Source organism: Nonomuraea marmarensis (assembly GCF_043197025.1).
GTDB classification, from domain to species: domain Bacteria; phylum Actinomycetota; class Actinomycetes; order Streptosporangiales; family Streptosporangiaceae; genus Nonomuraea; species Nonomuraea marmarensis.
In genome coordinates, this window is the sequence record NZ_JBICRM010000026.1 from 55551 (window position 1) to 111851 (window position 56301).

A 56301-nucleotide genomic window follows, 5' to 3' on the forward strand; every position below is an offset into this window, starting at 1 on the left:
TCCGGCCCGAAGGCTAGGCGGCCGCCGTCGTGGATGGTGGCGCTCGGAACCCCGGAGAAGATCACCGTCTGCGTCTGAGGGGCGTTCAGCTGGAGTCTGACCAGGCGGTTGTCTCCGCTGGTGCTGGTGAAGTAGGCGTACACCCAGCCGTCCTGGGCGTACGCGGGCGACACCGCGATGCCGAGCAGGCCGCTCTCGCCCGAGGCGCTCACCCCGTTGATCGTGGCCACCTGGACAGGCGTCTGGCCGGGCCGTACCTGGAGGATCCGTGCCGTGTTCCGCTCGGAGACCAGCGCGCTGCCGTCCGGCAGGAACGCCAGTCCCCACGGGACCTGCAGGCCCGTGACGGAGACCTCAGCTCTGGAGAAGTCGAAGCCGCCCACCACCTGGGCACGTGCCTCGGGAGCGCTGATGACCAGTGCGAGCAGCGCCAAGATCAGGGCCGGAACGAGACGGGCGCGCATGACGGACTCCTTGACCGGATCATCGTGTGCGGATGCCAGCACCGTAGGCATCGAGGCGACCGGACCTCAATCGTCGTGACCAGTGCGGCCCGGCTATCTGCGACGACAGCTCCAGGCCGGTGAAACTTTCAAGGACACCCTCGTTGACGTCGTCACGATGGGCGGAGGACGATGCGGATTGATCCGTAGCCGTGGTGCCTGAACCGCAGGAGGAACGATGGCGACCGCTTCGGTCAGATCCCCGGCGCTGCTCCTCATCGCGGTCAGCCGGATTTACCCCACGTTGGCGGATCGCCTGGCTCCCGCCGAGTGGCGGGAGATTCGCCCCGAACTCGACTCCGCGATCGCGATCCTGGCCGATTCCACCCGTTCTTCCGACCATCCCGCTGCCACGGTTGCCGTGATTCGCCTGCTTTCCCGGTCCGCCGCCGGCCGGGAAATGCTGGGCGGGCGGCTGGCGGCCCAGGACGCCGTGCTCGGCCTGGGCGCTGTTCCACAGGTGCTGGCGGCATTGGATCTGGACGCACCGCCGGCCACCTCGTCCTCATCGGAACGCGGAGTCACTCTCGGACCGGGTGGCGTGGGCGGCGGCAAGAGCTTCAAACTGAAGAACTTCCGGTTGGACTTCCTCGAATTGATCAAGATCGGGTCGTCGGCCGCGGTCTCGCTGCAGGCCATTCTCGGAAATCCGAGCCCGGTGGTGATCGCGGCAAGCGTGCTCACCGTCGTTCAGTCCCTGATGGCGTCGACCACGACGGCGATCGGCGAGGACGAGGCCAGCCTGTTCTGGTCCTTCATCCAGACGGCCGGCGACCGCGACGACAAGACCGCGACCGAAGCCGAGCTGCGGGCGGCGTCCGACCAGCATCGCCGGGAGTTCGGGCTGGAGCCGTTCACGCCGACCGGGTTCGTCAAGGCGCTGAAAACGCTCGAAGCCCTCTCCAGCATCGTTCCGGCGGGCGAGGCGCGCTGGCGGCTGACCGAGTCGTACCGTGTCTCCGGGTAGCGCCGCCGACCTCGTCCGCCAGGCCCGCGAGCGGCTCGAGGCGAGCCCCGACGAGGCCATCCGGCAGTTCCGCGACGCGGTTGCGCTGCTGAGGAAGGTGAAGACGGGCGAGGACGCCGTGACGAAAGCGGAGGCGTTGGTGAGCCTCGGCAAGGCCTACATGGCACGGCAGGCAGGGGTACGGGCGGACAACGTCGAGCAGGCCATCAAGTGGTACGACGCGGCACTGCGGTTCCTGTACCACCGCCCGTTCCGCGGCACCGCGGACGATCATCTCATCAGTGAGTCCGAGCGGGTCAGGGCGCTGCTGGCGATCGCGTACGACGAACGTGTGCTGGGCTCGCGAGAGGAGAACCTCAGCCGCATCCTGGTACACACCGACTCCGTGGACCTGGACGACGAGGAGGACACCGAGCTTCGAGCCATGACGCGGATGCTGCGCGGCAAGGCGTACCGGGACCGGAGCGATGCCCAGGGCCTAGGGGTGATCGATCACGACACCGCCCTTTACTTCTTCCGCGACGCGTTGCGTCAGCTCGACGGCCGTGAGGAGACACGCACCTGGGCGGACGTCCACCTGGAGATCGGAAAGACACTGCTGCGGCCGGCCGCCGGCCGCGACGACACACCCTGGACCGACGCCGCGGAGCATCTCCAGAAAGCCTTGGACGGGTACGCCCGGATCGGCTGGGCCGTCGGGATCGCCGCGGTTCACGAGCAGCTCGGCAACTACTGTCTGCGCCGCGACGGCACCGATTTCCGCGAGAAGGCACTGGACCACTACTCGCTGGCCGTGCGGCACCTGAGCCCGGACGACAACCCGACGCAGTGGGCGCAGGTCCAGGCCGCGATGGCGCGACTGGCGCTCGACGGTGGCAGCGACGCCATCGACGTCGCACTGTCCCATTTCGCCTCCGCGCTCGACGCGCTGACCCGCTCGGAACACGCGGCCATGCGTCTGACGGCCCTGATCGAGCCGGCCTTTCTCCAGCTGGACGCGGGCCGATGGGAGAGCGCGGCGGCGTCTTTCGAGGAGGCACTGGAGCTCGCGCTCGCAGGGGTGAACCAGGCGAAGACCATGACCGGGCGGCGCGCCGCCGTGAGCGACATATCGGACCTGGCGCACGGTCTGGCCTACTCCCACTACCGGAGGGGAAATCTTGACGAGGCCGTCATCGCCCTGGAGTCCGGCCGAGCTCGGCTACTCGCCGAGACGCTGCAATGGACCGACCCCGACGGCGCCGCGCTGACCGCCGCGCAACGCCGGCAACTCGCCCGCATCACCCGGAGGATCCAGGAACTCGAGTCCGCCCAATACGGCGGCATGAGCTCCGTCGAGGGCAACGACCGGCTGGGGGTCCTGCGCGCGCGGCGCAACACGATCGTGGACCGGATCCAGCGCAGCCAACGGCGCCACGCGGCACCGAAGAGGCCGGAGCTCTCGGAGATCGCCCCCGACGAACCAGGAACCGCTCTGGTCGTGCCCCTCATCGGTCCGGTCGGAAGCACGATCTTCATCCTGACCGCCGCGGACCGGCACGTCGCGCCGGAAAACGTGCTCGAACTCCCTGAGAACACCGCCGCGGAGATCGACCGATGGCTTGGCGGCGGCGACACGTCGCCCGGATGGCTGCACGCGTACCAGCACCGCAATGACGGTGCGATGCAGCAAGAGCTCTGGCGCACCGTCATGCTGGACGTCTGCGGCGACCTGTGGGACACCTTCGCGGGCAGACTGTGGGACAGACTGCGAGAGCTCGGGATATCCCGGGTCACCTTCGTTCCCACCGCCGGGCTGCAGTTCTTGCCGCTCCACGCCGCCGCCCCACGCGGCCCCGGCCCGGCTCGCTCCTTCATGGACGACGTCACGGTCACCTATGCGCCGTCGGCGTACGTCTTGGCGGTGTCGAAACGACGCGGCACGGCCCGTACGATCAGGGGCCCGGCTCTCCTCGCCGGAGTCACCCGCTACGAGGAGTTGCCGCCGTTGCCGAGCGTCAAGGACGAACTCGACCTGATCGGCGCCGCGCTCGGATCGAGCACGATATTGCTGGACGAACAGGCGAGCCGGAAGCAAGTACTCCGCCAGCTGGCCGGCGCGTCGATCGTGCACCTCGCCTGCCACGGTGCGGCGTGGGCGCTCGGCGGCGCGATCTTCCGCATGGCCTGGTCGCCGCCGCCGGTGTTGCATCTCTGGAACGAGGGTTTGTCGTTCCAGGACATCCTGCTGCAGGACCTGCACAAGGTGCGGCTGGTCTGCCTGTCGGCCTGCGACACCGGCATGGTGGACGAAAGTCTTCCCTGGGACGAGTTCGAAGGCTTGGCCAATGTGTTCCTGCAAGCCGGAGCGGCGGCCGTGGTCAGCAGCCTGTGGGCGGTGGACGACCGCAGCACCGCGCTGCTGATGCAGCGCTTCTACGAAAACCTGCGACAGCGCGATCAGGACCCGGCGGCCGCGCTCCGGGCGGCACAGCTCTGGCTGCGCGACAGCACCCGTGCTTCGCTGGCCGCGGTGTACGAGCAGCGGATCGAGGAAGGGCACGGCCAGTTCGTGGACGCGTACTCGGACCTGGCGCTCGGCGGTGACGGCGACGAACGTCCCTACGCGCATCCGTTCTACTGGGCGCCGTTCACCCTGACCGGGCAGTAGGCGTCTCGCGATACTCCGGCGATGTCGTCGCTGCGGGTGTGGGCGCCGCTCGTCCATGCCCGTCAACCGGACCATGCTCCCAAGATTTTGGACCTCCTGGACCCGGGACCTCGCCGGCCATCCGGCGGGGTGGCGATAGTCGGGGCCATGGCTGACATCCCTTCCGCACCCGGCACCCCGGTCGAGACGCCGCCGTCCCCGGTGAGCCGCGTGCTGCTGGCCCTCGCGCACCGGTGGCCCACCTGGTGCGGCCTGTTGTTCATGGTCTTCAACGCCCTGGACATGGAGGACGGCCGCAGCTCGGCGCTCATCGTGTTCCTGGCAGCGCTCATCTACCTGGCCACGGCGGTGGTCGGCAGGCCGGGCGTGGTCTGGCCTCTGTTCGGCATCTCTCTGGTGGCGGTGACGTTGCTGCGACTGCTGGACGTGGATCCGTGGCCCGCGCTGGTCGCCAGCGCGGTCTCCATCACCGTCCTCGGCCTGGTGGGCGGTCTGCTGCACAAGCCCTGGCTCACCGCCGCGCAGTTCCCGGCCATGCTGGTCTTCGGCGCGGCCGCTCTGGTCGCGCTGTCGATGTCCCCCGAGCTCGGCGGCTACCTCGTCGCCGCGGCCCTGATCGGCCACGCCACGCTGGACGTGGTCGTCTGGCGGAAGGGCGAGGTCGTGACCCGCTCGCTCGCCGAGTTCTGCGCCGTCCTCGACTTCACGCTCGGCGTGGCCATCCTGCTCCTCGCCTGACCCCACGCATCCTCGGGAGGATGCGGGCAGGGAGATCATGCGCCCTGGAGGATCGTCCATCCGTGGGCGGGCACGAGGCACTGGTCGGCCAGGAGGAACGGCTCGACATCCTCGTCACCCAGATCGCCGACGCCCCACGATAAGGGGCGCTGATTCACCCCGGCGGCGTAGCCGGAGTGCGGTGACCACGAGCAGGGCGACCGCTCCCGTCGTGAAGACGATGTCGCCGACCAGGTCGACCGCCGGGCTCGCGGGCGCGATCGTTTTCCAGGGAAAGCAGTGCCAGGCATAGGTGAGCATGGCTCCCCCGGCGAGCGCCAGCCGATGGGCCTCTGACCAGCCGGTACGGTGCGACCAGCGGGCAATCAAGGTCAGGACCACGGCGAATCCGCGTCAGTGCACGTTGCGGGAGTTGTAACCGGGCTCGTCGATGTTCCATGCGACGATCCGTCGCGGCTGCAGGCGGAAGATCTCGTCGTCGAAGAACACCATCAGCGGCTGGTCGAGGGACACGATCGCGGCGCGGCCCCGGATCTCGATGCCTCTGCCCCGCTGGCCAAAGGGATTGGGTTCCTTCGACTCGTCGTCGACGACGAACGAGACCCGCGGATCGGCCCGGACGTTGCGATACTTCTGACTGCGGGCAAAGGCGGGACCGCCAATATCGATGGTCGCGGTGCCTGGGCTGAGCCTGAATGCGACAGGGTGGAGGTGCGGCGCTCCGCCGGGGCCGATGGTGGCCAGGCGTCCCAGGGGATGCTCGACGAGGTACGCGTATTCCGCGTCGGTAAAGATCATGCCATCAGCCTGCTACCTCAACAGCCCTTGAGGTCAACCTCATGTCGCGCGACTGACGCTGTGCGCCGCTGCACCCTTATCGAGGCAACATTGGTTCGGCAACGTACTCGGCGGACTGGAGATCGCAATGCCCTTCCCGACAGGTGATCCAATCGCACGAGCCCGGGACCTCGGGATCGTGATCGGCACCGGCCGTCCCGGGCCGCACAACGCGATCACCGACGTGGCCGGGGTCATGGTGGGGCATACCACCCTCATCTCGGGTGCCGGAGGTCTGCGGGTCGGCCACGGCCCGGTACGCACCGGGGTCACCGTCATCAGGCCACGGGCCGAGCAGCTCTGGGAGCATCCGGTCTTCGCGGGCTACCACCGCTTGAACGGTGCGGGCGAGATGACCGGCACGCATTGGATAGCCGAGATGGGGCGCCTGACGACCCCCATCGGACTGACGAACACCCACAGCGTCGGCGTCGTCCGGGACGCGCTGGTCGCCGTGGAGGTGCGGGATCGCGATCTCACCCAACCGTTCTTCAGCCTGCCGGTCGTGGCTGAGACGTGGGACGGGGTCCTCAACGACGTCAACGGCTTCCATGTCAGACCCGAGCACGTCCTCCAAGCCTTCGACAACGCCGCCGGTGGAGCGGTGGCCGAGGGCAACGTCGGTGGCGGGACCGGAATGATCTGCCACGATTTCAAGGGGGGTATCGGCACCGCCTCACGGATCGTGCACGAAGAACGCGGCGGCTACACCGTCGGAGTGCTGGTGCAGGCCAACCACGGGCGGCGAGAGCGGCTCGTCGTCAACGGTGTGCCGGTCGGTCAGATCATCAACGGCGAGCAGGTGCCCGTTCCCCAACCGCCCGAGCTCCAGGGAGCGCCGAGACAGGGCGAGGGCTCGATCATCGTCGTCGTCGCCACCGACGCGCCGCTGCTGCCCCACCAGCTGACCCGCCTCGCCCAGCGCGCGGGTCTCGGGGTCGCCCGCCTGGGTGGAGTGGGTGAGCACCTCAGCGGCGATCTGTTCCTCGCCTTCTCCACCGGAAACGCACTCCAACCGAGTGACTTCGGTGCCGGCATACCGCTTTACCAGCCCGTCACCATGCTGGCGGACGCCCACATCACGCCCCTGTTCGATGCCGTCGTCGAGGCCACCGAGGAAGCCATCGTGAACGCGCTGATCGCCGCGGGCACCATGGCGGGCCGCGACGGGATCACCGCGCACGCATTGGACGGCCGGCGCCTCCGCGCGTTGCTGACATGACCACCAGATGACGGCCTCAGTAGCTGGGCGGGGTGGCGGCCACGAGGAAGTCGGCCGGTTCCGTGCCCGGGTTCAGGTAGCGGTGTGGCAGCGACGAGTCGAAGTAGCAGCTGTCCCCGGCCGCCAGCACGTGCTCGACCCCGGACACCTCCACGACGAGCCGCCCCCGCAGCACGAGCACGCACTCCTCGGACGGGTGCGACCACGGCTCGGCGGCCGACGACCCGCCGGGCACCAGGTGGCCCTCCAGCACTTCCAGCCGCCCGTGCCCGGGCGACACGCGGGTGTAGGTGACCCCGCCGGCCGGGGACCTGACCAGCATCCGCCCGTCCCGCCGGACCACGGCCACGGCGGTCGCGTCGGGCTCCCGGAACAGGCTGAAGAGCGGCAGGTCCAGCACCTTCGCGATCTTCCTGAGCGTCTCCAGGCTCGGATCGGCCAGGTCGCGCTCGACCTGGCTGATCAGCCCGCTCGACACGCCCGCCGCCGCGGCGAGCTGGGCGAGGGTCAGCCCGCGCTCGGTACGGAGCTCACGGATCCTGGCGCCAATCACCCGCCGATCCTACCCTGGCGGCGTTAATGCTATTAAAGGCGTATTGACCTGGTTAAATCCCGCCGGATATGGTGCCCGAAATGTCGTACATGTTGAATGCCACCCAGTTCCGGGCCGAGTTCCCCTCCCTGGTCGACGCCGTGCACCTGGCGAGCTGCAGCCAGGGCGCCCTGTCGTCGCGGCTCGCGTACGCGCTCCAGGAGATCGGCCACTCGCTGCGGGACAGGGGCGCCCCCTGGGAGTCGTGGATGGCGGAGGTCGGCCGGGCCAGGGAGCGGTTCGCCCGGCTCATCGGCGCAGAGGCGGACGAGGTGGCCGTGTTGTCGTGCGCCTCGGAGGCCGCCTTCCAGGCCGCCTCGTCGCTCGACTGGTCGTACCGCCCCGGCATCGTCACCAACGACCTGGAGTTCCCGTCGATCGCGCACGTGTGGCTGGCCCAGGGCCAGCGCGGCGCCAAGGTCAGGGTGGCCGCCGACACCGGCGAGAACGTCGCGGCCGAGGCGTACGAGCAGGTCATCGACGAGAGCGTCAACCTGGTGTCCGTGCCGCTGCACACCTACCGCAACGGCGCCCGCCTCCCGGTCGAGGACGTCGTACGGCTGGCGCACGACCAGGGCGCGCGGGTGTTCGTGGACGCCTACCAGGGCACCGGCGTCACCCCGATCGACGTCAAGCGGCTCGGCTGCGACTACCTGGCGTCCGGATCGCTCAAATACCTGCTCGGCCTGCCCGGCATCGCGTTCCTCTACGTCCGCGGCGGCATGGAGCAGCAGCGCGAGCCCGAGCTCACCGGCTGGTTCGGCCGCACCGACCCGTTCGCGTTCGACACCCGGCTGCTCGACTTCCCCGGCGACGCCCGGCGCTTCGAGACCGGCACGCCGCCCATCCCGTCCGCGTACGCGGCCAACGCCGGGTTCGACCTCATCGAGCGGGTCGACCTGCACGCCGTACAGGAGCATGTGTCTAGCCTGGTCGAGGAGCTGGCGGAGCGGCTGGCGGCGGCTGGCGAGCGGGTGGCGAGCCCGGTCGGGGCGCGCGGCCCGCAGGTGGCCATCCGCGACGACGACCCGAACGGGCTGGCCGCCAGGCTGGCCGAGCGCCGCATCTGGACCGCGCCGCGGGGCGACCTGCTGCGGTTGTCCTTCCACTACTACAACGACCGGTCCGACGTGGACGCGGCCGTCGCAGCCATCAGCGCCTGCCGCAGGAGCTGATCACCCCCTCGAGAGGTCTCTTGTGGACAACGAATCCGGCCTGCAGCGCAGGCTGACCGGGCGCCAGCTCACCATGATCGGGCTGGGCGGCGCGATCGGCACCGGGCTGTTCCTCGGCTCCAGCCTGGCGATCTCCCAGGCCGGTCCGGCGACCATCGTCGCCTACGTCATCTGCGCGGGCGTCGCCCTGGTGATCGGCTGGTCGCTGGCCGAGATGGTCGTCGTCCATCCCGAGGCGGGCGCCTTCGGGGTCATCGCGCACCGGTACCTGGGCCCGTGGGCCGGGTTCGTGGTCCGCTGGACGTACTGGACGATCCAGGTCATCGCCATCGGCGGCGAGGTCATCGCGGCCGGGATCTACGTCCAGTTCTGGTGGCCGTCGCTGCCGCTGTGGCTGCCGGTCGTGGTCTTCTCGGCCGTCGTGCTGGTCATGAACGCCGCCGCGGTCAAGCTGTTCGGCGAGGTCGAGTACTGGTTTGCGATGATCAAGGTCGTCGCCATCATCGTGTTCATCCTGCTCGGCGTGCTCCTCATCACCGTCGGCCTCCCCGGCGCCGAGGCCACCGGCGTCTCGAACCTCACCGCGCACGACGGCTTCCTGCCCAACGGGATGAGCGGGCTGTTCCTGGCCATGGTGTTCGTGCTGTTCAGCTACATCGGCACCGAGGTCGTCTCGGTCACCGCGGCCGAGTCGGAGAACCCGGTGCGCGACATCCCGCGCGCCGCCCGCCGCATGGTCACCCGGCTGGCGCTCTTCTACGTGCTCGCCATCGCGATCGTGCTCACCGTGGTGCCGTGGACCACCACCGCCCAGGGCGGCTCCGTCACCGAGAGCCCGTTCGTCCGGGTGTTCTCGGCCGCCGGCGTCCCGGCCGCGGCGACCATCATGAACTTCGTGGTGCTGACCGCCGCGTTGTCCAGCGCCAACACCAACCTCTACCTGACCACCAGGATGATGCACTCGCTCGCCGCCAACAGGTACGCCCCCGCCTGGACCGGCCGGCTCAGCGCCGCCGGCGTGCCGCGCAACGCGCTCGCCCTCTCAGCACTCGGCCTGGCGCTCGCCGCGGGTGTCTCGGCGGCCAGCGAGAGCGAGGCGTACCTGGCGCTGTTCGGCGTGTCGGTGTTCGGGGCGCTGGTGGTGTGGCTGCTGATCCTGGTGACGCACTACGCCTTCCGGCGCACTCGCGCCGCGCAGGGGCTGCCGGAGTCTCCGGTCCGGCTCTGGGGCGCGCCCGTCACGTCGGTGGTGGTGATGCTCTTCCTCGCCGCCGTGCTCGTCTCGACGCTGTTCATCGAGCCGCTGCGGCCGGCGTGGTGGGCGGGCGTCCCGTTCTTCGTGATCGTCAGCGCGGCGTATGTCGTCACGTCCCGCCGCGCGAAGTCACCGGTCTAGTCTCCGGTACGGCGGAGCGCGCGGCTCCGCCGTACCAGCGACGCTAGACCCTGACCGCCCCCGGGCGGCGGTCCTCCACGACGAACGAGGCGAACGTCGTGGCGGCGGCGTCGGCCCGGCTGACGGTGGGCACCATGCGCAGGTCGGTACGCCATTCGCGGTCGTCAAGGCGGCAGGTGACGTAGCCGCGGCGGTCACCGTCGAAGAACTTGATGTGCGGGTTCCACTTGATCATCGGCCCGTAGTAGGGCCCGTAGACCTCTTCGTCCCCGTTGGTGGAGATCGACGTGCCGACGAACTCCGTCGCCACGACCGGCGAGTCGGGCCGGTCGAAGTCCTGGTGGATGTCGTTGACGAATGTCGAGTGCCAGTCACCGGCGACCAGCATGGGGTTGCGGACCTTGGCCGAGACGAACGTGTCGGTGATCGCCTTGCGCGAGGCCGGGTAGCCGTCCCAGGCGTCGTGCCAGATGATGTCGCCGGTCGGGCCGTCGTGGTCCAGCCGGGCCATCATCACGCTCGTCGCGATCACGTTCCACCGGGCCTTCGACCCGCGCAGCCCGTCCAGCAGCCACTTCTCCTGCGTCGTGCCGAGCATGGTGCCCTTGGCCGGGTCGTTCCCGGCCTCGCACGCGGGGGCCTCGCCCCAGCCGCACGGCGGCGCGCTGCGGTACTGCCGGGTGTCCAGCAGGTCGATCTGCGCCAGGCGGCCCCAGGCGGAGCGGCCGTAGAGCAGCAGCGAGCCGTCCGCGCGGGGCAGCGACCGGCGGCTCACGGGCTGGTGCTCGTACCACGCCTTGTAGGCCGCGGCCCGGTTCGCGTCGATCGGGCCGTACGCGCCGGCGTAGTCGTTCGCCACCTCGTGGTCGTCCCAGGTGACCAGCCACGGGAAGCGGGCGTGGGTGCGCTGCAGGTCCGGGTCCGACTTGTACAGGGCGTACTGCATGCGCCAGCGGTCGAGGTCCTGCGGGCCGTCGCGCAGCACGTCCGGCGTCGGGGTCTTGCGCAGGCCGCCGTCGGCCGGCACGCCGTACTCGTACACGTAGTCACCGAGGTGGATCACCAGGTCGAGGTCCTCTTCGGCCATGCTCCGGTACGCCGAGTAGAAGCCGTGCGTCCAGTCCTGGCAGGAGGCGAAGGCGAAGCTCAGCGCGCCCCGCCCGCCGTGCTCGGAGGGCGCGGTACGGGTGCGGCCCACCTCGGAGACGTCGCCGCGGTAGCGGAAGCGGTAGTAGTAGTGCCGCTCCGGCTGCAGCCCGTCCACCTCGACGTGCACCGAGTGCGCCAGCTCGGGCAGCGCCGACACGGTGCCCTGCTTGACGACCTTCCGCATGTTCTCGTCCAGCGCGAGTTGCCACTCGACCGGCACCGCACGGCTCGGCATGCCGCCGTCGGGGCTGAACAGGTCGGGCGCGAGCCGGGTCCACAACACCACGCCGCCGGGCGTTGGGTCGCCCGAGGCGATGCCGAGTTTGAACGGGTACTCGCCGCCGCGCAGGGGCGGCGCCGCGAGCGCGGTGCCTTCGAGCGGGACCTGGCTGAGAGCGGCCAGCCCGGCGACGGTGCCGATGCCGGTGAGGAAGCCGCGACGGTGCAAGGGGTCAGAGTTCACCCCGACATCGCAGCGACCGCAGCCGACCATCAGGCGTCCCCCGGTGGGCGCGAACGTGACACTTCGCCCAAGAGGTCAGGAATGGTACGCCGCCCCGCGATCGCAGTGGCCTCCCGGCATGACGGTGGGGGCCAGGTCGATGGCGGGGTTGCGGTCGAAGAAGCCGGCGGGCTTGAGCGTGAAGCCGGTGTACTCGACCGGCATCACCGGAAAGTCCTCCGGGCGGCAGAAGTGGGTGGTGCCGGCGGTGTACCAGAGCACGATGTCGGTGTCCACGACCGGCCGGCCGGCGGCGGTCCACTCGGGCAGCCCCGCACCGCCAGGGTGCTGGTTGGGGAAGTCGCCCGCCGCCCTGCGCTCGTCCGCGCCGAACGGAGTCACCCACAGGTGCTTGGTCGCGAACGCCGCCCGCTTGCTGATCGACGCCGAGTCGTCGGCGAGCAGCACGGGCCCGACGTGCGTCGGCACCAGCTTGTACGCCACCGGCTCCCCCACGGCGTTCCGAGACCCGTGGTTCACGATCTTCCAGTAGCGGCCCTTCTCGGGAGCGGCCATGCGCTGCGCCTCCGCCTCGGTCTTCAGCAACGTCGCGGTGGCGGTGAAGGCGTTCCCGTACGGGTTGTCGGGCCCCACGGGGACACGGTCGGCGTCGATCTCGTAGACGGAGTTGAGCGTGCCGTCGAGGCACATGTCGAGCCGGAAGTTGAACAGGTGCTGGTGGTGCGGCCCGGCGAGCTCGGGGGTCACCAGGTTCGCGTAGGGGGCGGTGGTGCCGGGGACGACGGCCTGCGTCTGGATGATGCCGGTGAGCTTGACCTCGGCCTGGATGGTGCCGTCGAGGTAGAAGTACCAGAAGAAGCCGTACTCGTAGTTGCCGACGGTCGCGACGAACGACACGACCATCCGCCGCGACCTCCTGACCTCCGACTTCTCCGCCATCATGTCGAAGTGCTTCCAGAGGATGCCGTAGTCCTCCTCGTGCAGGCAGATCGCGTTGCGCAGCGTGGCGGGCACGCCGTCCTCGTTCACCATGACCGCGTCCAGGTAGACGATCTCGCCGAGGCAGTCGCAGCCGAGTTCGAGTGCGTTGGCCATCTTGCCGAGGCCGACGTCGCCGGCGTCGAAGGCGTTCTTCCACCAGTGGTTCATGCTGGTCGAGCCGTACGGGACGATCATCTCGGACAGGCTGGCGCGATAGACGAGGGGGCGGACGCGCTCGCCCTCGACGTAGCAGATCTCGTGCAACACCAGGCCCTCGATGGGGTGCATGGACACCCGCAGCTGCCACGGCCCCCAGCGCAGCGCGCCGTCGTCCACGGTGAAGCCGGGCCCGTCGGGCTGGACGATCTGCAGCGGCGCCAGCTCGCGCGTGCCCGAGTCGTAGCGGCCGGACGCGCGCGGCACCGGGATCACCGCGCCGTCCTGGAGTTCCACGATCTCGCCGGTGTCGCGGTCGAGCACTACGACGAGGTTCTCGATCGGGTGCGCGTAGGCGTTGTCGCCGGGCCCGTCCAGCACGTACGCGACGCAGCGGGCGAGCCGGCGGCCCTCGCCGTCCACGGGCAGCCCGAAGTTGCTCGCCGGCCAGGGGTCGATCTGGACCACCGACATGTCGGTGACCCCGCGCTTGGCGCACGCCGCCTGGAATCCCGGGTCCGCGCGCACCGTCTCGGCGTTGGCCAGCCACTCCTCCAGCATGATCGGCGGCTGCGCCGCGGGGGCGTGCTCGCAGGACACGAGCGCCCCGTCGGGCAGGCCGACCGTGACCATGCTGGTCCTGCCGATCTTCTTCTCGTAGGTGACCACCGTCACCTCGCGCGGGAGCGGCGTGCCGTCCCAGCCGAGCACGGCCTGCTTGGCGGGCTCGGCGAGCGCGCAGTAGGCGATGCGCGCCCCCGGGTCCACCGCGCCGGACGCCAGCGCCGCCCGGCAGGCCGCCGCGGCCTCCTCCTCGGTGAGCGGGGCGAGCGGGTGGCGTACAGAGATGCTGATGGTCATTGCGGGGTTCCTTCCGTGCCGAGCGTCGCGAGGTGAGCCAGCCGCTGGTCCTCCGAGAGCCGGGAGGCCGAGCGGCGGCCGAAGAAGTAGACCAGCCCGGCCACCACCAGCGTGACGCCGCAGATGACCGCGAGGTTCAGCATCCACGTACCGGCCGGGACGTCGGGGCTGAACGGGAGGGTGAAGGTGTAGTAGATGCCGGCCGTGGTGGCGAGGATCCCGATCCCGGATACGACGATAGCCACGGTCCGGCCGCCGGGAATGCGCCAGAAGGTGTCGTTCGCGTACCGGTCGGCGTACCGGAACCTCGCGACGATGACCGGGACGAGGAAGAAGTAGCCGGACGCGAGCCACAAAACGGTCAGCGCGCCCTGGAGGCTGAGGAAGACGGTCGTGAGCGACTGCTGCGAGTACAGGATGACCACCCCGACCGACGAGATCGCCCCCTGGATGAGCAGCGCCGTGACCGGGTTCCTGGTGCGCGCGTTGAGGTGGGTGAACAGGCGCGGCAGGTGCTTCTCCAGCCCGGAGACGAACACCAGCCGCGAGTACGCCGACTGGTAGATCGTGAAGGCGGTCAGGCTGATCAGCGCGATGCCGACGGCCGCGACCGACTGCAGCCAGCCCGCGCCGAGTTCCCCGAACACCCGGGCCACGCCCGTGACCGGGTCGATCTTGTCGGCCGGGGTGGACAACAGGACGCCCGCGGTCGCCAGCAGGTAGCCGACGGCGAGCGCGACCGAGCCCGCCCACACCATGCGCTTGGCGCTCGACCCCTGCGTGAACTCCGCGCCCATGTTGAACGGCGTCTCCACGCCGACCAGGTAGAGCAGCACGATGCCGAAGATCCACCCGTACGTGCCGAAGTCCACCGTGACCAGGTTCTCGACCGGCACGGCGGGGCCGCCGTTGCCCAGCGCCACCGCCAGGCCCGCGACGAACACCCCGATCACGAGCAGGGCGTAGAAGACGAACACCCCGTTGGAGACGTTCTGGGTGAGGCGCAACCGGCGCAGCGCGAAGGCGACGCAGGCCCACAGCAGCACGAGCTGCAGCACGATGTTGGCGGTCAGGCTGAGGTTCCAGCCGAAGGCCAGCGACAGGTACGACACCGCCGCGGCCGGCGTGATCATGCCAGAGAGGATCACCGGGATCCACGACAGGAACCCGCCGAGGAACGCCCACCGTTCGGACAACGTGTGGTACGCCCACACGTATACACCTCCCTGGGCCGGCCAGAGGCCGGACAGTTCGAGCACCGCGAGCGCGGCCGGGACGAGGAACACCGCGAACCCGATGACCCACATCGACATGGACGCCCAGCCGCCGCCCGCGATGATCGACGCGCCAGAGACGAAGAAGATGATGAACACGTAGACGGCGACCAGGTCGAAGGTGCGCAGGACCTTCGGCAGCACCTGGTCGGGAACGATCTCGCTGAGCAGGCGGGATTCACTCATGGTTCTCCTCGGTGATCCGTCCGCCGGACATGCGCAGCACGCGGGTGGCGTGCCCGGCGACCATCGGGTCGTGGGTGGAGGCGACGACCGTCACGCCCAGCCGGGCGCACAGGTCCTGGAGCAACGCGACCACCGACTCCCCTGTGCGCTGGTCGAGGTTGGCGGTGGGCTCGTCGGCGAGCACCACCGAAGGCGAGCCGATCAGCGCCCGCGCGATCGCGGTCCGCTGCTGCTCGCCGCCCGACATGCGGCCAGGGCGGTGACTCGCGCGGTGCCCCAGCCCCACGAGGTCGAGCAGGTCGAGGGCGCGGCGGCGGACCGAGGCCCGATCGACGGGCTCGAACATCAGCGGCAGCTCCACGTTCTCCACCGCCGACAGGAACGGGATCAGGTTGTAGGACTGGAAGATGAAGCCGATCGTCGAATGGCGCAGCGCCGCGAACTGGCTCTCGGTCAGCCCCGACGTCGGCCGCCCGGCTATGTGGACCTCGCCCTTGGTCGGCCGGTCCAGCCCGCCGAGCAGGTGCAGCAGCGTCGACTTCCCGCTCCCGCTCGGCCCCATCAGCGCGACGAATTCTCCCTCCGAAGCGGTCAGGCTCACGTCCACGACCGCCCGGACCACCTCGTCACCGACCTGGAACAACTTCCAGGCGTTCTCGACCTGCACGGTTGCCACCGAATCGTCCTTTCAGTCGGTGAGGGACGCCAACGGCGGCCGGCGGGCCGCCCGCCAGGCGGGCACGGCGCTGGCCGCGGCGGCCGCCAGCGTGGCGGCGGACACCGCGGCGAGCGCTCCGAGCAGCGCGATCCCGGGCAGGAACGGCACGTCGGCCAGCCCGCCCAGCGCCATGCCCGCCGTCGCGGCGAGCCCGAGCAGCGCCCCCGCCGCCGCCCCGGCCGCCGCCGTGGCGACCGGCTCGGCGAGCAGCCCCCACACGATCGTCCGGTACGGCACGCCGAACGCGCTCAGGACACCGATCTCCCTGGTCCGCTGCACCACCGACCGGGTGGCCGCGATGGCCACCTCGACGGCCCCGACCAGCAGCACGAGCACGGCGATGACCACGGAGGCCCGGCTCATGTCGCCGAACTCCTGCGTGCGCAACCCGGGGAGCAACCCGACCACCAGCACGAGCAGGAACGCCCCCGTCGCGACGGTCGCGGCAGGCAACGCCAGCACCCGGCTCCTGCGGCGCACGGCCAGCCACCCGTACGCCAGCCCCCGCCTCACGCGTGCTCCACGAGCAGGGCGACCGGCCGCTGCTGGAGCAACCGGTGGACGGGGACGAGCGCGGCCACGATGCCGAGCGCGGGAAGGTACATGGCGACCAGCCCCGCCGCCGTCAGCCAGGCCCCGAGCCCGAAGAACGCCGGCAGCAACACGGCCACGACCACGCCCCCGGCGAGCACCCCGACCAGGTACGCCGCGGCGAACACGAGCAGCGACTCGACCATGAAGAAGTACAGGACCTCGTCGGACAGCCCGACGCTCGACATGATCCCGAACTCGCGCCGCCGCTCGTGCACGGAGGCCATGAACCCGGTGACCGCGATCACGAACCCGAGGACCAGGCCCGCCTGCCCGATCAGGCCGAGCACGGAGGATTCGACCTGCCCGCCGAGCAGCGCGGCGTACTTCTGCTCGAACCCGACGAACGACCCGCGCCCCGCGTCGTTCCGCGTGGCGTAGATCAGGCCGCCCTGACCCGGGATGGGAGCGATGGCCGGATCGGAGACCACGCGCAGGCCGGTGGCGGCGGCGACCTCGTCCGGGGTCGCGTCGGTGGTGAGCGTCGCCCACCCGGAGCCGCCGTCGCGGGTGATGTCGATGTTCCAGCCGGGCGGGACGTTCAGCTCGGCCAGCGGCCCGGTCGGGACGAGCGCGCCGGAGCCGTAACGCACGCCGCCGTCCGGGACCACCCAGTAGGGCGCGCCGTCCACCGCCCTGGTGACCGCGGCGACGCCCGCGTCCTGGTGTCCGGCGGCGATCGTACGCACCACCACGACCGCGGCGATCGCCAGCCCGATGCCCAGCACGGACAGCAGCGCCCGCTCGGGCCTGCGCCGCAGGTTGGCCAGCGCGAACCTGAGCAGCCGGGAAAAGGTGGAGTCAGTTGAACCGGAAACGTGATCGAGAGGCTTGTGGGGGATGACCGGAGGGTCTGCGAGGTGTGTCATTTCACCCCAACCAGTTGGTGCCGTGTGACTCAGGATGCGGTCGATGACGTTGCCCGGCGATGAGGGCCAGAATAAATCGTTGTTACACGCCAGCTCCGACCTGCCTGACCCCCGACCCGAGAACCACGCCCACGCTCAAAGGGCCAGGCTCAGGGGCGGGTGGCGCTCACCAGCCAGACGGCGCCCGGGATGCGTACCCCCTCTGAGGTCTCGTACGTCCCGAGCCCGGCCCGCAGTTCCTCCCGCGCCCGTTCGACGACGGCCTGGTCGACCCCTTTCAGGTTGAAGCGGACCGGTCCCTGGCTGAGGATGAACTCCGCCGCGGCGGTGGCGTCGCGACCGTAGTCCATCAGCGCAGTGACCGGAGTGACGCCCACGTCGGCGAACCCGGCCTCATCGAGCACCTCGTGGATGCGGGCCGGGTCGACCAGGGATCCCATCCCCTGCGCGGCGGGCGACGGCCCGCGCATCAGCGGCTTCAGCGCCGCGGTGGCACGGGCGTAGTCACTGTCGGGAGTACCGCCCTGCGGGCCCATGAACGTGAGCCGCCCACCTGGCCGCAGCCCTCGCCGGATGTTGGCGAATGCGGCCACCATGTCCCCGAAGAACATCACCCCGCCCCGGCTGATCGCGACGTCGAAGCCGCCGCCGGGAAAGGGATGGACCTGGGCGTCCCCCTGCTCGAACCCGACATTGGCGATGCCCTGCTCCGCCGCATCGGCGCGAGCGCGTTCCAGCATCGGTTCCGAGATGTCGACGCCGACGACGTACCCTCGGGACGCCTGGCGTGCCGCCAGCAGCGTGACCAGGCCGGTACCACAGCCGATGTCGAGGACGCGGTCGTCCGCCTCGATGGCGGCGACCCGGAAGAAGTCGTCGTTGAAGGCGGCGACGATCGCGTTGTAACGGGCGGCATCGTTCGCCCAGTTGACGCCTTCCCAGCCGTTCCACGCCTCCGCGTGCTGGGTGTTGGCAATGGCCTGCATGGTTTCCTCCTGCGTTCGTGTGCCGGGTTGAGGTGACCACTATAACTAGAGTTGAACTCTAGAGACAAGCTACAGCAACGTCGGCGGGCCGAGCGCGGACGCGCCGGTGGCCCTTGTCGGGCCGCTGGCGTTGCTGGAGGTCGGAGCCTCCGCCGGGCTGTGCCTGCTGCCCGATCGCTACCGCTACGACTACGACGGACGCCCGGCCAGGACCGTCGACAGCCCGTTGACGCTGCGGTGCCACATCGAGGGCGAGCCACACCCCGTCCAGCCGGGGGCGGTAACCATTGCGTGGCGAGCCGGCATCGACCTCAACCCGCTCGACGTCATCAACCCGGACGACGTCCGATGGCTGCGCTCCACGGCGGCTGGCTACGCTGGCTGGCCGCGCCGACCGTCCAGCCACCGTATGGGGACAAATCGTAATGATCGACTGAAAGGTCGCAAATATGCCGTCTGTTCGCCAAGAACGGTTCACCGGGAGGTGTGGCAGCGCCTGAATACTCGGCGAGTTACCGAGATCGTCGAAAGGATTGGCCATGACGTTCCCCCCTGCACGCCGAGCCGTACGATCGCTGATCGCCGCCGCCGCGGTGACGGCGGGTCTGGTCGCGGGCACCGCCGGCGCGCACGCCGACGACGACCCCCGGATCGAGCAGTACCGGCAGGCGCTGGCCGCGCTGAAGCCGCTGACCCAGCAGCCGGTGTGCGACGAGAAGCCCGAGCCGGCCCGCTGGGAGAACGCCGGCACCCCGGACCAGGGCTCCGCCGACGTGTTGATCTCCGCTCACCGGGGAGCGAACACCCTCGCTCCCGAGAACACCCTGAAGTCCTACGAGTACGCTTTCGCCTACGGTGTCGACCTGGTCGAGGTCGATGTCCAGCAGACCCGCGACGGACGTTTCGTCGCCCTGCACGACTCCACGGTCGACCGCACGACCAACGGCACCGGCAACATCAAGGACCTGACCTTCGACGAGGCGCGTGCCCTCAACGCCGCCGACTACGAGCCCTGGAAGGGCAGCGCGTACGACCCGGCGCAGATCGCCTCGCTGGAAGAGATCCTCGCGGTCGCCAAGCGGGCCGGCGGCGGCATCGAGCTGGACATCAAGGGATCGGTCACCGAGGAAGGAAAGCTCGCCGAACTGGTGGGCAAGTACGGCCTCATCGAAGAGTCGATCTTCAACTCGGCCGACTCGCGGATCCTGGTCGCCGAGCCCGGTGCCCGGCTCATCTACAACCGCGACACATGGGAGCCGGGCTTCCTGCTGTACGAGGTCGGGCAGGTCTTCAAGGTGTTCGGCTCGCGACTGGACGAGTACACGCCCGAGTCCGTCGCCGCGGCCCACGACTCGTGCGCAGTCGTCATGCCGCATGCCTACGACGCCGGGGCCGACCAGGAGGTGGCGCAGTTCCAGCACGCCCGGTCGATCGGCGCCGACGGAGTCCAGACCAACCAGCCCGCCCTCATCGTGGCCGCGGCCGGGGAGGCGGTCGACTCCAAGCTCGTCGTCCGCGGTAAGAACGCTGTCTGCCTGGTCAACGCCGGCAACGGTCTCGGCTTCCCCGGTAAGACGGTACGGCTGGCCAAGGACCAGAAGTCGATCGACCTGGCCACCGGCTACGACGGCTGCGCGACCGTACCGGGCGTGAACTGGCGTGGCGCGTCGGTGTCCTTCGCTGGCGACGGCGCCGTGCACGCCTCCCGTGGGCGGCTCGTGCCGAGCAACGGCTGACACCCACACCGATCAGCGGGCGCGGGTCAGCTCCAGCACGTCGGCCAGTTGCCGCGGGGCCGGCAGGATGTGCAGCGCCTCGTCGATCTCGCGTTCGGCCCACTCGCGGTGCCGCGACTCGGCTCGCGGGTCGAGCGCGACGCGCGCCTGGACCAGCAGGAAGTTCAGCCGGGACGCGATCAGCATGGTGAAGTCCGCCGGCTCGGTGATGCGTCCCGGCCCGCCCGCGCGCACGTACGCCTCGTACATGGCGCGCACGGGGGCCAGGTCGGTGGTCGAGTCGTCGCAGAACCAGTCGAACAGTGCCTGGGCCAGCTCCCGGCCCGGCGCGGCCGGCCCGAGGTTGTCCCAGTCGACGACCACAAGCGCACCCGTCGGGTCGGCCAGAACGTTCTCCGGGTGCAGGTCGCGATGGCAGACGATCAGCTCGGCGGGATCGGCCGGCGCGACCGCCGCGCACAGCTCGGGCAGCGTGGTCAGCCGGTCGGCGAGCCGGGCGGCCCACGCCGCGCCCGACGTGGACGCCTGCGCCAACTCGTGCGCGGCGGGGACGTGGTCGTACCAGGGGTTGGGCGGCCCGCCGCCCGGCTCCACCGCCGTGGCGGGGGCGCACCGGTGCAGGCGCGCCAGCAGCGCCCCGAGCTCTCCCGGCGTGGCCTGCGCCGTCAGCTCGACCGGCCGCAGATCGACCCAGTCGTACAGGCGCAGCAACGCCCCGTCGGGCCCCACGAGCAGGTAGCGCCCATCGCGGTCGGGGTGGCTGGCCGGCAGCCGTACCCCTGCTTCGGCGGCCCGCCGCGCGAACGCCAGCTCCGCCTCGATCAGCGCGTCCGACGGCGGCTCGGCGAAGATCTCCTTGAGCGCGTAGCGGGCCGGGCCGACGTCCAGGCGCCAGATCTGCCCCAGCGCACCCCTCGGCCCTGCGGACACCACGACGTCCGCACCCCACCCGAACGCCTCCCGCACGTGCGCGACCAATTCCTCAACCATCACACCACCGTGGGCAGCAGGCGACGAGGTTCACGCGCCCCAGTATGGACCGTACGGCCGGCGGCGAGCACCGGAGTTTCAAGAGAGCCAGATCTCCCTTTCGCGGCCGCCAGCATTCCCTCCCCGCCAGGAGATTCTACGTAGCGTGCTCATAAAACTACTTTCAGTAGCTAAGCAGCCTCCTGACATCGCGCGGGGACCTGTCTGACGGATCGGCGATTGCGAGGAAACATGCCCACTGAGCCGACGGAACAGCGGCTGAGCCTGGACACCCGGGCCGCGCGCAACCTGGCCACCACCACCAAGACCCCGCCGCAGATGCAGGCCATCAGCTCCCGCTGGTTGCTGCGCATGCTGCCCTGGGTGGACGTGCGCGGCGGAACGTACCGGGTCAACCGCCGACTGACGCACACGATCGGGCGCGGCCGCGTGAGCGTCGCGCAGCACGGGGCGGACGATGTGCGGATCATCCCGGAGACGCTCGCGGAGCTCCCCGCGCTGCGCGGCTTCGGCGACGTCGAGGTGCTGGAGGCGATCGCCTCGACGTTCGCGCCACGGGAGTTCCAGGCCGGCGAGGTCATCGTCGAGGCCGGTGCCCCCGTCACCGAGACGTACGTCATCGCCCACGGCCGCCTCGACCGGCTCTCCACCGGCAAGTACGGCACCACCCAGTTCCTCGGCGTCATCACCGACGGCGACCAGTTCGGCGACGAGGCCCTCAGCCAGGGCAACCCCCGATGGCCGTGCACCATCAGGGCCGCCACCGCCGCGACGGTCATGGTGGCGCCGCGAACGGAGTTCCGGCGGATAGCCGGCCGGTCCCCCGCCCTGCGCGGGCACATCGAGCGCTTCCTGGAGAGCACCCGCAAACCGGTCAACCGCCGCGGCGAAGCGGCGGTCGCCATCGCGGCCGGGCACGTGGGCGAGCCGGCCATCAACGGCACGTTCGTGGACTACGACCTCCAGCCCCGCGAGTACGAGCTCAGCGTCGCGCAGACCATCCTGCGCGTCCACACGCGGGTCGCCGACCTCTACAACGACCCGATGAACCAGCTCCAGCAGCAGTTGCGCCTGACCATCCACGAGATCCGCGAACTCCAGGAGTCGGAGCTGCTCAACAACCGCGAGTTCGGGCTGCTGCACAACACGGACTACGGCCAGCGGTTCTACACCTGGTCGGGCCCTCCCACCCCCGACGACCTGGACGACCTGATCAGCATGCGCCGCAAGACCCGCTTCCTGCTCGCTCACCCCAAGGCGATCGCCGCCTTCTTCCGGGAATGCAACAAGCGCGGGCTGGTCGTGGGCAGCACCGACGTCGACGGCCACGAGGTCCCGGCCTGGCGCGGGATCCCGATCTTCCCCTGCGGCAAGATCCCGATCACGAACGAACGCACCACCTCGATCCTGGCCCTCCGCACGGGCGAGGACGACCAGGGAGTCGTCGGCCTCCACCAGACCGGCATCCCCGAAGAGTACGAATCCGGGCTGAACGTCCGGTTCATGGGCATCAGCGCCCAGGCCGTGATGTCGTACCTGGTCAGCGCCTATTACTCGGTGGCGATCCTGGTCCCCGACGCCATCGGGATCCTCGAGAACGTCGACATAGCCGCCCCGCGCTCCTAGGAAGAGGTGCGTCATGCCGCACGACACGGTGCCGCTGCCGGCCGGCCCGACCGGCCTGGGAGCCTGCACGCTCAGCCTCCGAGCCGCGTTCCAGCCCTACCGGCCCAGGCCCGACGAGGGAGACGGGCACGAGCCGGATCGCGGATGGAGCGTCTCGATCCCGACCCCGTCCGGTGGCGAACGCAGGCACAGTCTCGCTCCGCTGGCCTACCGGGAACGGGAATGGGGCGACGGGTCGTACCCGCCGCTGTACTGCCCGGAGACCGTCCGGGTCGACGACGACCTCGGCGACGAGGTCGACCGGCGGCTGGTGGCGTGGGCCCAGCGGGTCGGCATCCATGAGGGGCGGATGGAGGAGTTCGCCGACACCGGGTTCGGGCGGCTGGCCATGCTCACCCACCCCGACCGCGACGACCCCGACTCGCTGCTGGTCGCGGCCCAGATGAATACCGCCTGGTGGGCAGCCGACGACTACTACGCCGACGAGACCGAACTCGGCGCGACGCCGACGGAGCTCCCGCCCCGGCTCGCCCTGGTCACGTCCGCCATGGACCCGCCGCCGGACGCCGGCGACTACACCCGCACGCTCGAAGAGTGGATCCGGGCCGACCCCGTCCTGGTCTCGCTGCGCTCGGCCACCAGCCACGTGACCCGCCACGCCACCCCGGCCCAGGTCATGCGCATTTGCAACATCACCTCGCAGATGTACGTGAGCTGGACCGCGTACGCCGCCTGGCGCTACCTGGAAACGCCGCCGCCCGTCTGGCGCTACCTCGCGGCCCGCCAGCACGACAGCTTCTACACCTCCATGACGCTCATCGACGTCGTCGGCGGCTACGAGCTGCCCGCCAGCCTCTTCTTCGACCGGCGCTTCCACACCGCCCTCATGCAGGCGGGCACTGCCAGCGTCATCGTCAACGACCTCCACTCCGTCGAGAGAGAGGCGGCCGACGAACTCCCCGACTCTAACCTGATCCTGCTCATCGCCGCCGAAGAGAACTGCTCGACGCGCGAGGCGACCGAGCGCGCCGTCGCCCTGCACAACGACTTCGTCGAAGGCTTCGAGAACAGCCGACGCGAACTCGCCGCCATCCCGTCCCCCGAGCTCAAACGATTCCTGCGCGGCGCGCAGGGATGGATGGCCGGATGCCTCGAATGGCACGGCACCACCAGCCGCTACCAGTCATGACGACCGCCCCAGGAAAGGAGTCTCCGGTGAGCGCACAGACCCCCGTACTGAGCAGCCTCTACCAGCAATCCGTGGCCGACTACTGGAACGCCGAGAAGAACCCGGTCAACCTGCGTCTCGGTGAGGTCGACGGCCTCTACCACCACCACTACGGCATCGGCGAGGTGGACTGGTCGGTCCTGGACGCCCCCGAGGCGAGCCGGGAGAAACGCGTCGTCAACGAACTCCACCGGCTGGAGTCCGTACAGGCGGAGACCCTCATCGCGCACCTCGGCCCGCTGCGGCCCGAACACCGCGTCATGGACGCCGGCTCGGGCCGCGGCGGCTCCAGCCTCCTGGCCAACCTCCGGTACGGCTGCCAGGTGGACGGCGTGTCCATCTCCGAGTCCCAGGTGAACTTCGCCAACCAGCAGGCCAAGGAACGCGGCGTGGACGACCAGGTACGCTTCCACTTCCGCAACATGCTCGACACCAGGTTCCAGACGGGGACGTTCCAGGCGATCTGGAACAACGAAAGCACCATGTACGTCGAGCTCTCCCTCCTGTTCGCCGAACACGCCAGACTCCTGAACCGCGGCGGCAGATACGTGTGCATCACCGGCTGCTACAACGACGCCTACGGCCTGCCGTCCCGCGCCATCAGCCAGATCAACGCCCACTACATCTGCGACATCCATTCCCGCAGCACGTATTTCAAGGAGATGGCGGCCAACCGCCTCATCCCGATCAGCGTCGTGGACCTCACGGCCGCCACCGTCCCGTACTGGGAGCTCCGCGCCAGGACCCACCTGGCCACCGGCATCGAGGCGTCCTTCCTCGACGCCTACAAGAGCGGCAGCTTCCAGTACCTGCTCATCGCCGCCGACCGCGTCTGAGGGTCAGCATCAGCGGTCCTTGCCCGGATGCTTCAGACGCAGCGCGAGCAGCGCGATGTCGTCGATCACGTCATGCCGCATCCGGGCCAGGATCTCGTCGCAGAAGTACGGCAGCGGCTGCCTGGCGAGTGAGGCGGCGTGCCTGCGCAGCCGGTTCATGCCCACTTCGAGGGACGACTCGGCGGTCTCGATCAGGCCGTCGGTGTAGAGCAGGACGGTGCCCCGCGACGGGATCGGCACGCCGGCGTCGGGCCGGTCGGTGTGCAGGCCGGTGCCGAGCAGCAGGCCCTGCCCCTGTTCCAGGTACCGGGTGGAGCCGTCGTCGTCGACCAGCAGCGGCGGCGGGTGGCCCGCGCTGGTCCAGTGCAGCCACCAGGCGCCGTCCTCCTGCTGCTCGACCAGTGCCAGCACCAGCGTGGCCATCAGGTGGTCGGTGATGTGCGGCAGGGCGTCGTCGAGCTGGCCGACCACCAGACTGGGCGGCCGCCGCTGGGCCCAGGTCATCATCCGCAGCATGTTCCGGATCTGCGACATCTCGGCCGCGGCCTGCAGGTCGTGCCCCATCACGTCGCCGATGACCAGGGTCGTCACCCCGCCGGGCAACGGGAAGGCGTCGTACCAGTCGCCGCCGACCTGGGAGCCGCTCGGGGCGGGCTGGTAGCGCGCGACCAGCTCCAGCTCCTCGATGCCGGGCAGCGGGCTGATCAGGTGCCGCTGCATGGTCTCGGCGACGCGGCGTTGCTCCTCGAACAGGTCGGCGTTGTCCACGGCGAGCCCGGCCCGGCCGGCGATGTCGCCGATGAGGGACAGATCGGCCGTGTCGTAGTCGGGAGAGGACTCGGACCGGGCCAGGGTCAGCGCACCGAGCACCCGGCGGCGCGTGCGCAGCGGCGCGATGATCACCGACGTGGCGTCGATCTTCTCGAACAACCCCCGCTGCACGCCGCAGATCCCCGCCTCGGCCACCTTGGCCAGATCCCGCGAGTCGAGCAGGACCGAGGGAGCGCCGCGGAGCACCCTGGCCAGCGGCGAGTGTGCGGTCTCCCGCAGTGAGGGTAGCGGCCCCTCCCACCGCTCCGCCTCGGTGTTGCTCCTGTCGCGCGACACGACCGCGACCCTGCGCAGGGTGTCGCCGGGGCCGAGCAGGTCGATCACCGCCCAGTCGGCCAGGCGGGGCACCACCAGCCGGGTCAGCCGCCGCAGCGCCTCCTCCACCTCCAGGGTGGAGGCCAGCACGGTGCTGATCTCCGCCATCAGCGACAGCCGGCCGGTCAGCTGCTCCAGAACGGTGAGGTGGGCGGCCTGCTCCTGTTCCACGGCCTTGTGCCGCCGCAGATCGTAGAAGAGGACCACTCCTCCCAGGTTCCGGCCTAGTTGGAGCGGCGCGACCACCAGGCCCAGGGGGATGAGGCCGCCGCCGCCGCGGGTGAACCAGGTCTCGTCGGTGCGCACGCTGGTGCTCGATCCGAGGGCCGCGAGGTGGCGGCAGCTCGCCCGGGGGATCGTGCTGCCGTCGGCGTTCCTGTGCAGCAGGTCATGCGAGTCCGCCCCGATCAGCTCCTGGGCGGGCCGGTCCAGCAGCTGCTCGGCGTACGGGTTGACCATGATGATCCGACCGGTGCCGTCCACGATGTAGAGCCCCACGTGCAGCCCGAAGAACAGGGCTCGCACGAGTTCCTCGCTGAGCCCGTACCTCTTCAGGGTGGGAACGTTGTCGCCGGCTTCCATGGCGCCCCCTATACCACCTGCCTAATCACCCCTTTTGCGCAACCACCCACCCACTTTTCGGCAAAATGAAGGCACCGGGTGCTCATGAGGTAATTCTTTGCGCTGAGCGATGAGTTTCGCCGGGGGCCGCGGTCTTACCTGCGTCACCGCAGAACCGCGGGACGACGGCTGGAGAAAAGGACGACCTGCCATGACGACCACTCGCACTCTCGCCGTACCGGGCGCTCGCCTGCGCTACGAGGTACGCGGCACCGGGCCGCTGCTGATGCTGATGGGGGCGCCGATGGCCGCGAGGTTCTTCGAGCCGCTGGCCGGGGCGCTGGCCGGCGAGTACACCGTGGTCACGCACGACCCGCGGGGCATCTCGGACAGCGTGCTCGACGATCCCGAGCAGGACTCCACGCCCGAGCTGCGGGCGGACGACGTCGCCGCGATCCTGGACGCCCTGGGCGCCGAGGCCGCGGACGTGCTCGGCAGCAGCGGCGGCGCGGTGACGGGGCTCGCGCTGGTCGCGCGGCACCCCGCGCGGGTGCGTACGCTCGTCGCGCACGAGCCGCCCTCGGTGGAGCTGCTCCCCGACGCCGCCGAGCAGCGGGCCGCGATCGACGACATCATCGAGACGTTCCACCGGGAGGGGCAGGAGGCGGCGTTCGCGAAGTTCATGGCCACCGCCGGGTTCGACCAGGGGGACGAGGGCTCCCCCGCCGGGCCTCCCGGGGAACCGTCGGAGCAGGACCTGGCCGACAACGTCCGGTTCTTCGCCCACGAAATGCGGGGCACCACCCGGTACGTGCCGGACGTCGCCGCGTTGACGGCCGGTCCCGCACGGGTCGTGGTGGGCATCGGCGCCGACTCGCGAGGGCTGCTCACGTACCGGACGTCCGTGACGCTGGCCGACTTGCTCGGCGCGGCGCCGGTGGAGTTCCCCGGTGACCATGGTGGCTTCCTCGGGTATCCCGAGGAGTTCGGCGAGGTGCTGAAGAAGGTGCTCGCGGGCGCCTGAGTCCGATGTTGTGGCGGTCCTTGAGTGGCGCCCGAATAGGCGCGGCTACCGCCAGATCGCCGTCACCCGGGCCGCGGCGGAGCGGCCCTGGGCGTAGCCGGCCTCGGCGCTGGGCGTGCGTACTTCCGGGGCGAGCGGATCCGCCCCGAACGCCGCCAGCGAGTCCTCGTCGGGCTCGATCACCTCGACCGTGCCCTCGAGCCCCTTCCAGGCCGGCTCCCCCTCCGCCATGTCCGGCAGCGGCGCCAGCACCAGCACCCGGTCGAACCCGGCCGCGAGGTCGGCATTGGTGCTGGTACGCACGCCACCGTCCATGTAACGGACACCGTCGATGGTCACGCACGGCCACACGCCGGGCACCGCGCAGCTGGCCGCGACCGCGTCGACCAGCCCCACCCCGGAGCCGGGCGCGAACAACCTGGGCTCGCCCGTGAGGGCGTCCACCGCCACGATCACCAGGTCGCGCTCGGGCCACTCGTGCACAGGCAACCGCGCCTCGATCACCTCGCGCCGCCGGGCCTCGGTGACCGTGGACGCCCCCAGCGCCAGCGCTCCGATCGCGCGCCGCTGCCCGGCCGGATCCGGCGTCTGCTCGAAGATCTGCTGGAACCGCGTCCACAGCTCCTCCATCGGCACCCCGCTGGGCAACTCGGGAGTCTGCAGCGCGGGATCGGTCTGCCGCTTGAGCAGGTCGGAGAGCGGCAGGCCACTGGTGACCTGGGCGGCGACCGTCGAACCCGCCGACGTGCCGATGATCCGGTCGGCGGCCGTGACGTCCACGCCCGCGTCGGCGAGCGCGGTCAGCACGCCGGTCTCCCATGCGATCCCGGCGACTCCGCCGCCGCCCAGCACCAGCGCCCGCTTGATCTCGCTCATCGGCCCCTCGCATACACGTCGTTACGATGATGTTCGCGGCAACGCCCCCAGGACGTGGCTACTCGAAGCGTACGGCGTCGTACCGCGTCGGTCTTGACGTAGAGGGCGCGCACCGGCAGGTCGGCCTGGTTGGGTACGGAGCCAATACATGATCAGCTCAGCCGCACGGTGACCGTCCGCGAGGCGCCCTCCTGGCCGGCGAGCCGCCCGAACGTGAACGTCCCGCCGCTGAGGACGGCCTCGCCGCCGATCACACCCGCCACCGATCTGGCCCAGGTCACGGTCAGCTCGTCCAGGTCGCACCGGGGATCGGACACGGTCAGCGTGGCCGTGCCGTCGCCGCGTTCGCGTACCAGGAGCGCGCATGGGGCGGAGGCGCTCAGGTCGGCCGCCGTCCCGGCGTTCCAGAAGTTGGCCGCCGTGATCCCCAGCGAGGGCACGTGCACGGCCTGCAAGCGGGCGGTGTTGGCGAGCACGCGTACCCCGGCGCCGGCAGCCCTGGCACGTGTCTCCTCCTCACTAGCGCCGGGCAGCAGCAGGTAGACGTAACCGGCCGAGCGCGGATCGACGCCGTGGTCGAGCCAGAGGGTCACGTAGTCGCGGGTCGCCCCGCCGCCGGTGCGGCGCTCGCGCAGCGTGTGCAGGGCCTGGCCGCCGGGCACGACATAGCCGCCGTGGCCGTCGAGGTGTGCCCATCCCGCCTCCACAGTGAGCGGGGCGCCGGTCCTGCGGTTGTCCACGACGGTCTCGACGGGCGTGCCGTCCTCGGCGGTGATGCCCGCGCCCAGGCACACGATCGCGTCGTCGAGGAAGAACCACGACTTGACCGCCTCCATCGTGCTCTCCAGGCCGTTCAGATGCTGGCCGACGGTCGCGTACGTGCCGTCCGTGGCCCCGCCGACCCAGCGCCAGGGCGTACACGTGTCACCCCAGCCCGGGCCCGCGCCGTCGGCCAGTCGCCGGGTGGAGACGGTCGTGCCGGGCAGGCGGTAGGGGTCCACGGTCGGCCAGAACGAGTCGGAATACTGGTCGCCGTGGCCCTCGGCCCACCAGTAGAGCATCCCTGAGCCGGTGTGCCAGCCGCGCGGGTTCTCGCCGTTGCCGTGCTCGTAGTGGCCGATCCGGTGCGAGGCCATGCTGAGCGCGGCGCACCAGCCCGGCCCGCGGTGCACGGCCCTGGCACTCATCGGCATCAGCCGGTGCCCGGCCGGCTCCGCGGCGGCGGGCACGGCGGCGTCGTCCATGATCGCGGCCAGCCGGGCGTGAAACGCCGGCTCGGCGTTCTCCAGCATCGGCCGGTACGTGTTCCGCACCGCCCATCCCTTGACCATCGCGTGCCAGCGGGCCCGTTCCGGAGCCGAGGCGCTCTCCCCCAGCAGCAGGATCGCGGCCGCGATCTCCCGCCCCCGCTCGTGGTCGCCGAACGCCTGCCTGCCGACTCCCCGGCCGCGAACCAGGTCCATGCAGGCGCCGTCGAGTACGAAGGGGGCGAACGACCTCTCGACCATGTCGAAGACGTTCTGGTCGACGACCTCCCACGGCGAGCCGCGCAACACCGCGAACAACGTCGCCAGCCCCGACAGCAGCGTCACCCCGTAGGCCCCCTGGTACGGCACGTACGTGTGCTGGATGAACGACCCGTCCCGGTAGAACCCGTCGCCTTCGGAGACCAGGCGGAACACCGGGGACAACGCCGAGACGGCCAGCGCGGCCTTGGCGTGCTCGTCCCCGAGCATGGCGCGCAGCAACATCACCACGCACAGGTCCACGCGGTTGGCCGCGGTGCTGGTGCCGCTGTAGTCGCCAAGGCGGGATTCGGGCACGAAATGATCCACCGCGTCCCGCAGCGCCATGCTCTGCGGCTCGGGCAGGCCGACCAGCATGGCCGCGTCGAGCAGCGCCTTCGGCACGCCGATCTCCCAGTGCCACCAGTTGCCCGCCGGGTCGGCGCCCGCGGCGTACACGTGCCGCCGGTAGTGGTCCACACCCGCCGTGACGGCCGCCGCCAGGCTCGCGTCGCCGGTCAGGCCGGTGCCCTCCAGGACATACGCGTGCGCCATGGCCCGCAGCCGCCGCGGCGTGGCCACGAACGACGGGAACGCCTGGTCGGGCCAGAGCGACGTGCGGGCGGGAGCCATGGTGTCGCGATACCGTGCGGCCGTCCTGCCCATGCTCGCCAGCCGGGTCCGGTACGGCTCCGCCGCCGGGTCGTATTTCCCGGACCCCGCGGTCACCTCCCGCCATCGGCGGCGTAATCGGACGAAGGAGTCGTCGGGCGTGTGCGCGATCCCGGCGGGGACCAACGCACCGAACGCTCCGGCCGCGGTCACGCCGCCGAGCCGGAGGAACGATCGCCTGGACGGCCGGTGCACGCCTCGATTATCACGCGCGGCGAGGGGGTCAGGTGCCGGCCCGGAGCGGCACGACGTTGCCGGGCGTGCCCTGGCGCGGGATCGCGAACCAGGTGGCCTTGCCCACCAGGTCGGGGTGGGTGATGTAGCGCTGGGGATGGCAGCCGTAGAAGCCGTCCGAGAGCCTGGCCACGATCCGCAGCCCGCGCCCGTGCTCGGCCTGCACGTCAGGAGGCGACGGGGCGGGAAGGAGCGGGCTGCTGTCCACGACCACACACATGATCTCTTTGGTGTCTATGTGAAGAACGAGTTCGTACGGGCCGTCACCGTACAAGAGTGCATTGGTGATCAATTCGCTCACCATGAGCACCGCGTCGTCAATGAGGTCGGAAGAAAGGGTGAGCGCCGACAATTCATGGCGAATGGCGGCTCGCGCGTGACCGACCGTCCGTGCGTCCTCGTGTAGCGGCCACGCGTACTGCATCCGGCTCCGGCGAGCTGCTCGCAGCGTGGTCATGGCTTCCCTTTCCTGGGTTGAGGGGCAGCGAATACGCGTTTCGCTCAACAAGAGGAGCTCCCTATGGGTAGACGTACACGGCTGTCCAAACGTGTACGTACGAGGAGGCCTTTTGGGTCGAATCTTTGGCGAGAAATCGCAATTCTTTCTGGCGCGGCTCGAAACGATCGGGCGCCGGTGGGGTACGGACACTGCCATGAGCAGTCCTGACGAGAACGCACCCAAGACCGACACCAAGCCGCCCCTCGACCCCGCGCGCAAGCCGGCCAAGCCGGGGAGGCGGCCGGACCCGCCCAAGACCGCGGGCAGGAAGGCGCTGGAGCAAGCGCTCTCCGAGTCGGGCAAGGATCTGAAAGACCTCACCTGACCGGGTTGACGACCGGCCGATCCCGGCACCCGAGCCGCCGATCAGCCGGTCCACCGCCCATGACTACAGGAGGGACCACACGGCGGCCGGGGTCAGCGGCACGTCCGTGATCTTCTCCGCGATCTCCGGCAGGGCGGCGGCCACCGCGTTGGCGATGGCGGCCGGCGGGCCGATCGTGCCGGACTCCCCGACGCCCTTCATGCCGCCCGGCGTGACCGGCGAGGGCGTCTGCAACGTCACGATCCCGATGTCCGGCACCTCCCGCGTGGTCGGCACCATGTAGTCCGTGATCGGCTGGCCGTCCGCGGTGTAGACGATCTCCTCGGTCAGCGCCTGGCCGATCCCCTGGACGACGGCGCCCCTGAGCTGCCCCTCCACCACGGCCGGGTTGACCAGCACGCCGGAGTCGTTGACTACCCAGTAGCCCTCCAGCTCGACCGCCCCGGTCTCGGGATCGACGGCCACGGCGGCGGCGTGCGCGCCGTACGCGAACGTGTAGGCGGCCGGGTCGTAGCTGACGCGTTCCTCCAGTCCGGGCGTGACTCCTTCGGGCAGGTCCCAGCCGCGCCACGCCGACGTGGCCAGCTCCCCGAGCGTCACGGACGCCTGCGGGTCGCCCTTCACCCGTACGGCGCCGTCGACGAGCTCCAGGTCGGCCGGGGCCGCCTCCAGCCGGTGCGCGGCGATGGCCACGAGCTTGTCCCGCAGCCGGGCGGCGGCCTGGGTGAGCGCCCCGCCGCCGAGCGCCAGCGAGCGGCTGGCGATCGACCCCACCGACGAGTACGGCGTCGCCGCCGTGTCCCCCAGCACCACCCGCACCCGGTCGATGGGCACCCCCACCCGGTCGGCCGCGAGCTGGGCCAGCGTCGTCTCGATGCCCTGCCCGATCGACACCACCCCCGACGACACGACCACGGACGCGTCCTGCTCCATGCGCAGGACCGCCGTCTCGTAGCCGCCGGCCAGGATGCCGGTGTCCTTGAGCTCCATCGAGGGCCCCATGCCGGTGGTCTCCACGTGGCAGGAGTACCCGATGCCGCGCCTGCGGCCGTCGTCCTTCTCGATGGGCGTGACCAGGTCGCGCACGGTTCTGAGGGCGAGCGGGTAGTCGCCCGAGTCGTACGGCTGGTAGACCCGCGTCGTGTACGGCAGCTCGTCAGGCCCCAGCATGTTCCGGAGCCGCAACTCGATCCGGTCGAGCCCCAGCCGGCGGGCCGCCTCGTCGATCAGCCGCTCCCTGGTCAGGGTCGCCTCGGGCTGGCCGAAGCCGCGGTAGGAGCCGGTGGGGGTGGTGTTCGTGACGACGCCGCGCACGCGTACCGCGACCCGGTCGAACCGGTAGGGCCCGGGCATCAGCGTGGCCGTCACGGCGAACGTCGAGACGCCGACGTTCGAGGGATGGGCGCCGATGTCGCCGATCACGTCGGCGTGCAGGGCCACGAACCGCCCGTCGCCGTCGAGCGCCAGCCGCGCCCGGTGCACGGCGGCACGCGCGGGCAACGTGGCGAACAACCGGTCGCCCGGCGACTCCGACCAGCTCACGGGGCGGCCCAGGCGCATCGAGGCCAGGCAGACGAGCGCCTCGTCGGGATAGACGTGCTCCTTGCCGCCGAACCCGCCGCCACAGTCGCGGCTGATGACGCGTACCCGGTCATGGGTGAGCCCGAACGCGTCCGCCAGGTGCTCGCGCACGTGGTGCGGCGCCTGGGAGGAGATGTGCACGGTCAGCTCCTCCTCCGCGTAGGAGGCGACCACGCCGCGCGGCTCCATGGGGTACGGCGAGACCCGGCCCATCCGGAACGTCATCTCCACGACGTGCTCGGCCCCGGCGATGGCGTCCGCGCAGTCGGCGTCGCCGAGCGTGAAGTCGGTGAGCACGTTCGTGCCCCAGTCGCGGTACAGCAGCGGGGCCTCGCCCTCCAGCGCCCGCTCCATCCCGACGACCGCGGGCAGCTCGGCCAGCTCCAGATCGACGAGGTCGGCGGCGTCCCTGGCGGCCTCCGGCGTGCGGGCGACGACGACGGCGAGGGGCTGCCCGGCGTACCTGATCTCGTCGTCCAGTGCCCGGTAGGACGTGATCCGCTGGCCGGGGGCCAGGCTGACGCAGGGCAGGCGGAGGTCCGGGGCGTCGGCGGGGGTGATGACGTCGAGCACGCCGTCCACCGCCCAGGCCGCCTTGGCGTCGCAGCCGAGCAGCCTGCCGTGGGCGATGGGGCTGCGGACCACGTACGCGTGGGCCGTGCCCGGCAGGCGGACGGTGCCGACGTACCTGCCTTTCCCGGTCAGCAGTCTGGTGTCTTCCCGTCGTGGCGTCCTGGCGCCGACATACGCGTCTCCCATGGCCCGATTGTGAGCGCCGCTCGCCGGACGGTCTATACGATCCGCGTGAAAGAGCACGTCAGCGGGGGTACCGATGCAAACGTTCCTGCCATTTCGACGCGCCGGACGACCCTGGACCACGTCTGGCCGGCCTCCGACCGGGCGTGATCACACGACCTCGAAGGCGGCCATCATGGCCATGTCCTCGTGTTCGAGGTTGTGGCAGTGCAGCACGTAGCGGCCCCGGTAGCCGGTGAACCTGGTGACGATCTCGACGGTCTGCGCGTCGCGCAGCTCGACGGTGTCCTTCCACTCCGGCGGCCCGGCCCGGCCCGGCGCTCGCCGTTGACCGACAGCACCTGGAAGTGGTCCAGGTGCAGGTGCACCGGGTGGGCGACGTCGCTGGTCAGCCGCCATACCTCTATGTCGCCGAGCTTCGGCCTGGCCTCCATCCGATTCGGGTCGAACGGCCTGCCGTTGATGAGCCATCCGGTGCCGCCGTGCATGCCGCCGCTGCCGAACTCGAAGTCCCGCGTCACCGCCGCCTTGCCCGGGTCGAGCGCCTCGACGGTGGACAGCCGGGCCGGCACGGACGAGTCGTCGGCCTCGTCGCGCTCCACCGCGAACCGCATCACCCGCGCCTGCGCGCCCTCCCCCGCCAGGTTCCGCAGCTCGACCTTCTGGCCGAGCCGGTAGGCGGAGAAGTCGACGACCACGTCCGCGCGCTCGCCGGGAGCCAGCCGGACCTGCTTGACCGTGCGCGGCGCGCTCAACAGTACGCAGCCCCGGCAGCACCTCCACCTCGGCCGCCCGCTCGGCCAGCTCGTAGAAGTCGGCCCCGCCCGCACTCCGGACGGGCCTGGCCACCTCAGGAACCGGCAGCGGCACCGCGAACGGCTTGGGCAACGGCGCCGCACTGGCCAGCAGCTGCGGCTGCGGGGTGCCCGCGATCAGCGAGCACCCGGACGCCCCCGCCGCCACCACCGCACCCAGCCCGAACAGGCGCAGCGCGTCGCGCCTGCTCGGAACCGGGCCGCCGATCCGGCTCACGCCGCTCCCGGTCGCGACAGGACCCGGGTGAGCTGCAGGACTCCGACGCCGAACATCATCACCCCGAGCGGCACGTGCAGCGTCGTCACCCCGGCCTCGCCGAGGATCGCCGCCACGATCGTGGCCACCAGCAGCCCCGCGGCCGTGGGGATGAACTTGGCGGACCCGCCGCCGGGCCGCCAGGCCAGGATCGCCACGACGAGGTGGACGAGCCCGGTGACGACCAGGGCGATGCCCGAGGTCATGTGCAGCGCCCGTCCCCCGGGTGAGGAGAGCAGCAGGCCCGCCGTCACTGCCTGGACCAGCAGCGCGACGGCATGCAGGGCCACCACGGCCCTGAGCGCCTGCATGAGCCAGGAAGTCTGTGCGGGCCGGGTGGCGAGCGTGGGTTGCGCGGTCATGATCGTTCTCCCAAGGGTGCTTCGATGAGGGCGCCGGCGCGTTCCGTGGCCGTGATGGCGCCGAACGCGCAGAGCCGTACCAGGTCCTCGTCCGTCCTGGAGCCGCCGCGCCAGGCGGCCACGTCGGCGTCGGTCACCCGGTACGGCGCGAGCGCGGCGAGCAGCGCGAACCTGGCCCCGGCCCGCTCCCCGGCGGGCAGGTCGGCGATCGGCCCCTCCAGCCAGAGGTTGCCCATCGGCGGATGCGTGCCGTCCCAGGCCCCCACCGTGCCGGTCACGGCGGCGCGCGCGGCCGCACCCAGCAGCTCGCCACCGGCCCCCGCGACGGCGGCGAGCACGGCGTAGGCGGCGCCGACCGGGGTGCCCGCCGCCCAGGCGGGCTCCGGCCGCGCGGGCAGGTCCGCGACCAGCGGCAGGCTCGCGCCGGGAGGCAGCCGCCGACGGACCGTGCGGGCCAGCGCCCGGCCGCCCACGCTCCTGACCAGGCGCGACTTCTGCAGGTTGGCGGGCAGCAGGTTCTCGGTGAGCAGCGCTGAGGCCATGCGGTTGATGAAGTGGAAGCTCAGCGCGGTGCCGATGTACTCGGGCGCGAGCTCCAGGGGGAACGGCGCGGGGCCGCGCACTTTGGCCCAGGACAGCAGCGCGGCGTGTTCGGGATCGTCCGGCGTGTCACCGCGGGCGATGGTCTCCGCCAGCCGATGGTCGCCGGTCGCGTGCAGCAGCGTCGTGTGGGCGTCCACGCAGAACGGGCACCTGTTGGCCAGTGACACGCCGAGCGCCACGACCTCCTTGCTCGTCCTGGTCGCGTTCCCGGCCAGCAGCGACTCGCGCAGCATGACCCAGGTCGCGGCCTGCACCTCGACCGACGGCGACAACGTCAGGAACACCGGCATGCGCGCCATCCCGAAGTCGTCCGCGAACTGCGCGTAAACCAGGGCGGCCCGCCCGGTCGCATCCTGCGGCTCCACCGGAGTCACGTAACGGAAGCCGGCCATCATCCGGCCCTCTTTCGGATCGTCTCCATACCGGACATGTTGGTATTCCGCCCGGTCGGGGTCGTCGTGCACGGGAAGACTCCTGCGTCTACGACCTGGGAAGCAGGACCGGCGGAACTACCACGCCGGGAGTAGGGGCGATATCCGCCCTGGCGTGGAGGAATATGCCCCGACCAGGCTCTAATGTGCAGGAATGAGCTCTCTGCACCGATGGCGGCCGCTCGCCATGGACGCCGCGCTCGCCGCGGTGGTGGCCGCCATGCTCACGGCCACCGTGCTGGTCACACCGGGCGCGGGAGCCGTGGACCTGGCCGCCGTCCTGGTCGGCTCGCTCGCGCTAGTCTGCTGGCGCCGCGCTCCCCTGGTGCCGCTGCTCATCAGCACGATCTGCATGCTGGTCTACTCCGTGCACGCCCAGCCGGGCCCGCCCGCCGCGTTCCCGGTGCTGGTGGCGGTGTTCGGCTCGGTCAGGGCGGGGCACCGGCTGAAGGCGGCGGTGGCGAGCGCGGTGTTCCTGGGCGTGAGCCTGGCGGTGAACCTGTCCGTCGCCGCCGGCCAGAACTCCCAGGACATCGTCCAGCGTACGACGTTGCTGCTCGGCTGGTTCCTGGCCTCGGGGGTGGCGGCGACGGTGACCAGGCACCGGCAGGCGTACCTGGAGCAGGCCGAGCAGCGCGCCGCGGAGGCGGAGCGCACCCGCGAGGAGGCCGCGCGCCGCCGCGCGGGCGAGGAACGGCTGCGCATCGCCAGGGAGCTGCACGACTCGCTCACCCACAGCATCTCGATCATCAAGGTCCAGGCGGGGGTGGCCGTCCACCTCGCACGCAAACGCGGCGAGGAGGTGCCCGCGGCGCTGCTGGCCATCCAGGAGGCCAGCGGCGACGCCATGCGCGAGCTGCGCGCCACGCTGGAGGTGCTGCGCGACTCCGACGGCGAGCCACCGGGTAGTGGCCTCGACCGGCTCGACGACCTGCTGCGGCGGGCGCGCTCGACCGGCCTGCCGGCCACGGTGACGATCTCCGGGATACGCCGCGAGCTCCCGGACGAGGTGGACCGGGCCGCGTACCGGATCGTGCAGGAGGCCCTCACAAACATCGCCAGGCACGCGGGCGGGGCCGCCGCGTCGGTGCGCGTCGACTACGGCGGCGAGGAGCTGGTCGTGCAGGTGGACGACGACGGCCAGGCCAGCCAGGACGCGCCGCCCGTGCCCGGCGTGGGCCTGCTCGGCATGCGCGAGCGCGTCACGGCCCTGGGCGGCCGCCTGCGCGCCGAGCCCCGCCCCGAGGGCGGCTTCACCGTACGCGCCGAACTACCGCTGGGGGAACCATCGTGATCCGGGTGTTGATCGTGGACGACCAGGCGCTCATCCGCGGCGGCTTCCGGGCCCTGCTGGAGGCCGAGGACGACATCGAGGTGGTGGCCGAGGCCGCGGACGGCGAGCGGGCCATCGCCCTCGCCCTCGAACACCTGCCCGACGTGGCCCTCATCGACGTCCAGATGCCGGTGCTGGACGGCATCGAGGCGACCCGGCGGATCGCGGCCGACGAGCGGCTGAGCGAGGTCCATGTCGTGATCCTGACCAACTACGGCCTCGACGAGTACGTCTTCAACGCGCTGCGCGCGGGCGCCGGCGGCTTCCTGGTCAAGGACACCGAGCCCGCCGACCTGCTGCAGGGCGTCAGGGTGGCGGCCCGCGGCGACGCGCTGCTGTCCCCCGCCATCACCCGCCGCCTGATCGGCGAGTACGTCGCCCACCGCCCCGAGCCCGAACCCGAGGGGCTGGACGTGCTCACCAACCGCGAACGCGAGGTGACCGCCCTGGTGGCCCGCGGCCTGTCCAACGACGAGATCGCCGCGCACATGGTGATCAGCCCGACCACCGCGAAGACGCACGTCAGCAGGGCGATGACCAAGCTGCGCGCCCGCGACCGCGCCCAGCTCGTGGTCTTCGCCTACGAGTCCGGTCTGGTCACCCCCCGGGCGCGCCGCTGACGCGGGAGCCTCCATTCGTGGTGGAATGGGACTCCTGATCACTGGGAGGGCTCGTGAGCATCATTTCGCGCGGCTTCCGCGGCAGGCGCAGGGAGGGTGGCGACCGGCTGCCACCGGGCCAGTACCTGGTCCACGACTTCCCGGTGTTGTCGGCGGGGCCGACACCGCGGGTCCCGCACGACCGGTGGGAGTTCGCCATCGACACCGAGGCGGAGCGGACCCACCGCTGGTCGTGGCAGGACTTCATGGCGCTGCCCAGCCAGACGCCCACCGCGGACATCCACTGCGTCACCAAGTGGACCAAGCTGGACACCACCTGGGAGGGCGTCTCGCTGGACGTGTTCTTCGAGGATGTGGAGACCACCGCCGAATACGCGCTGGTCTACTCCTACGGCGGCTACACCACGAACCTGCCGCTGGAGGACCTGCTCGACGGCAAGGCGTGGATCGTGCACCGCTTCGACGGCGAGGAGCTGGAGCCCAGGCACGGCGGCCCCGCCCGGCTGATCGTGCCGCACCTGTACTTCTGGAAGTCGGCCAAGTGGGTTCACGGCATCCGGCTGCTGAACGACGACTGGCCCGGATTCTGGGAGACCGCCGGATACCACAACTACGGCGACCCCTGGCGCGAGCAGCGCTACGAGGGCGACTAGGTGCGCCGCCTGACCTGGCGGGCCGCGGAGCTCGTCCGGATCGTCTCCGAGACGGCCACCGCGCGGACGCTGCGTTTCCGGGTGCCCGGCTGGCCGGGGCACCTCGCCGGACAACACGTTGACGTGCGGCTGACGGCCGAGGACGGCTACAGCACGCAGCGCAGCTACTCGCTGGCCGCGCCTCCCGACGGCGACCTCGTCGAGCTGACCGTGGAGACGGTGCCCGACGGCGAGGTCTCGCCATACCTGAACGAGGTGCTGGAGGTCGGCGACCAGGTCGAGCTCCGCGGCCCGGTGGGCGGCTGGTTCGTCTGGCGGCCGGAGAACAAGGCGCGGGTGTTACTGGTCGGCGGCGGGTCGGGGATCGTGCCGCTGATGGCCATGATCAGGGCGCGCCGGCAGGCGGGCAGCAGCGTGCCGTTCAGCCTGCTGTACTCGCTGCGCGACGCGGATCGCCGCTACTACGCCGACGAGCTGAGCCGCCCTGAGCCCGGGCTCGACGTCACCTATCTCTACACCAGGGACGCGCCACCGGGCTCGTCCCGCGCGGTGGGCCGGATCATGCTGGACGACCTGGCGGAAGGCGGCTGGCCCGCCCACTTCGAGCCCGACTGCTACGTGTGCGGGCCCACCGGGTTCGTGGAGGCGTCGGCCGACCTGCTGCTCGCGCTCGGGCACGCCCCCGAACGCATCAGAACCGAACGTTTCGGCCCGACCGGAGGCTGACATGACCGCTGAACACCTGGACGGCAACGCCCTGGCGGGCCCGCTCGGCGAGATCTTCGCCGTGGACGTCACCGCCGCCACCGGCCGCTGCGCGAGCTGCGGCCTGGTCGGCCCGGTCGCCTCGCTGCGCGTGTACGGCCCTGAGCCCGGCCTGGTGGCCCGCTGCCCCGGCTGCGACGAGGTGGTGCTCAGGCTGGTACGCGGCCCCGGCACGGCCTGGCTGGACCTGCGCGGCACGGTCTCGCTCCGCCTGAACGTCCCCGACTGACGCGCTGACCCCACCTCCGCACCCATGACCCGTGCGGACTGAGTACACTCGGCTCGTTCAACCGGCCGAGATCTGTACGGCGAGGCTCTTGGCCATGGGCGGCGGCCCTCGGCCCCGTCCTTCTGGAGTCACGTGAGCAGCGGGCTTGCCGACGCGCCGCCTTCCGAGCCGAGCGCGCCACCGCGGCGTCGCCGTCGCTGGCTGCGCTGGGTGATAGCGGTCGCGGTGACCGTCGTCCTCCTGGTCGCGGGCATAGCGGCAGGCGTCGTCGCCAAGCTGACGGGCAACGTCAAGCACGAGGACGTCACCGCCGAAGACCTGGGCGCCACCCGCCCGCCCAAGGTCGCGGGCACCGCGATGAACGTCCTGGTCGTCGGCTCCGACCAGCGCGACGGCAAGAACGCCAAGTACGGCCACCACATCTCGGGTGAGCGCACCGACACGATCATGCTGGTCCACGTGTCGTCCAAGCGCGACAACGCGATGGTGGTCAGCTTCCCGCGCGACTCGCTCGTCCAGTTGCCCGCCTGCCGCGCCACCAGCGGCCTGCCGGGGCAGCGGCCGCACCTCGGGATGATCAATGAGTCGTTCAACTCCGGCGGCATCGGCTGCACCTGGAAGACGGTCGAGGCGCTCACCCGCATCCACATCGACCACTTCGTGAAGGTCGACTTCACCGGCTTCAAGAGCATGGTCGACGCCGTCGGCGGCGTGCAGATCTGCCTGCCGGAGCCCGTGGACGACAAGAAGGCGCTGCTGCACCTGCCCGCCGGGCGGCAGACCGTCAACGGCGAGCAGGCGCTCGGCTACGTACGCGCCCGCTACAGCCTGGGCGACGGCTCGGACATCGGGCGCATCCAGCGGCAGCAGATGTTCATCGCGTCGATGGTGAAGAAGGTGATGAGCGGTGAGACGCTCACCGACCCGGCCAAGCTGGTGGGCATCCTCGACGCCGGCACCAAGGCGGTGACCACCGACCGCGGGTTGTCCCTGGGCGTCATGCGGGACCTCGCGACCAGCCTGCAGGGGCTGGACGCCGGGCAGATCCGCTTCATCACCACTCCCTGGCACTACTCGCTCACCGAGCCGGGCCGGGTGGAGTGGGTGCAGCCGCAGGCGGGCCGGTTGTTCCAGATCGTGGCCAGGGACCAGAGCGTCCAGGGCGTCAAGGGCGGCCAGGCCAAGGTGGGCCGGACGAAGATCCAGATCGAGCTGCGCAACGGCACCTGGCGCGGCGGGCTGGGCACCCAGGTGGCCGCGTTCCTGGAGCAGCGCGGGTATCACATCACCAAGATCGGCGACTCGCAGCGCAAGCCGCAGGCGAAGACCGCACTCCTCTACGGCCAGAACGGCGAGACCCGCGTGCCCACCCTGGCCGCCGACCTGCTCGCCGCCACGCCGAGAAAGGTCGCGGGCGCGACCACGAACCGGCTGGTGCTGGTAATCGGCGACGACTGGAAGGGCCTGAAGCCGCTGCGCGCCGACGACACGGAGGCGATCAAGGGCTTCGACGCCACCCACGACACCTGCGCCGCCTGACGACCCGTCCTCAAGGTGCGCCACATACCGGCCGGGCGCCGCCCACGCCTGACCGTCCGTAGAGGCCCGCCAGCACGCCGCGACGGCGGGGTGGCCGCCCCTCCGCGAGGTACTACACCGCCTGGAACTCGCGGCGCCGGATCAGGCGCAGGAGGCCAGGCGGTTGACCCGCGTCATCGCCCGCGCTCGGACTCCTGCTCGGACGCCGTAGGCGGGGAGATCTCCTCACTCGGCTCATCGGCTCCCAGCTCCTTGCGAAGCCGGTCGTAGTCGATGTTGTGGTTGGTGTACTTCAGCTGGCGAGCGACCTTCGTCTGCTTCGCCTTGGCTCTTCCTCGGCCCATGGCTACTCCCTAGTCCCCGCTGTCATGCTATCCAACAACGTTACGACTTGAAGAATTATGCAACTGCACTGGATTAGTCTGGCAATATGCACGTGGAGGTCTACCAGGCCAAGGCCGACTTCTTCCGAACGCTCGGCCACCCCGCTCGCATCCGAGTGTTGGAGCTTCTCCAGGAAGGGCCGCTACCCGTCAGGGACCTACTGGCTCAGATCGACATCGAGGCTTCGAGCCTCTCCCAGCAGCTCGCGGTCCTGCGCAGGGCGGGGATCGTGAGCGCGATCCGCGAGGGCAGCACCGTGGTCTACACGCTGGCCACTCCAGAGCTGGCCGACCTGCTCGGCGCCGCCCGCCGTATTCTCACCGACATGCTCGCCGACCAGGGGGAGCTGCTCGCCGAGCTGAGGGCGGAGGTCACCTAGCCCACGCCAATGGGCGGAAGGCCAGATCCGTTAGGCTCTCGCCCATGGTCTCCGAGCTGTTCGATCCCAAGGCGTGGCAGGCGGTCGAGGGATTCGACTTCACCGACATCACCTACCACCGGGCGGTCGACCAGGGCACCGTGCGGATCGCGTTCGACCGCCCCGAGGTGCGCAACGCCTTCCGCCCGCAGACCGTCGACGAGCTCTACCGCGCGCTCGACCACGCCAGGCAGACCACAGACGTCGGCTGCGTGCTGCTCACCGGCAACGGCCCCTCGCCCAAGGACGGCGGCTGGGCCTTCTGCTCGGGCGGCGACCAGCGCATCAGGGGCAAGGACGGCTACCAGTACGCCGACGGCACCGCCGCCACCGGCCGCCTGCACATCCTGGAGGTGCAGCGCCTGATCCGCTTCACGCCCAAGATCGTGATCTGCGTGGTGCCCGGCTGGGCGGCGGGCGGCGGCCACAGCCTGCACGTGGTGGCCGATCTCACCCTGGCCAGCGCCGAACACGCCCGGTTCAAGCAGACCGACGCCGACGTGGCCAGCTTCGACGGGGGTTTCGGCTCGGCCTATCTGGCTCGGCAGGTCGGGCAGAAGTTCGCCCGTGAGATCTTCTTCCTCGGCGACACCTACACCGCGGCCGACGCGCACCGCATGGGCATGGTCAACGCCGTCGTCCCGCACGCGGAGCTGGAGGCCACGGCCCTGGAGTGGGCGCGCAAGGTCAACGGCAAGTCGCCCACGGCGCAGCGGATGCTGAAGTTCGCCTTCAACGCGCTCGACGACGGGCTGGTGGGGCAGCAGGTGTTCGCTGGGGAGGCGACGCGGCTGGCGTACATGACGGACGAGGCGGCCGAGGGGCGCGACTCGTTCCTGGAGAAGCGCGAGCCCGACTGGTCGCCGTTCCCCTGGCACTACTGAAGCCCGGCAGATGCGGATCAAGGTGCCGGCGGCGCTGACCGAGTCGCACATCAAATACGACGGTGCGGCCGGGCGCGCCTGGTCCGCCGGGCTGCCCGCGCTGGCCGAGCGCTATCTGGAGAAGTGGGGGCTGCGGCTCGACGGCGAGCCCAGGCACGGCGTGGTGTCGCTCGTGTTGCCCGTCGTCCGCGAGGACGGGACGAAGGCCGCGCTCAAACTGCAGCCCGTCACCGACGAGAACGCCACCGAGGCGCAAGGGCTGCGGACCTGGGCGGGTGACGCGTCGGTGTTGCTGCTCGACTCGGACCCCGAGACCGGCACCCTGCTGCTCGAACGCCTCGAGGCCGACCGGTCCCTGTCCGCCGAGCCGGACCAGATGAAGGCGCTGGGCATCCTGACCGACCTGCTGCGCCGCCTGGTGGCCTATCCCGCGCCCGAGGACATGCGCCGGTTGGAGGACATCGCGCAGGCCATGCTGGACGACGTGGACGAGGCCGTGCCCAAGCTGCCGCGGGAGCGGGACCGCCACTGGCTGCGGTGGTGCGCCGCGGCGGTGGCCGAGCTCATCTCCGAGTCTGGCGACCGGTTGCTGCACTGGGACCTGCACTACGACAACGTGCTGGCCGCCGAACGGGAGCCGTGGCTGAGCATCGACCCCAAGCCGCTGGCCGGCGACCCGGGGTTCGACCTGATGCCCGCCCTGGGCAACCGCTGGGACGAGGTGGTCGCGTCCGGGGACGTGACGCGGGCGGTGTTGCGGCGCTTCGACTTCATGGTGGACGGGCTCGGCCTCGACCCCGGGCGGGCGGCCGGCTGGACGCTCGGCCGGGTGCTGCAGAACTCCCTGTGGGACGTCGAGGACGGCGAGCGCGAGCTGCAGGAGGTCCAGCTCGCGATCGCCGAGGCCGTGCGGCTCAGATCGTGAGGACGATCTTGCCCTGGCCGTGGCCGGTCTCGATCTCCCGGTGCGCGTCCGCGGCGTCCTCCAGCCGGTACGCCCTCCGCACCGGGAACTTGAAGGCCCCCTCGGCGTACAGGGCGGCATAACGCCCGAGCCGCTCCGCCGTACGTTCCCCCTGGACCAGCCGGACGCCCAACTCGGCCGCCGTGCCGTGCTCGACCAGGGTGACGATGCGCCCGCGATCCTTGACCAGCTCCAGCGACACCTCCAGCGCGTGCCCCCCGGCCCCGTCCAGCGCCGCGTCGATCCCACCAGGGGCGAGCGCGCGCACCCGGTCGGCCAGCCCCTCCCCGTAGGCGACCGGGATCGCGCCGAGGTCGCGCAGGTAGTCGTGGTTGACCTCGCGGGCGGTGCCGATCACGGTGGCGCCGCGCATCCTGCCGATTTGCACCGCCGCCGTGCCCACGGACCCGGCCGCGGCGTGTACGAGCAACGTCTCGCCCGCCGCGATGCCCACCCCGTCCAGCGCCAGCTCGGCGGTCTGCACGCCCGCGGTGAACCCGCCGGCCACCTCCCAGGGCACGTTCGCGGGCTTGGCGGCCACGTCGGTCCCCGCGACGACGACGTACTCGGCATAGCTGAACAACCTGGAGAACCCGAGCACCTCGTCACCGGCCGCCACCCCGGTCACCCCCGCGCCCACCTGATCGACCACGCCCGCGAACTCGTTGCCGGGGATCCGCGGGAAATCGATGGCCGCCAGGTACGGCGGCAACCACCCGGACCTGACGGCCGCGTCGAACGGCTGCACTCCGGCCGCCCGCACCCGTACCCGTACCTCGCCCGGACCCGCCTGGGGCGCGGGCACCTCCATCACCTTCAGCACCTCGGGCCCGCCCGGCTCGCTGAAGGCCGCCGCTCTCATCACTTCGCTCATGCGTCCGAGCCTGCTCCCTCAACCACAGTTGAGGTCAAGTCCTATGACTTTTCGGGAACTTTCGGCTTTACTCATGCTTTACCTGTATATAGTCCGTCAAGGACACACAGGGGGACGGGGCACACCGAGGCGGGATGACCGACTTCATACACATCGCATTAAGCTTTCCGACTGTCATTTTCACTTTCCTGCTCGTGGTGGTCGTCGGTTATTGGCTGACCGTCATCACCGGGTTGTTCGAGTTGGAAGACGACGCCGCGTGGCTGGGCCTCGGGGGAGTGCCCGCCGGCGTCGCGCTCTCGCTGCTGATCGCGCTGGCCTGGTTGTTGTGCCTGATCGGCAGCCAGGTGGCGGGTGGCAGCCTGCTGATCGCCGTACCCTTCGCCGCCGCGGCCGGAGCCTGGCTCGCCACCCGTGGCCTGCTGGTTCCGCTGCGCAGGCTGTTCCCGGAAGGGGACCGGCACTCGCGCGGGGACTTCGTCGGCCAGATGTGCGTGATCCGCACCGGCGCGGCCACTCCCGACTTCGGCCAGGCCGAGGTCACCGCCGCGGACGGCTCGTCCGCGATCGTGCAGGTACGCACGACCGGTCAGGACCGCCTCGCCCGCGGCGACAACGCACTCATCTTCGAATACCACAAAGACGGCGAATTCTTCTGGGTCATGCCCTACGAAAGTGAGCATTGATGGACGTCATCTCCACCGGCTTCGGCGTATTTCTCGCCGTCATCCTCATCGTCGTGATTGGCCTGCTCGTCGTCATCGGCCGCCTTTTCCGCAAGGTCGAACAGGGCAAGGCGCTGATCGTGTCGAAGGTCAACAAGGTCGACGTGACGTTCACCGGTGCCATAGTCCTGCCCGTCGTGCACAAGGCCGAGATCATGGACATCTCGGTGAAGACCATCGAGATCGAGCGCACCGGCCGCGAGGGCCTGATCTGCCGGGACAACATCAGGGCGGACATCAAGATCACGTTCTTCGTCCGGGTGAACAAGACGGCCGAGGACGTCATCAAGGTCGCCCAGGCCATCGGCACCGCCAGGGCCAGCGACGAGGCGACGCTGCAGGAGCTGTTCAGCGCCAAGTTCTCCGAGGCGCTCAAGACGGCCGGCAAGCACCTCGACTTCGTCGACCTCTACACCAAGCGCGACGAGTTCAGAGACGAGATCATCCGGCTCATCGGCACCGACCTGAACGGCTACAGCCTCGAAGACGCCGCCATCGACTACCTGGAGCAGACCGCGCTGCTCCAGCTCGACAAGAGCAACATCCTCGACGCGCAGGGCATCCGCAAGATCACCGAACTCACGGCCATCGAGCACGTGCGGACGAACGAGTTCCAGCGCAACGAGGAGAAGGAGATCACCCGCCAGAACGTGGACGCCCGCGAGGCCATCCTCGAGCTCCAGCGCCGCCAGGCCGACGCCGAGCTCAAGCAGCGGCGCGAGATCGAGACCGTCAAGGCCCGCGAGGAGGCGGAGACCGCCCGCGTACAGGCCGAGGAGCGGCTGCGCGCCCAGAGCGCCAACATCAAGACCGACGAGCAGATCGGCGTGCAGCAGGAGAACCAGGCCCGCGAGGTCGCGGTCGCCGAGAAGAACCGCGAGCGGGTGATCGCGATCGAGTCCGAGCGGATCGAGAAGGACCGCATGCTGGAGGTCATCGCCCGCGAGCGGGAGACCGAGCTGTCGCGCATCGCCAAGGACAAAGAGGTCGAGACCGAGAAGCGGGCGATCGCCGAGGTCATCCGCGAGCGCATCGCGGTCGACAAGACCGTGGCCGAGCAGGAGGAGAGCATCAAGCGGCTGCGTGTGGTCGAGGAGGCCGAGCGCACCCGCCAGAGCGTGATCATCGCCGCCGAGGCCGAGGCGCAGGAGAACCTGGTCAAGGACATCAAGGCCGCCGAGGCCGCGGAGGCAGCCTCGAAGTTCAAAGCCCGCGAGGAGCTCACGCTGGCCGAGGCCAGGCAGCAGGCCGCCGAGCTGGACACCAGGGCCAAGATCCGGCTGGCCGAGGGTGTGCAGGCCGAGTCGGCCGCCAGCGGGCTGGCGCAGGTGCAGGTCAAGGAGCGCGACGCCGAGGCCATCGAGAAGGTCGGCCGCGCGGAGGCGCTGGTGCTGAAGGAGAAGCTGGCCGCCGAGGCCGACGGCGCGAAGGCCATGGCGCTGGTCGAGGGCGAGCGACTCAAGGCGCGGGCCGAAGGTGAGCAGGCGATGGCGCTGGCCGGCGCGACCGCGGTGGGCGAGAAGCTGAAGGCCGAGGCCGAGGGCCTCACCCAGAAGGCGGCCGCGATGGCGGCGCTGGACGACGCCAGCAGGGGGCACGAGGAGTACCGCCTGCGCCTGGAGGCCGACAAGGAGATCCGGCTCAAGCACATCGACGTGTCGCGGCAGGTGGCGGAGTCGCAGGCGAGCGTGCTGGCCGCCGGGCTGGCCAAGGCGAACATCGACATCGTCGGCGGCGACACGATGTTCTTCGACAAGGTGGTCGGCTCGATCACCGCGGGCAAGGTGGTGGACGGGTTCGTGGACCACTCGGAGGTCGCGAGGGCGCTGGTCGCGCCGTACGTCAACGGGACGGCCAGCCTGGCGGCCGACCTCGCGAGCGTGGTCGGCGGCGTGCGCACCGAGGACATCAAGAACCTGACCGTGTCCGCCCTGCTCATGCGGCTCATCCAGGACGGCGGCCCGCAGTCGTCGGCGCTGGGCGAGCTGCTGGAGACGGCCCGCCGGCTGGGCGTGGCCGACTCGCCGGTGGCCGCGCTGGCCGGAGCGAAGTGAACGTGGTCGAAGCGGAGCTGGAGGCGGGGACGTACGAGGTCCTCAGGAACCGGCTCCAGGCCCAGGCCAGGACCCTCGCGGCGGCGGCCGAGGCGGTCAACCAGGAGCGGCTGCGCGTGTTCGGCGGCGCGGAGCTGCGGCTGCTGGGGACCGAGCGGATCCGGACCGAGAACAACTGCGTCCCCAGGGACATCGTCTCCCTAGGTGACGTGATGTTGTTCGGCTACAACGTCTTCATCGGGCTCAAGCCGGAGACGACGGTGGCGGACGTGTTCGCGGTGCACCGGTTCTCCAGGGACGGGGACGCCTTCAGGTTCGACGCCGACAAGCTGGAGACGCTGGAGGACCCGGCGTTCAGGAAGGACTTCGCCGAGCTCTACCGCTATTACAAGGAGACGCGGCTGCAGCAGCTCAGGCGGGTGGAGGGCAAGCTGCTGGCGGTCTTCCAGACGGGTCCCGCGGACCTGCGGGTGCTCCGGTGGACGGTCAGCAACGGCGGAGTCCCGAAATATCAGGACAACAGGGGGGAGCGGGACCACACCTTCCCCCCGTCCCACGACTTCGAGTGGACGCCGACCACCCGCGACGACCACATCCTCGGCCGCCACCCGCACATCTCCATCGGCGGCGAGGTGTTCGTCGAAACGGTCGGGGGCGACCTCACCATCAAGATCGAGGACAACACGGAGACCGGCGCCGGAATCTACGCCGAGCCGGTCGCCGAGCCCCTCCAGAGCCTCGCGGACGCCGACGTCGAGTACGCCCGCGTGAGGCCGCTCATCCTCATGCGGATCAGGCCGTACAAGGAAACCGGCTGGCGCCACCTGGTCTTCAACACCCGCACCAAGGCCGTCGTGCGGCTCGACGGCATCGGCCAGGCCTGTCAGCGCCTCCCCGAGGACCAGGGGCTGATCTTCCCCGGGGGTTACTACCTGACGACGGGTGTCAGCAAGACGTTCGACACGGACGTGGCGGACCTGGAGTTCGAGCGGGTGGTGCGCTCGCCCAACGGGGAGGACGTCCTGTACGTCTTCCACGCCACGGGTGACGGGCGCTCGTTGCTGCTGCCGTACAACGTGATCAGGAAGGAGGTGGCCAACCCCATCGTCTGCCACGGGTACTCGTTGTTCGACGACGGCACGATGGTGGTGTTCCGCGCCACCTCCGAGGAGCCGACCAGGGTCCACCCGATGCAGGTGTGGCAGACCCCGTACGTCTCCGACACCTACGCCGCCGCCCAGCCCGCCGGAACGGGGCCGCTGGAGCGCATCGGCAACGCCGAGCTGGTGCGCGGCATCTCGGACTGCCTGTCCGTGTCCCGCATGATCGAGGAGATGGCGCCCTCGGCGGGCACGTTCGAGGGGCTGATCTCCGCCTGCACGCGGGCCTTCGACTCTTATCACTGGCTCGGGGAGCACGGGCTGCGCGCGCCGCTCGCCGACGTACGCGCCACCGCCGAGCAGGTCCTCGACGAGTACGAGAACGTCGAGCAGCTCACCCGCCAGGCCGCCCAGACGCTCGCCACGGCGGTGGAGGAGACCACCCAGCTGGTACGCCAGGCCAATGCCGAAAATCCGGACACCGCCGACGCCTGGGTCACCACCCTGGCCACGCTGCGCCGGGCCCAGGGCCGCCTGGTGACATCGCGCGAGGTCCGCTACATCGACCTCGCCGCCCTGGATTCCCTGGCCGAGTCCGTGACGTCGGAACTCGCCTCGGTGGGCCAGCGAGCGGTGGCCTTCCTGGAGGGCGCGGACGCGTTCACCGCCTACCACGCCGCCGTCGAACAACTCGCCGCCGACGCGGCCGCCATCGCCACGGTCGCCGAGGCCGCCCCGGTCACGGACCGGCTGGCCGACCAGGCGGAGGGGCTGGAGGTGGTGACCGAGGTGGTCGGCTCGCTGGACATCGCCGACGCCACCGTGCGCACCTCCATCCTGGGCCGGATCGCCGAGGTGCTCGCCGGGGTGAACCGGGCCAGGGCCGTCCTGGACGGCCGCCGTCGCGAGCTGCTCGGAACGGAGGGCCGGGCGGCCTTCGCCGCCGAGTTCGCCCTGCTGGGCCAGGCCATCACGGGCGCGCTGGCGATGGCCGACACTCCGGCGAAATGCGACGAGCAACTCGGACGACTGATGCTCCAGCTGGAGAACCTGGAGTCCCGGTTCGGCGAGTTCGACGACTTCGCGGCGCAGCTCACGGCCAAGCGGGAGGACGTGTACGAGGCGTTCTCGGCCCGCAAGCAGACCCAGCTCGACGCCCTGGCCCGGCGCGCCGACCGCCTCTTCGCCTCCGCCGAACGCGTCCTGGGCAGCGTCACCCGCCGCCTCGCCTCGCTGGCCTCGTTGGACGAGGTCAACACGTACTTCGCGACCGACCCGATGGTGGCCAAGGTCCGCTCGGCGGCCAACGAGCTGCGTACCCTCGGGGACGCGGTACGGGCGGAGGAGCTGGCGGGCCGCGTCAAGTCGGCCCAGCAGGAGGCCGGTCGGGCACTCCGGGACCGCCAGGACCTGTTCTCGGACGGCGGCGAGACCCTGCGGCTCGGCCACCACCGCTTCGCCGTCAACACCCAGCCCATCGATCTGACGCTGGTGCCGCACGACAGCTCGATGTACTTCGCGATCACGGGCACGGACTACCGGTCTCCGGTTCCCGCATCCTTCGCCGACACGCGGCCCTTCTGGGACCAGCTCCTGGTCTCGGAGACCCCGGAGGTCTACCGCGCCGAGCACCTGGCCGCGTCGCTCCTGGACTCGGTCACGGCCGGCGCGCCGCTCGCCGACCTCGTCCGCCAGGCCGCCGAGTCCCGGTACGACGAGGGCTACGAACGCGGGGTCCACGACCACGACGCCACGGTCATTCTGGAGGCTTTGGTGCGGTTGCGTGAGGGCGCTGGGCTCCTGCGCTATCCGGCCGAGGTGCGGGCGGCGGCCCAGCTGTTCTGGGCGTTCGGGCTGGACGAGGTTTCACGTAAAACATTGACCACCCGGGCCGGGTCGCTGATCCGGGCGCGGACGGTCTTCGGGAGCGCGCCTGCCCTCGACTCGCTGGCCGAAGAATTAGGTGCCTTGATCGCGGGGTTCATGGCAAGCCTCCCGGGGACGGCGGCCGGCGAGTACCTCATCGAGGAGCTCGGGAGTAACCCGTTCGGATTCGTGACGAGCAAGGCGGCGCGGGACGTGCTCGACGGGTTCCGGCAAACCCTGGGGCCGGCGAAAGTGCGCGAGTTCGAGGAGGACCTCAAGGCCGTGCCCCTTCCCGAGCGCCTCCAGCTGGCCCAGGCCTGGATGGCCGCCTATCACCAGGGCCCGGAGACGACCGAGGCGATCGCCGTACAGCTGTGCGACCTGCCCCGCCACGAGTCCAGCGCCGCCACGAGCGAGACCGTGGACGGCCTGCTCGGCACCCACCCCCGCATCCACGACCGCAAGCTGGAGATCAGGCTCGACGAGCTCCTCACCAGGACGCGCGGGTTCAGGCAGGAGCGGGTCCCGGCCTACCGCGCCTACCAGCGCCGCAGGGGCGAGCTGGTCGAGGCCGAGCGGCACCGGCTGCGGCTGGAGGAGTACAAGCCCAAGGTCATGAGCGCCTTCGTGCGCAACCGCCTGCTCGACGAGGTGTACCTGCCGCTGATCGGCGACAACCTGGCCAAGCAGCTCGGCGCGGCGGGCGCGGATAAGCGCACCGACCAGATGGGCCTGCTGCTGCTCATCTCACCGCCCGGCTACGGCAAGACGACCCTGATGGAGTACGTCGCCAGCCGCCTCGGCCTGGTGTTCGTCAAGGTGAACGGCCCCGCGCTGGGCCACGAGGTGACCTCGCTGGACCCGGCGGACGCGCCCGACGCGACGGCCAGGCAGGAGGTGGAGAAGATCTCGTTCGCGCTGGAGACGGGCAACAACACACTGCTCTACCTGGACGACATCCAGCACACCTCGCCGGAGCTGCTGCAGAAGTTCATCTCCCTGTGCGACGCCCAGCGCCGCATCGAAGGCGTCTGGAACGGCCGGACCCGCACGTACGACCTGCGCGGCAAGCGGTTCGCGGTGTGCATGGCGGGCAACCCGTACACGGAGTCGGGCCGCCGGTTCCGCATCCCCGACATGCTGGCCAACCGGGCCGACGTGTGGAACCTGGGCGACGTGCTGTCGGGCAAGGACGACCTGTTCGCCCTGAGCTATGTGGACAACGCCCTCACCTCCAACCCCGTCCTCGCCCCCCTCTCCGGCCGCGACCGGTCCGATGTGGAGCTCCTGGTACGGCTCGGGAAGGGCGACACGACGGTCAGGCCGGACCAGCTCCAGCACCCCTACACCAAGCCGGAGCTGGACCAGATCCTCAGCGTGCTGGCCAAGCTGGTCCGCGTCCAGGAGGTCGTGCTGGCCAACAACCAGGCGTACATCGCCTCGGCCGCCCAGTCCGACGCCGCCCGTACCGAGCCCCCGTACCGGCTGCAGGGCTCGTACCGGAACATGAACAAGCTGGCCGAACGCATCGTCCCCGCCATGAACGACGCCGAGCTCGAAGCGGTGATCGACGATCACTACCTGGGCGAGGCGCAGACCCTGACCACGGACGCCGAGGCCAACCTGCTCAAGCTGGCCGAGCTGCGCGGCCGCCTGACCCCAGACCAGGCCCAACGCTGGGCGGCGGTCAAGACCGCCTACCTCAGGGCCAGGGCGCTGGGCGGCGCGGAGGACGACCCGATGACCCGGGCGGTGGGCGCGATCGGCCTGCTGGCGGACCGGGTGGGCGAAGTGGGCTCCGCGATCAGAGACCGTTGAACACCGCCGCGGGACTGGCCGGCACCAGCGGCAACCGTACGTCCGGGGTCGGGATCAGGCCCTGGGCGTGCAGCACGCCCTTGATCACGGTGGGGTTCGGCTCGGCGAAGAGCGCGGCCGACAGCCTGGCCAGCCGGTGCCCGAGCGCCCTGGCCCGCCCCACGTCGCCGGCGTGCCAGGCGTCCACCAGCTCGACGAAGCTGCGGGTCTCCAGATGCGCGGACGCGAGAATCCCACCGACAGCCCCCAGGGCCAGCAGCGGCGACACGAACGCGTCGTCACCACCCACCACCTCGAACCCGTCGGGCAGCTCCCCGAGCAGCTCGACCGTGTCCTGATCGATCCCGCCGACCGCGTACTTCACCCCGGCGATCATCGGATGCGCCCCCAGCCGCCGCAACGTCGCGGCGCCGACCGCCTGTCCCGTCCGGTAGGGAATGTGGTAGATCACCAGCGGCACCGGCGTCTCGTCCGCCAGCGCCTCGAAGTGGGCGACGACACCGCGCTCACCAGGCCGGACGAAGTACGGAACGGTCACCAGCGCCGCCCCGACCCCCTGAGGCAGCTCGCGCAGCGCCCGAGCCGTCGAACGCGTGTCGTTTCCCGTCACCCCCACCGTCAGCAACGCCTGCCGCTCCGCGCAGATCCGCGCGCAGACCTCGATCACCCGCGCCCGCTCCCCGGGTTCGAGCGCGGCCACCTCCCCGGTGGTCCCGAGCGCGACCAGGCCGGCGGCCCCCTGGTCGAGCACGTGGTGGGCGAGCTTCTCGATCGCGTCCACGGCCACCTCTCCGGCCGAGTCGAACGGGGTGACCAGCGGTACGTGGATTCCTCTCAACATGCTTCGAGCGTGCCCCCTCGGAACACGTTAGGTCCAGCACGGATTTCTTCGCTTCAACGTAAGCTGAGCTTATGCTCGATCCACGCAAACTCCACCTGCTCCGCGAACTGGCCAGGCGCGGCACGATCGCGGCCGTGGCGGAGGCGGTCACGTTCACGCCGTCCGCCGTCTCCCAGCAGCTCAGCGCGTTGGAGCGGGAGGCGGGCGTGCCCCTGCTGGAGCGTACGGGCCGCACCGTGACCTTGACGCCCGCCGGGCTCCTGCTGGTCGAGCACGCCCAGGCCGTACTCGAACAACTCGAACGCGCCTCGGCGGCCCTCGCCGCCGCGCGCGGCGGGCCTTCCGGGCCGCTGCGGATCGGCGCGTTCCCGACGGCGGCCCGCGTGCTCCTGCCGCCCGCCCTCGCCCACCTGACCGGCGCGCACCCCGGGCTGGAGCCGATGGTGGCCGAGATCGACCCCGCCGACGTCTCGGCTGCGCTGCGGGCGGGGGAGCTGGACGTGGCGCTCGTGCACGAGTACGACTTCGTGCCCCCGGTGACCGACCCGTCCATCGAGACGGAGCCGCTGTTCAGCGAGCCGATGTACCTGACCGACCGCCCGTCGATCAGCGCCGCCCGCGCCGACGCGTGGATCACGAACAAGCCCGGCACCCTCTGCCACACGATGGCGATCAGGGCGTGCCAGGCGGCCGGGTTCGAGCCGCTGGTGCGGCATCACATCGACGACTTCGACACCGTACTGGCCTTCGCCGCGGCCGGTCAGGGGGTCGCGCTCGTACCACGTCTGGCGGCGACCAGCCCGCCGCCGGGAGTGCACCTCACCCGCCTGCCCCTGAGCCGCCGCACGCTGGCGGCCTTCAGAAGGGGGTACGGCGAGCACCCGGCGATCAGGGCGGCCGTCGCCGCCTTCCACCAGGCGATCAGCCACCTCCCCCGCTGAGCAGCCCCTTGACCAGCACGGCGAAGCCGGCGGCGGTCCTTTCGTACTCCCCCGCCCGCAACTGGCTAGCGATCGGCTCCATGTGCAGCGTGCCGAGCAACATGTGAGCGATCTGCTCGGCATCCACGTCCGGCCGCCCCTCGCTGATCAGCCCGGACACGTGCCGATGCCAGAACAGGTAGATCGGATTGGCCTCCCTGGGCTGCTCGGCGGCCTTCCTGGTGACCATGGCGTGCTCGTGCGCCGCCATGAGGTTCCCGTTGCGCGCCGCCAGCGCCGCCACCGCCGCGAAGAACGCGAGCAGCCGTTCGATCGGCTCGGCGCCCGGGCCGAGCGGCGGCGGTCCTTCGGCGACGGCCTGCTCCAGCTCGCGCGCCCGCTCGGTCATGAGCTCAAGCATGAGCCCCGAACGACTTCCGAACCGGTGGAACACCGTCCCCTTGCCCACCCCGGCGGCGGCGGCCACGCGCTCGACGGAGACCTGCTCGGGCGGGTGCCGCCGCAGCAGTTCCTCGGCCGCCCGCAGGATTGCCTGCCTGTTGCGCGCGGCGTCGGCCCGCTCTCGACGTTCCATCCGGACATTCTTTCCCATGGACAAACTTGACCAGTGGTCCATATATTAACTGGACCATCGGTTCACTTGAAGGAGTCTACGCATGCGTGCGATCGTCCTGACCGAGACAGGCGGCCCGGAGCAGCTCAAGGTGACGGACCTGCCACGCCCGCGCCCAGGGGAGGGCCAGGTCCTCATCCGCGCGCAGGCCATTGGCGTCAGCTACGCCGAGACACGGATCAGAGCGGGTGCGCTGCCGTTCCCGCTGTCGCTGCCCGCGGTGATCGGCGCGGAGGCGGCCGGCGAGGTGCTGGAGGTGGGGGAAGGAGTGGACCGGGACCTGCTCGGGAGCACGCTGGTGGGGGTGACCGGCGGCGTCGGGTCGTACGCCGAGTACGTGGCGCTCCCGGCCGCCCTGACGTGCCCGGTGCCTGACGGCGTGGCCCCGGCGGAGGCGCTGGCCGCGGCGGCGCCCGGCGCGATAGCCCTGGCCCTGCTGCACAGAGCGCGGCTCGACGGCGGGGAAACCGTGCTGGTGGAGGCGGGCACCAGCTCGGTGGGCAGCTATCTGGTACGGCATGCGAAGGAGTTCGGGGCCGGCCGGGTGATCGCCACGGCCAGTTCCGACGCCAGACGGGACCGAGCCGCCACGATGGGCGCCGACCTCGTGATCGACCACCGCTCCCCCGAGTGGCCCGGCGAGCTGCCCGACGTGGACGTCGTCTTCGAGTCCGTCGGCGGGGCGTCGGCCAGGCGCGTGCTCGACCACCTCACGCCAGGCTCCGGCCGCATGCTGTACTACGGGCTGCTGAGCGGGGAGCCCGCCGCGGTCACGGCCGCCGATCTCATGGAACGCGGGGTGACGATCATCGGCTGCAGCGGTCCTGGCTGGTCGGGGGAGGTGTTCGGAACGCACTTCCCGGCGATGCTGGCCAGGCTCGCCTCCGGGCGCAGCAGCGCGTACATCGATCGCACACTGCCGCTGGAGGAGGCCGCCGAAGCCCACCGCCTCGTGGAGAACCGCGCGGCCGAGGGCCGGATCCTGCTCATTCCTTAGCCGCCGAGGACCGCTTCGAGCACGGCCGTCGCGCTGACCGTCTCTTCGTCGTATTCGCCGGCCGTTATCGCCACGACCAACTGCTCATCGGGCGCCACGAGCAAGCGCTGCCCGCCGTTCCCGATGCCCTCGACCCAGCGGCGCTCACCGGTGCTCACGTACCACTGGTAGCCGTACTCGAACCCGTCCGCGATCAGCACCCGCGGGCGGACCACCTCCTGGATCCACTCACCGGGCACGATGCCCCGGCCGCCATCGAGCACCAGCTGACCGATGGCGGCCAGGTCGATCGGCCGCAGCCGCAACC

The 56301-nt window shown here is 70.7% G+C and carries 51 protein-coding genes and 2 pseudogenes (2 of these 53 running past the window's edge); 27 read left to right on the plus strand and 26 right to left on the minus strand.

What is annotated here, in order from left to right; genetic code table 11:
• On the minus strand, positions 1-464 hold the 5' end (the start) of the coding sequence (locus tag ACFLIM_RS33810) for a PQQ-dependent sugar dehydrogenase (RefSeq protein WP_393172432.1). Its footprint begins 1219 nt before the window's first position; the window shows 464 of its 1683 coding nt (coding positions 1-464); it begins with the start codon at positions 462-464; its stop codon lies beyond the left edge, outside the window.
• Between the two features lie 217 nt (positions 465-681).
• Between ACFLIM_RS33810 and ACFLIM_RS33815 the strand changes: the two genes are divergently transcribed.
• From ACFLIM_RS33815 to ACFLIM_RS33825, 3 genes are all read left to right on the plus strand, one after another.
• Entirely contained in the window at positions 682-1470 is a 789-nt protein-coding gene (locus tag ACFLIM_RS33815; RefSeq protein ID WP_393172433.1) for a hypothetical protein, read from the plus strand.
• A complete protein-coding gene (locus tag ACFLIM_RS33820) occupies positions 1457-4120 on the plus strand; it encodes a CHAT domain-containing protein (protein ID WP_393172435.1) in 2664 nt (887 codons plus the stop codon). Before ACFLIM_RS33815 ends, ACFLIM_RS33820 begins: the two co-directional genes overlap by 14 nt.
• Before the next feature lie 147 nt (positions 4121-4267).
• Entirely contained in the window at positions 4268-4858 is a 591-nt protein-coding gene (locus tag ACFLIM_RS33825; protein ID WP_393172436.1) for a hypothetical protein, read from the plus strand.
• Between the two features lie 114 nt (positions 4859-4972).
• Here the strand turns inward: ACFLIM_RS33825 and ACFLIM_RS33830 are convergent, their stop codons facing one another.
• A complete protein-coding gene (locus tag ACFLIM_RS33830) occupies positions 4973-5239 on the minus strand; it encodes a hypothetical protein (RefSeq protein WP_393172437.1) in 267 nt (88 codons plus the stop codon).
• A 12-nt stretch (positions 5240-5251) separates the two neighbouring features.
• The gene (locus tag ACFLIM_RS33835; RefSeq protein WP_393172438.1) at positions 5252-5656 is read right to left on the minus strand and encodes a PPOX class F420-dependent oxidoreductase; all 405 of its coding nucleotides are present in this window, start codon (positions 5654-5656) and stop codon (positions 5252-5254) included.
• A 178-nt stretch (positions 5657-5834) separates the two neighbouring features.
• Between ACFLIM_RS33835 and ACFLIM_RS33840 the strand changes: the two genes are divergently transcribed.
• Positions 5835-6917 (plus strand): DmpA family aminopeptidase, encoded by a 1083-nt coding sequence (locus ACFLIM_RS33840; RefSeq protein ID WP_393172439.1) that lies wholly within the window; start codon positions 5835-5837, stop codon positions 6915-6917.
• Positions 6918-6933: 16 nt separating this feature from the next.
• On the opposite strand, the gene ACFLIM_RS33845 is transcribed toward ACFLIM_RS33840, so the two are convergent.
• Positions 6934-7470 (minus strand): helix-turn-helix domain-containing protein, encoded by a 537-nt coding sequence (locus tag ACFLIM_RS33845; RefSeq protein WP_393172440.1) that lies wholly within the window; start codon positions 7468-7470, stop codon positions 6934-6936.
• 80 nt (positions 7471-7550) lie between these two features.
• On the opposite strand from ACFLIM_RS33845, the gene ACFLIM_RS33850 reads away from it, so the two are divergent.
• Positions 7551-8684 (plus strand): aminotransferase class V-fold PLP-dependent enzyme, encoded by a 1134-nt coding sequence (locus tag ACFLIM_RS33850; protein ID WP_393172441.1) that lies wholly within the window; start codon positions 7551-7553, stop codon positions 8682-8684.
• Positions 8685-8706: 22 nt separating this feature from the next.
• Positions 8707-10080, plus strand: a complete 1374-nt coding sequence (locus tag ACFLIM_RS33855) for an amino acid permease (protein ID WP_393172442.1) — start codon at positions 8707-8709, stop codon at positions 10078-10080.
• A gap of 43 nt (positions 10081-10123) precedes the next feature.
• Here the strand turns inward: ACFLIM_RS33855 and ACFLIM_RS33860 are convergent, their stop codons facing one another.
• From ACFLIM_RS33860 to ACFLIM_RS33890, 7 genes are all read right to left on the minus strand, one after another.
• Positions 10124-11692: an alkaline phosphatase D family protein gene (locus ACFLIM_RS33860; protein ID WP_393172443.1), complete on the minus strand. Its 1569-nt coding sequence runs from the start codon at positions 11690-11692 to the stop codon at positions 10124-10126.
• A 75-nt stretch (positions 11693-11767) separates the two neighbouring features.
• The gene (locus ACFLIM_RS33865; protein WP_393172444.1) at positions 11768-13690 is read right to left on the minus strand and encodes a primary-amine oxidase; all 1923 of its coding nucleotides are present in this window, start codon (positions 13688-13690) and stop codon (positions 11768-11770) included.
• A complete protein-coding gene (locus ACFLIM_RS33870; RefSeq protein WP_393172445.1) occupies positions 13687-15150 on the minus strand; it encodes an APC family permease in 1464 nt (487 codons plus the stop codon). Before ACFLIM_RS33870 ends, ACFLIM_RS33865 begins: the two co-directional genes overlap by 4 nt.
• Entirely contained in the window at positions 15143-15826 is a 684-nt protein-coding gene (locus ACFLIM_RS33875) for an ABC transporter ATP-binding protein (RefSeq protein WP_393172446.1), read from the minus strand. The genes ACFLIM_RS33870 and ACFLIM_RS33875 overlap by 8 nt, the downstream gene beginning before the upstream one ends.
• Positions 15827-15838: 12 nt before the next feature.
• The gene (locus ACFLIM_RS33880) at positions 15839-16381 is read right to left on the minus strand and encodes an FtsX-like permease family protein (protein WP_393172447.1); all 543 of its coding nucleotides are present in this window, start codon (positions 16379-16381) and stop codon (positions 15839-15841) included.
• Positions 16378-17328 carry an FtsX-like permease family protein gene (locus tag ACFLIM_RS33885; protein ID WP_393172448.1) on the minus strand — a complete coding sequence of 317 codons (951 nt, stop codon included), beginning with the start codon at positions 17326-17328 and terminating at the stop codon, positions 16378-16380. Before ACFLIM_RS33885 ends, ACFLIM_RS33880 begins: the two co-directional genes overlap by 4 nt.
• A 149-nt stretch (positions 17329-17477) precedes the next feature.
• On the minus strand, positions 17478-18314 hold the full coding sequence (locus ACFLIM_RS33890; RefSeq protein ID WP_393172449.1) for a class I SAM-dependent methyltransferase: 837 nt from the start codon (positions 18312-18314) through the stop codon (positions 17478-17480).
• Positions 18315-18420: 106 nt separating this feature from the next.
• On the opposite strand from ACFLIM_RS33890, the pseudogene ACFLIM_RS33895 reads away from it, so the two are divergent.
• Positions 18421-18663, plus strand: a pseudogene (locus ACFLIM_RS33895) (DUF2332 family protein); the annotation flags it as partial.
• Positions 18664-18853: 190 nt separating this feature from the next.
• Positions 18854-20050 carry a glycerophosphodiester phosphodiesterase gene (locus tag ACFLIM_RS33900; RefSeq protein WP_393172450.1) on the plus strand — a complete coding sequence of 399 codons (1197 nt, stop codon included), beginning with the start codon at positions 18854-18856 and terminating at the stop codon, positions 20048-20050.
• A 12-nt stretch (positions 20051-20062) separates the two neighbouring features.
• Here the strand turns inward: ACFLIM_RS33900 and ACFLIM_RS33905 are convergent, their stop codons facing one another.
• Positions 20063-21040, minus strand: a complete 978-nt coding sequence (locus ACFLIM_RS33905) for a phosphotransferase enzyme family protein (RefSeq protein WP_393172451.1) — start codon at positions 21038-21040, stop codon at positions 20063-20065.
• A gap of 231 nt (positions 21041-21271) precedes the next feature.
• On the opposite strand from ACFLIM_RS33905, the gene ACFLIM_RS33910 reads away from it, so the two are divergent.
• Genes ACFLIM_RS33910 through ACFLIM_RS33920 form a run of 3 tightly spaced genes read left to right on the plus strand, consistent with a single transcriptional unit; the run spans position 21272 to position 24730 of the window.
• Positions 21272-22666: a family 2B encapsulin nanocompartment shell protein gene (locus tag ACFLIM_RS33910; RefSeq protein ID WP_393172452.1), complete on the plus strand. Its 1395-nt coding sequence runs from the start codon at positions 21272-21274 to the stop codon at positions 22664-22666.
• A 13-nt stretch (positions 22667-22679) separates the two neighbouring features.
• Positions 22680-23855: a family 2 encapsulin nanocompartment cargo protein terpene cyclase gene (locus ACFLIM_RS33915; RefSeq protein WP_393172453.1), complete on the plus strand. Its 1176-nt coding sequence runs from the start codon at positions 22680-22682 to the stop codon at positions 23853-23855.
• Positions 23852-24730, plus strand: a complete 879-nt coding sequence (locus ACFLIM_RS33920; protein ID WP_393172454.1) for a geranyl diphosphate 2-C-methyltransferase — start codon at positions 23852-23854, stop codon at positions 24728-24730. Before ACFLIM_RS33915 ends, ACFLIM_RS33920 begins: the two co-directional genes overlap by 4 nt.
• 9 nt (positions 24731-24739) lie before the next feature.
• Here ACFLIM_RS33920 and ACFLIM_RS33925 read toward each other — a convergent pair whose 3' ends face one another.
• Positions 24740-26458, minus strand: coding sequence for a SpoIIE family protein phosphatase (locus ACFLIM_RS33925; RefSeq protein ID WP_393172455.1), 1719 nt, complete (start codon positions 26456-26458; stop codon positions 24740-24742).
• A gap of 190 nt (positions 26459-26648) precedes the next feature.
• Here ACFLIM_RS33925 and ACFLIM_RS33930 point away from each other — a divergent pair, with 190 nt between their 5' ends.
• Entirely contained in the window at positions 26649-27461 is an 813-nt protein-coding gene (locus ACFLIM_RS33930) for an alpha/beta fold hydrolase (protein WP_393172456.1), read from the plus strand.
• Between the two features lie 45 nt (positions 27462-27506).
• Here ACFLIM_RS33930 and ACFLIM_RS33935 read toward each other — a convergent pair whose 3' ends face one another.
• From ACFLIM_RS33935 to ACFLIM_RS33945, 3 genes are all read right to left on the minus strand, one after another.
• Positions 27507-28337 (minus strand): patatin-like phospholipase family protein, encoded by an 831-nt coding sequence (locus tag ACFLIM_RS33935; RefSeq protein WP_393172457.1) that lies wholly within the window; start codon positions 28335-28337, stop codon positions 27507-27509.
• Positions 28338-28489: 152 nt separating this feature from the next.
• On the minus strand, positions 28490-30709 hold the full coding sequence (locus ACFLIM_RS33940; RefSeq protein ID WP_393172458.1) for a polysaccharide lyase 8 family protein: 2220 nt from the start codon (positions 30707-30709) through the stop codon (positions 28490-28492).
• Positions 30710-30737: 28 nt separating this feature from the next.
• On the minus strand, positions 30738-31403 hold the full coding sequence (locus tag ACFLIM_RS33945) for an ATP-binding protein (RefSeq protein WP_393172459.1): 666 nt from the start codon (positions 31401-31403) through the stop codon (positions 30738-30740).
• Between ACFLIM_RS33945 and ACFLIM_RS33950 the strand changes: the two genes are divergently transcribed.
• On the plus strand, positions 31402-31572 hold the full coding sequence (locus ACFLIM_RS33950; protein ID WP_393172460.1) for a hypothetical protein: 171 nt from the start codon (positions 31402-31404) through the stop codon (positions 31570-31572). The two genes, ACFLIM_RS33945 and ACFLIM_RS33950, sit on opposite strands and share 2 nt — an antisense overlap.
• Before the next feature lie 63 nt (positions 31573-31635).
• Here ACFLIM_RS33950 and ACFLIM_RS33955 read toward each other — a convergent pair whose 3' ends face one another.
• The 5 genes and pseudogenes from ACFLIM_RS33955 to ACFLIM_RS33975 all read right to left on the minus strand — a co-directional run bounded on the left by ACFLIM_RS33955 (position 31636) and on the right by ACFLIM_RS33975 (position 36409).
• Positions 31636-33912: a xanthine dehydrogenase family protein molybdopterin-binding subunit gene (locus ACFLIM_RS33955; protein ID WP_393172461.1), complete on the minus strand. Its 2277-nt coding sequence runs from the start codon at positions 33910-33912 to the stop codon at positions 31636-31638.
• A gap of 147 nt (positions 33913-34059) precedes the next feature.
• Complete coding sequence (locus ACFLIM_RS33960; protein ID WP_393172462.1) at positions 34060-34308, minus strand: multicopper oxidase domain-containing protein; 249 nt, start codon at positions 34306-34308, stop codon at positions 34060-34062.
• Positions 34239-34523: pseudogene (locus tag ACFLIM_RS33965) on the minus strand (multicopper oxidase domain-containing protein); the annotation flags it as partial. The pseudogene ACFLIM_RS33965 and the gene ACFLIM_RS33960, both read right to left, overlap by 70 nt.
• Positions 34524-34937: 414 nt before the next feature.
• Positions 34938-35342 carry a hypothetical protein gene (locus tag ACFLIM_RS33970; RefSeq protein WP_393172463.1) on the minus strand — a complete coding sequence of 135 codons (405 nt, stop codon included), beginning with the start codon at positions 35340-35342 and terminating at the stop codon, positions 34938-34940.
• Positions 35339-36409: a carboxymuconolactone decarboxylase family protein gene (locus tag ACFLIM_RS33975; protein ID WP_393172464.1), complete on the minus strand. Its 1071-nt coding sequence runs from the start codon at positions 36407-36409 to the stop codon at positions 35339-35341. The genes ACFLIM_RS33970 and ACFLIM_RS33975 overlap by 4 nt, the downstream gene beginning before the upstream one ends.
• A gap of 121 nt (positions 36410-36530) precedes the next feature.
• Here ACFLIM_RS33975 and ACFLIM_RS33980 point away from each other — a divergent pair, with 121 nt between their 5' ends.
• The 6 genes from ACFLIM_RS33980 to ACFLIM_RS34005 all read left to right on the plus strand — a co-directional run bounded on the left by ACFLIM_RS33980 (position 36531) and on the right by ACFLIM_RS34005 (position 41515).
• Complete coding sequence (locus tag ACFLIM_RS33980) at positions 36531-37670, plus strand: sensor histidine kinase (RefSeq protein ID WP_393172465.1); 1140 nt, start codon at positions 36531-36533, stop codon at positions 37668-37670.
• Positions 37667-38329: a response regulator gene (locus ACFLIM_RS33985; protein ID WP_393172466.1), complete on the plus strand. Its 663-nt coding sequence runs from the start codon at positions 37667-37669 to the stop codon at positions 38327-38329. Before ACFLIM_RS33980 ends, ACFLIM_RS33985 begins: the two co-directional genes overlap by 4 nt.
• Before the next feature lie 53 nt (positions 38330-38382).
• Positions 38383-38982 carry a sulfite oxidase-like oxidoreductase gene (locus tag ACFLIM_RS33990; RefSeq protein ID WP_393172467.1) on the plus strand — a complete coding sequence of 200 codons (600 nt, stop codon included), beginning with the start codon at positions 38383-38385 and terminating at the stop codon, positions 38980-38982.
• Complete coding sequence (locus ACFLIM_RS33995; protein ID WP_393172468.1) at positions 38983-39708, plus strand: ferredoxin reductase; 726 nt, start codon at positions 38983-38985, stop codon at positions 39706-39708.
• A 1-nt stretch (position 39709) separates the two neighbouring features.
• The gene (locus tag ACFLIM_RS34000; RefSeq protein WP_393172469.1) at positions 39710-39976 is read left to right on the plus strand and encodes a DUF6510 family protein; all 267 of its coding nucleotides are present in this window, start codon (positions 39710-39712) and stop codon (positions 39974-39976) included.
• 132 nt (positions 39977-40108) lie between these two features.
• A complete protein-coding gene (locus ACFLIM_RS34005) occupies positions 40109-41515 on the plus strand; it encodes an LCP family protein (protein WP_393172470.1) in 1407 nt (468 codons plus the stop codon).
• Between the two features lie 173 nt (positions 41516-41688).
• On the opposite strand, the gene ACFLIM_RS34010 is transcribed toward ACFLIM_RS34005, so the two are convergent.
• On the minus strand, positions 41689-41859 hold the full coding sequence (locus ACFLIM_RS34010; RefSeq protein WP_393172471.1) for a DUF3073 domain-containing protein: 171 nt from the start codon (positions 41857-41859) through the stop codon (positions 41689-41691).
• A gap of 86 nt (positions 41860-41945) precedes the next feature.
• Here ACFLIM_RS34010 and ACFLIM_RS34015 point away from each other — a divergent pair, with 86 nt between their 5' ends.
• Genes ACFLIM_RS34015 through ACFLIM_RS34025 form a run of 3 tightly spaced genes read left to right on the plus strand, consistent with a single transcriptional unit; the run spans position 41946 to position 44126 of the window.
• Positions 41946-42278 (plus strand): ArsR/SmtB family transcription factor, encoded by a 333-nt coding sequence (locus ACFLIM_RS34015; RefSeq protein ID WP_043615149.1) that lies wholly within the window; start codon positions 41946-41948, stop codon positions 42276-42278.
• Positions 42279-42322: 44 nt separating this feature from the next.
• Positions 42323-43201 carry a 1,4-dihydroxy-2-naphthoyl-CoA synthase gene (locus ACFLIM_RS34020; protein ID WP_393172472.1) on the plus strand — a complete coding sequence of 293 codons (879 nt, stop codon included), beginning with the start codon at positions 42323-42325 and terminating at the stop codon, positions 43199-43201.
• A gap of 10 nt (positions 43202-43211) precedes the next feature.
• Positions 43212-44126, plus strand: a complete 915-nt coding sequence (locus ACFLIM_RS34025; protein ID WP_393172473.1) for an aminoglycoside phosphotransferase family protein — start codon at positions 43212-43214, stop codon at positions 44124-44126.
• Here ACFLIM_RS34025 and ACFLIM_RS34030 read toward each other — a convergent pair.
• Entirely contained in the window at positions 44116-45027 is a 912-nt protein-coding gene (locus ACFLIM_RS34030) for an NADP-dependent oxidoreductase (protein WP_393172515.1), read from the minus strand. The genes ACFLIM_RS34025 and ACFLIM_RS34030 overlap by 11 nt on opposite strands.
• Before the next feature lie 146 nt (positions 45028-45173).
• Here ACFLIM_RS34030 and ACFLIM_RS34035 point away from each other — a divergent pair, with 146 nt between their 5' ends.
• Genes ACFLIM_RS34035 through ACFLIM_RS34045 form a run of 3 tightly spaced genes read left to right on the plus strand, consistent with a single transcriptional unit; the run spans position 45174 to position 52602 of the window.
• The gene (locus ACFLIM_RS34035) at positions 45174-45725 is read left to right on the plus strand and encodes a hypothetical protein (protein ID WP_393172474.1); all 552 of its coding nucleotides are present in this window, start codon (positions 45174-45176) and stop codon (positions 45723-45725) included.
• On the plus strand, positions 45725-47818 hold the full coding sequence (locus ACFLIM_RS34040) for a flotillin family protein (protein ID WP_393172475.1): 2094 nt from the start codon (positions 45725-45727) through the stop codon (positions 47816-47818). The genes ACFLIM_RS34035 and ACFLIM_RS34040 overlap by 1 nt, the downstream gene beginning before the upstream one ends.
• A complete protein-coding gene (locus tag ACFLIM_RS34045; protein ID WP_393172476.1) occupies positions 47815-52602 on the plus strand; it encodes a DNA repair ATPase in 4788 nt (1595 codons plus the stop codon). The genes ACFLIM_RS34040 and ACFLIM_RS34045 overlap by 4 nt, the downstream gene beginning before the upstream one ends.
• Here ACFLIM_RS34045 and ACFLIM_RS34050 read toward each other — a convergent pair.
• Positions 52589-53443 (minus strand): 4-hydroxy-tetrahydrodipicolinate synthase family protein, encoded by an 855-nt coding sequence (locus tag ACFLIM_RS34050; RefSeq protein ID WP_393172477.1) that lies wholly within the window; start codon positions 53441-53443, stop codon positions 52589-52591. The genes ACFLIM_RS34045 and ACFLIM_RS34050 overlap by 14 nt on opposite strands.
• 71 nt (positions 53444-53514) lie before the next feature.
• Between ACFLIM_RS34050 and ACFLIM_RS34055 the strand changes: the two genes are divergently transcribed.
• Entirely contained in the window at positions 53515-54384 is an 870-nt protein-coding gene (locus tag ACFLIM_RS34055) for a LysR family transcriptional regulator (RefSeq protein WP_393172478.1), read from the plus strand.
• Here ACFLIM_RS34055 and ACFLIM_RS34060 read toward each other — a convergent pair.
• Positions 54365-54958 (minus strand): TetR/AcrR family transcriptional regulator, encoded by a 594-nt coding sequence (locus tag ACFLIM_RS34060; RefSeq protein WP_393172479.1) that lies wholly within the window; start codon positions 54956-54958, stop codon positions 54365-54367. The two genes, ACFLIM_RS34055 and ACFLIM_RS34060, sit on opposite strands and share 20 nt — an antisense overlap.
• A gap of 82 nt (positions 54959-55040) precedes the next feature.
• Between ACFLIM_RS34060 and ACFLIM_RS34065 the strand changes: the two genes are divergently transcribed.
• Positions 55041-55994, plus strand: coding sequence for a quinone oxidoreductase family protein (locus tag ACFLIM_RS34065; protein WP_393172480.1), 954 nt, complete (start codon positions 55041-55043; stop codon positions 55992-55994).
• Here ACFLIM_RS34065 and ACFLIM_RS34070 read toward each other — a convergent pair.
• On the minus strand, positions 55991-56301 hold the 3' end of the coding sequence (locus ACFLIM_RS34070) for a serine hydrolase domain-containing protein (RefSeq protein ID WP_393172481.1). The gene runs 622 nt beyond the window's last position; the window shows 311 of its 933 coding nt (coding positions 623-933); the start codon falls outside the window, past its right edge; the stop codon is at positions 55991-55993. The genes ACFLIM_RS34065 and ACFLIM_RS34070 overlap by 4 nt on opposite strands.

Excerpts from the sequence above, each read along its gene's own strand:
- ACFLIM_RS33815 (WP_393172433.1), top strand. The coding sequence starts at position 682 with ATGGCGACCGCTTCGGTCAGATCCCCGGCGCTGCTCCTCATCGCGGTC.
- ACFLIM_RS33825 (WP_393172436.1), top strand. The coding sequence starts at position 4,268 with ATGGCTGACATCCCTTCCGCACCCGGCACCCCGGTCGAGACGCCGCCG.
- ACFLIM_RS33835 (WP_393172438.1), bottom strand. The coding sequence starts at position 5,656 with ATGATCTTTACCGACGCGGAATACGCGTACCTCGTCGAGCATCCCCTG.
- ACFLIM_RS33850 (WP_393172441.1), top strand. The coding sequence starts at position 7,551 with ATGTCGTACATGTTGAATGCCACCCAGTTCCGGGCCGAGTTCCCCTCC.
- ACFLIM_RS33865 (WP_393172444.1), bottom strand. The coding sequence starts at position 13,690 with ATGACCATCAGCATCTCTGTACGCCACCCGCTCGCCCCGCTCACCGAG.
- ACFLIM_RS33870 (WP_393172445.1), bottom strand. The coding sequence starts at position 15,150 with ATGAGTGAATCCCGCCTGCTCAGCGAGATCGTTCCCGACCAGGTGCTG.
- ACFLIM_RS33885 (WP_393172448.1), bottom strand. The coding sequence starts at position 17,328 with ATGACACACCTCGCAGACCCTCCGGTCATCCCCCACAAGCCTCTCGAT.
- ACFLIM_RS33890 (WP_393172449.1), bottom strand. The coding sequence starts at position 18,314 with ATGCAGGCCATTGCCAACACCCAGCACGCGGAGGCGTGGAACGGCTGG.
- ACFLIM_RS33900 (WP_393172450.1), top strand. The coding sequence starts at position 18,854 with ATGACGTTCCCCCCTGCACGCCGAGCCGTACGATCGCTGATCGCCGCC.
- ACFLIM_RS33905 (WP_393172451.1), bottom strand. The coding sequence starts at position 21,040 with ATGGTTGAGGAATTGGTCGCGCACGTGCGGGAGGCGTTCGGGTGGGGT.
- ACFLIM_RS33910 (WP_393172452.1), top strand. The coding sequence starts at position 21,272 with ATGCCCACTGAGCCGACGGAACAGCGGCTGAGCCTGGACACCCGGGCC.
- ACFLIM_RS33915 (WP_393172453.1), top strand. The coding sequence starts at position 22,680 with ATGCCGCACGACACGGTGCCGCTGCCGGCCGGCCCGACCGGCCTGGGA.
- ACFLIM_RS33920 (WP_393172454.1), top strand. The coding sequence starts at position 23,852 with ATGACGACCGCCCCAGGAAAGGAGTCTCCGGTGAGCGCACAGACCCCC.
- ACFLIM_RS33925 (WP_393172455.1), bottom strand. The coding sequence starts at position 26,458 with ATGGAAGCCGGCGACAACGTTCCCACCCTGAAGAGGTACGGGCTCAGC.
- ACFLIM_RS33930 (WP_393172456.1), top strand. The coding sequence starts at position 26,649 with ATGACGACCACTCGCACTCTCGCCGTACCGGGCGCTCGCCTGCGCTAC.
- ACFLIM_RS33935 (WP_393172457.1), bottom strand. The coding sequence starts at position 28,337 with ATGAGCGAGATCAAGCGGGCGCTGGTGCTGGGCGGCGGCGGAGTCGCC.
- ACFLIM_RS33950 (WP_393172460.1), top strand. The coding sequence starts at position 31,402 with ATGAGCAGTCCTGACGAGAACGCACCCAAGACCGACACCAAGCCGCCC.
- ACFLIM_RS33945 (WP_393172459.1), bottom strand. The coding sequence starts at position 31,403 with ATGGCAGTGTCCGTACCCCACCGGCGCCCGATCGTTTCGAGCCGCGCC.
- ACFLIM_RS33955 (WP_393172461.1), bottom strand. The coding sequence starts at position 33,912 with ATGGGAGACGCGTATGTCGGCGCCAGGACGCCACGACGGGAAGACACC.
- ACFLIM_RS33960 (WP_393172462.1), bottom strand. The coding sequence starts at position 34,308 with ATGGCGGCTGACCAGCGACGTCGCCCACCCGGTGCACCTGCACCTGGA.
- ACFLIM_RS33970 (WP_393172463.1), bottom strand. The coding sequence starts at position 35,342 with ATGACCGCGCAACCCACGCTCGCCACCCGGCCCGCACAGACTTCCTGG.
- ACFLIM_RS33980 (WP_393172465.1), top strand. The coding sequence starts at position 36,531 with ATGAGCTCTCTGCACCGATGGCGGCCGCTCGCCATGGACGCCGCGCTC.
- ACFLIM_RS34000 (WP_393172469.1), top strand. The coding sequence starts at position 39,710 with ATGACCGCTGAACACCTGGACGGCAACGCCCTGGCGGGCCCGCTCGGC.
- ACFLIM_RS34010 (WP_393172471.1), bottom strand. The coding sequence starts at position 41,859 with ATGGGCCGAGGAAGAGCCAAGGCGAAGCAGACGAAGGTCGCTCGCCAG.
- ACFLIM_RS34015 (WP_043615149.1), top strand. The coding sequence starts at position 41,946 with ATGCACGTGGAGGTCTACCAGGCCAAGGCCGACTTCTTCCGAACGCTC.
- ACFLIM_RS34020 (WP_393172472.1), top strand. The coding sequence starts at position 42,323 with ATGGTCTCCGAGCTGTTCGATCCCAAGGCGTGGCAGGCGGTCGAGGGA.
- ACFLIM_RS34025 (WP_393172473.1), top strand. The coding sequence starts at position 43,212 with ATGCGGATCAAGGTGCCGGCGGCGCTGACCGAGTCGCACATCAAATAC.
- ACFLIM_RS34030 (WP_393172515.1), bottom strand. The coding sequence starts at position 45,027 with ATGAGAGCGGCGGCCTTCAGCGAGCCGGGCGGGCCCGAGGTGCTGAAG.
- ACFLIM_RS34035 (WP_393172474.1), top strand. The coding sequence starts at position 45,174 with ATGACCGACTTCATACACATCGCATTAAGCTTTCCGACTGTCATTTTC.
- ACFLIM_RS34040 (WP_393172475.1), top strand. The coding sequence starts at position 45,725 with ATGGACGTCATCTCCACCGGCTTCGGCGTATTTCTCGCCGTCATCCTC.
- ACFLIM_RS34050 (WP_393172477.1), bottom strand. The coding sequence starts at position 53,443 with ATGTTGAGAGGAATCCACGTACCGCTGGTCACCCCGTTCGACTCGGCC.
- ACFLIM_RS34055 (WP_393172478.1), top strand. The coding sequence starts at position 53,515 with ATGCTCGATCCACGCAAACTCCACCTGCTCCGCGAACTGGCCAGGCGC.
- ACFLIM_RS34060 (WP_393172479.1), bottom strand. The coding sequence starts at position 54,958 with ATGGAACGTCGAGAGCGGGCCGACGCCGCGCGCAACAGGCAGGCAATC.
- ACFLIM_RS34065 (WP_393172480.1), top strand. The coding sequence starts at position 55,041 with ATGCGTGCGATCGTCCTGACCGAGACAGGCGGCCCGGAGCAGCTCAAG.